We start from the raw sequence: 57487 nt of genomic DNA on the forward strand, positions 1-57487 counted from the left end.
TTTAGCGGTGAGTTTTTCATCTTCTCGTTCCAGATGTAAAGTAGCGTTTAATGCAGGGTTAACTAAGTTTGCTTGAACTTGCTCAGAGAGAGTTACTTCTCCTACCTTTTCTAGTGAAGGTAATACCGTTGATGCGAATGTATCCATTTGATCGGTATCTAGTACGATTTTGTCATCTTCACTTTGTTGAATTATTTTCATTAATTCAGCTACAAAGTTATTTTGCTCTGGTTTAAGAAGATAAAATAAATTTTCGGACTGTAACAGTCGATACTCAGGAAAGTGGTTATAGGCTGTAGCTGATTCGAATTCAAATTCATAGCCACCTTCCGATTGATCCATGGAAAACGCAAATGGCAATTGATCCTTCTCAATAAAAATTTCTGAATAAGTATATCGATCCTCCTCAAAATGACAGTCAACTTCCTTTAATGCATCTAAAAGGTCCGGTGCGAAATATGGAGAAATGCTCATTCCTCGTTCACTCTTTGAATAATAACTATGCTCTTTATAAAAATTCTCACTACGATACATTTCTATTAATAAATTCATCACGCGCTGATCTTCTGGTGAAAATTTATAGTGAGATGGATCATAACTAAAGTTTGGTGTGAAGTAGTGTTCAGATACATGTAGAACACTTTCTACGAATTTTTTCAAGTCTTTTACTACATACGTTCTCTCAGGTCCCACTTGCATTTCAACCGTAAATATTTTTCCTTTAAACAATTGATAATCAAATTTTAGAATGAATTTGGCTTTTAAAGATTCCTTAGCTTGCTGATGATTTGGTGACGAAATGGATGAGGAGGATAATTGATTTAGGAATCTCGAAGTAAAATCTAGATTATTTGATTGGATGGAATGCTCTTGGTTAACTAAAGCTTCTTTTGGAGCCTCTATTTGCTTAGCTATTTTCATTAAAACGGCAACCACGTGTTTACATTGTCCAAAATCTCGAAAAGCAGGACAAGTACAATCCTCAAATGCAATAGAACTGTCATCTGTTTTAACTTTAACTTTATACATACTAGTTCCATGAACAAATGCATTATACGAATTGGTACGTTCGTTAAATGATAAATTTCTAACGTACCCGCGATTATAGTAGTCGAGGCCTCGGTTATATACTTTACTTCCATAAAGGGATTTTATTAAGTAGGGCGTTATCACTCGGATCATCCTTTACCGTACAATTTATGTCATCTCTCTATCATAACATGCTCAAAGAGGGAAGGTATTATATTTTGTTACGATTTTTTTTACTTATTGTGAAGTAACTGTTAAGAAAAGCTGCATATAATTGCTTGAAAATTTGAATAATGATACGTTATGAATATGAAACGTAAAAATTGGAAATACGAAATTTTGAAAATAAGGGTGATTTGATGGATCGAATTAATTTTGGAATACTTAGTACAGCAAATATTGCACAAAAGGCACTTATTCCTGCTATGCAGCGGGCGGAAAATGTTGAGTTAACGGCTATTGCTAGTGGAAGCGGAAAAGCAAGCGAAGTAGCAAACGTTTTTAATATCGAAAAAAGCTACGATCAATATGAAGAGCTACTTGACGATTCTGAAGTAGAAGCTGTTTATATACCTTTACCGAATCACTTGCATAAAGAGTGGGTGATCAAATCAGCAGAAGCAGGTAAACATATTCTATGTGAAAAGCCTGCAGGGTTAAATGCAGCTGAAATTGATGAAATGAAAGAAGCTTGCGGGCGTCATGGTGTCGTGTTTATGGAAGCATTTATGTATCAATTCCATTCCCAACATCAGCGTGTGAAAGAATTAATCTCTTCTGGTGAGATTGGCGAAGTTAAATTAATGAGGGCAAGTTTCTCATTTCCTTTAGCCAACCCTGAAGGTAATATTCGTGTAGATCAAGCGAAAGGGGGAGGGTGTGTTTATGACGTTGGGTCTTATTGTTTACACACATTCCGAAATATATTAGAAGATACTGCTGATTCGGTATGGGTTCGAGGCAATGTGGATCAATCGTTTCAAGTGGAAACATCTGCAACCGGAATGATTCAGATGAATAGTGGAGTAGAAGCATTGTTCGACTGTGGTTTTCATACGCAATTACGCCATGAATATGAAGTGATTGGATCAGAAGGCACAATTCGAGTACCACGTGCTTATCGTCCAGACGCATTTGGAGGAGAAGGAATTGTTCAAATCGAGAAAGACAATTCTATACAAACCGAGCGCTATCAAAGTGATCAATATATGGAACAGGTGGATCATTTTGCAGATGTGATTTCAAATGGTGGGGAAATCCGTAATGGGTTTAATCAAACGAGAGAAAATATGGAATTCATTGATGCCTGCTATGAATCTTTGAATAGAGGTACTACAGTAAAATTGAGCAAATAAATATGCGAACGTACGTTTTGTTAATGCTTGATACATGGTAAACTTTATTTAGCCCCTTTTGAAAGGGGGTGGTGGATTATGGAAGTGTGGATTGTTCTTGTGGCATCGGTCATGAACTTACTGACCGCAGTATTAAAGTTCGTAACGGCTTTAAAAAATTGTGCACACAAGAAAAAAGACCTCCGCTCTGCAAAGCGAAAGTCTTAACCACCTGTAGGGAAAGGGTAAAACCTTTCCCTACCCATATTCTACTTTTATTATAGCCTGATTATGCGATGTTGACAAGAAATCAGCGATTGTGAAGCTCTGCTTCAAGGTGGTCGAGTCGTTTTTGCATCTCCTTAAGCTGATGATCTTTTTTCTTTGATGCGGTAATTAGTTTAACGATTAGAAAAATGATCGAGATTACAACAATAAGGATGATGGTTTGAAAAATAATGTCGCCAATCATTAAATTGGTTTGTGTAAATAGTGTTGGGTGAAATAAATTCATGATTACTCACTCCCTGTATGTATAGTTATATTTTAGCAAATATATGATAATATTCAATGAGTTTTTGGTAAGAAAGGGAGTATTTGGATGGACCATGAGCATCAATCAGTGGTGGTGCTAGCTAAGAAAAAGGACGACTTTATATTAATTCGCCAATTTAGAAAACCGGTAGATACATATGTGATCCAGCTACCAGGCGGAGGTTTAGAAGCAAATGAGTCATTAGCTGAAGGAGCTAGACGTGAATTTTATGAAGAGACCGGATATACTTGCGGAAAGCTAGATTATGTAGGTGAACTTTTACCCGCCTCCTGGATTAGTAAAGAAATAACACACGTTTTTTATACTTCAGACGTGCTTGATCAAAAAGAGCAACAACTTGAGAATCATGAGGATATTGAAGTGGTAGAAGTGAGTGTTGAAAGTTGCTTAGAAAAAATTAAACAGTCCGAGTATAATGATTCTGAATTATGTTATGCGGTGTTACAAGGATTGCTTCAAGGTTACATAAAATAATAAAGTCGTTGAAGCATTCCGCTTCAACGACTTATTATTTTAATTATGGTTTAAGAACGACTTTAATGTTTCCGTCTTCTTTTTTATCAAAAATCTCATAACCCTCAGCTGCATCGTCTAGTGAATAGCGATGGGTAATAATATCTGTTGGATCAAACTCTTTATTCTCAACCATTTCATATAATTTAGGCATTAAGTGGATGACAGGAGCTTGTCCCATTTTCAGTGATACGTTACGGCTAAAGAAGTCTCCGAGTGGAAATCCATTTGCCTCTGTACCGTATACACCAGTTAATTGCACTGTACCAAATTTACGAACAGCTTGAGAGGCTGTTTGAATTGGGCTGATTGTTCCAAATTGGTTATCGTGATCGGAACCGAATTTTTCGTTTGGTGGAACTGTTCCATCCATTCCAACACAATCAATAACTACGTCAGCTCCACCTTTTGTTTCTTCGTGAAGAAGAGAGCCGATTTGATTTTCCTCTTTGAAGTTAAATGTATCTACTCCATTTGTTTTCTTTCCGTGTTCTAAGCGATGCTCTACTTGGTCCACGGCAATAACTCGTTTGGCCCCTTTTAATTTCGCAAATTTCTGCGTCATAAGGCCAATTGGTCCGCTACCAAGAACGATAACAGTGTCCCCTTCTTTTACACCACTATGCTCAACACTCCAATAAGCTGTCGGGATAACATCTGATAAGAATAGAACACTTTCATCATCCAATTCACTTGATTCTGGTACTTTGAATGAAGTGAAATCTGCATAAGGAACACGTAAATACTCGGCTTGCCCACCTGGGTAATCACCGAACATTTCCGTGAAACCGAATAAACCTCCCATTTCAGCATGTGGATTGGATTCATCACACTGACTTTCCATTTGGTTTTGACAATAGAAGCAGTCGCCACAACCAATATTGAATGGGATAACCACACGGTCACCTTTCTTTAGAGATTTCACGTCTGGTCCAACTTCTTCTACAATTCCCATTGGCTCATGACCAACTACATAATCTTGTTTTGGTTCAATGCCGCCTTTATATAGGTGAAGGTCGGATCCACAAATACCACTCGCTGTGATACGGACAATCATATCGTTATTCTCCTGTATAGAAGGAGCTTGTATATCTTTTGTTACCATTTGATCTTTTCCTTGAAACGTTACAGCTTTCATTATTCAACCATCCTTTCTGAATAGGCAATGTTAAACTATAACCGCATTGGGTAATACTTAAACGTTTCCTACATTACAATTTATTTACAGAAGGAAACTTGCTAGTTAATCAAACCTTTCAAATATGGTATGATTAGCTTTTATCATGAAACTAAAAGGAAAGTAGTGAAGGAACTTATGGAAAAGCATATTATATTTTTTGATATTGATGGAACTTTATATAATGAAAATAAAGAACTACCTGATTCGGCAAAGAAATCTATTAAACAATTGCAGGAAAATGGTCACGAAGTAGCAATAGCAACTGGAAGGGCACCATTTATGTTCAAGGATTTAAGGGAAGAATTAGGAATCCATACGTATGTCAGTTTTAATGGACAGTATGTTGTATTAAACGGGGAAGTAATTTACCGAAATCCACTAAACCATGATTCCCTTAAAAAATTAACAGAGTTGGCAATCGAGCGTGAGCATCCAGTTGTTTACATGGATCAAGAGGATATGAAGGCAAATGTTCCAAGTCATGATTACATTGAACAAAGCATAGGAACACTAAAAGTTGGACGCCAACCAACTTATGCTCCTGATTACTATTTGGATAGACCAATTTATCAATCATTACTCTTTTGCGAAGAAGGAGAGGAGAGAGTGTTTGAGGAAACGTTTGAAGACTTTCAACTTATTCGCTGGCACAAACTTTCCGTCGATGTGATACCTGCTAATGGCTCAAAAGCAGAAGGGATTGAAAAAATCACATCCGCATTAAATATAGCTTCTGAACAACAAGTAGCCTTTGGTGACTCCTTGAATGATCTAGAAATGCTCCATTCCATTACACACAGTGTAGCAATGGGAAATGGACATGAACGGGCTAAAAATGCAGCAAAACACGTCACAACTTCAGCCTCTGATGACGGTATTAAAAATGGATTGAAGCATCTAGGATTGCTTGAATAATAGAAAAGGAAGTGCCTCTCAAGAGTTAGTTGAGAGGCTTTTTGGTGGTTGATTGTAGCGATGACGAGGGATACCAGCCGTAGTGGGAATATATCAACCGTTAGCAAGATATATCAGCCGTAGTGAAAATATACCGGCCTTAATTAAATTAGGTAGCTAGTTACTATTAATATCTTTTCGGCAAAATCGGTCTTTCTAAAGAGAGGAGGTCTTCTTCTAAACTCATCATTCTCTGTTCGCACATCTCCTTTGAATCTTTTACACCTTGGTTATAGAAGTGTGGGCCGATTTCATTTGCGATTAGCTCTAATAAATTCTCTGCTGCAAGGTCCCCGATTTCTTCTTCTCTCTCATTTTGAAAATATAGTTTTAACGTGTCTTTTATTTGATCTTTGCTTTCTTTCGGTAAGTTAAATAACATTGCATTCACTCCTGAATATTCTTTCCTTTCATACTAACTTAAATAAAGCAATCTCAGGAGAATATTTCAAAATTTTATTATGAATTGGGATTTTTATGGTAGTATTTAGAAAAGGCTAATCATTGAGGAGGGGAAAGATGCGAAGGTATATTGTTTTTGCATTATTATTTTTTGTTACATATATCGTATTGAATATAGGATCGGGGTTGGTTTTAACATGGCTTCATGTGCCTTCAAGTGAGGTAAGTGTGCAGGGATCTGAAACTACAATGACGAGGGATTTTAATCTCGGATCAATTATCATGTTAGTTGTTTCTCTAATCATCGCCTCGGTGTTATCAAGAATAGTGGAAAGTAAGGTATCAAAAAGAAAAAGTGCATAGATTCTCTATCAACACATATTCTTGCTTTTTAAAGGAAGTAGAAACATAGAGAGGATAATTAAATGGAATACAATTACATGATGGTTGCATTTATTATTTTATCAATCCTTATTGGCCTAGTTGTTACTGCTTATAAAAAAGAAAGTGGTTTAGGTTTTTCAGTAGCAGTTTTATTGTATATTGTTCTAATGAATTTGGATACTTGGTTTGCGACTGGAGACCTTCCTGTGCTTGGAATTATTGGTATCGAAACCCCTTTAATGATGGGGCTTATTCTTTTATTGCAAGTAATCATTTTAGGATCTGAGCAAGAAAAGAAGGTAAAACGCGTGTTGATTGGGCTATGTATAATAACCTTACCAGTGGTTATTTATGTGTATATGCAAACTTTTACGAGTTATCAAGAAGTGATTAGTAATGAATTACAACGGGAAGATATTTATTCCATTCGCCTTGAAACAAATGACTTTGAAGAGTTAGCACGTACTCGCATAGATGAGTCTGATTTTGAAATTATTTTAAGTGAACTTGATATGGATCTGAAAGCGATAAGTGAAGAGAGATTATATGATGGTTATCGTTTTAGAATGCGTACCAATACGTATCGAGAGGCAGGAACGGTCTACCTTACTATTAATGAAGAACAATTAAGTATAAATGAAAATACGTATCAAGTATTAGATGAGAATAAATTGTATGATTGGGTGGAAGAGGCAGACCTCGAGTGGGAAAACTAAACATAAATAACTCTCAGAACTAAGTTCGTAATAACTTAGTTCTGCGAGTTTTCATTTAGTTAGCTTCATTTTTTTCTCGGTTCTTACTCGAAAATTCATTAACGTTAATGTTTTCAGCAGTGTGGCCAACGTTCCTTTGTTGGATTTGATCAAGGAGCTGGTCATGTTTTTCTACATTATCTGTAATGGTTGCAATTTCGTATAGTGCATTGAAATACGTGCTCTTATCAAGTTTGTGCATGAATTCATATTCGAAACCGATAGCCGTGTATTCAGCAAAATTCCAAATCGATTCATAGTCTCGTTGTGTTACACCTTGTGCCACGGATCTTAATATATTTAGTAATTTGGACGTAACAACCACATTTTCTTTAGCGTAGTGACGAATGGAAGCGAAGCCAATGTATAAATAATCCTCGAAGTCGTAACTCCTTAAAATTAGGCGGAGTTTTTGATCTTCATCTACTAAATAAGGAGTAAATTTGACCTTCTTAGAGATATTAATTAATAGATCTCCAATTTCATTCATTGTGCCAATAGCTGTTTTTGGATCGTAGTTTCCTAGTGCACGTATGACAATTTCCACAAATTTATTAATACTAAATTCAATATCTTGGATTTCAGTTTGATCTTTTCCGAGGTGAAACATGCTTCGGTATTTGTCTTCGTTTATCTCCTTATCTCCGAAATTCCAATAAGAAATAATTCCTGAAGAACCAAATATGAAGTCTCCTGGAGTATATTCTAACTTAATAACGAGATTATCTTTTTTAGCCTCGTCCATTAATTGGACATACTCAATCGTTTGTAAATACCCTGCATATTCGACATCGATTTGGTTCCTACCTGATTCTGGAATTTGTCCTTCAACAACTTGTTCATCATCCACGCGGTATGGGTCCAAATCGCGTAAAATGGAATCTTCAATGATTTCAATGGACTCATTCTTCATATCACTTGTCATATGGGTAACTTGTAGCCATGTAACAATATGGTTGATAAATACACCAAATGTGACGAGTGCCGTTGCTGCAAGAAGAGTTGCAGTTAATGGAACAAAGAAGTATGGTGCATAGATTTCATTGACAAGAAATAGTGAAATTAACACGTAAAAGAAACTACCTAAGAAAATTCCTAATGTTCTTTGCGTTGTATCCGTCATCATGAAGTTCTTCAAGATTCGTGGTGAGAACTGCGCAGAAAAGGTAGTGAGTGCGGTTAATACACCATAAAAGGTAAATACGGTTAACGAGAGTAGACCGCCTGTCAGTGTACTAAGTAAGATATACGTTAGATCAAAGCTAGCATCAAACATGAACGGTAAACTACCATTGATCGTAAATAAATTATCTCCCAAGACAGTAGGGATTAATAAAAGAATAATGATAAATGCATGGATTAATGGTCCAATATAAATATTTGAAAAAACATGGTGTTTCTTCTCGCGCTTCGACATTTGCCAAAACTTTGTAATGGCAGAAGGAGCTTTTTTGAGATAATTCAATTTAATCACCCTACTTTCTAGTATTTTGTGCATTATAAAACGCCTATCATAATATAACCTGAAAGGCATTTATTAAAACATATTTTATTATATTTTTAGATTAGTAAACTTTATCTCCATTAAAAATGGAGTTTTTGACCACGACATAATCCACATGACGGATCCCTTCTAAACTAGTTCCACCAGAATAAGAAATTGCAGATTGGAGGTCTTGTTCCATTTCCGTTAATGTGTCTTGAAGAGCTCCTTTGTGCTCTACAAACATTTTCTTTCCTTCGACGTTTTTCTTTTCTCCTTTTTGGTGCTCAGAAGCGGAGCCGAAGTATTCTTTATATAATTTGCCACCTTGTTCTACCGTTTCACCTGGAGATTCTTCATGCCCTGCAAATAACGAACCAATCATCACCATCGATGCTCCAAAACGAACTGACTTGGCTACATCCCCATGTGTACGTATGCCACCATCAGCAATAATAGGTTTGCTTGCAGCTTTTGCACACCAACGAAGAGCAGCTAATTGCCAACCACCAGTACCGAATCCAGTTTTTATTTTTGTAATACAAACTTTACCTGGGCCAATCCCAACTTTTGTAGCATCGGCTCCGGCGTTTTCTAGTTCTCTAACTGCCTCAGGAGTGCCAACATTTCCAGCAATGACAAACGTGTCAGGGAGATGTTCTTTTATGTGCTGAATCATAGAAGTGACTGCATCAGAATGCCCGTGTGCAATATCAATAGTGATATAATCAGGCACTGTCTTTTCCAAAGCAAGTTGCTGAACAAAATCATATTCCTCCGCCTTCACTCCAACACTAATAGACGAGACTAGACTGTCAGCTTGCATATCTAAAATAAATTGCTTTCTTAATTCTGGTTCAAAACGGTGCATGATATAGAAATAACCTTGCTTAGCTAAAAAAGTCGCAATATGTTGATCTATAATCGTTTGCATATTAGCAGGAACGACAGGTAGCTTGAATCTATGTTTCCCAAATTGAATGGAAGTATCACATTCTGATCTGCTGTTAACCACACATTTTGCAGGAATTAGCTGAATATCTTCATAGTCAAATACGTTTTCCATGATAACAACTCCTAAAATACGAATATTTTTAGATAGGCAACTCATAATTGTTCGCCCAAAGTAAATTTACATGAAATTCTAGTAACTGTCAAAAGTTTTTTGAAAGATTATAAAAAAAGGCCCTAACTCTTCAAAGTAGTTAGGGCGCAGATATAAATCATTTTATTTAATGGCCACCAAGTTTCCCATTTGGCTTATCGTAAACGGACAATCGTTCTACAAGTTGTGTACTATCCTTATTCAAACCAGATACTCTTACTTGAATACCTTGGTTTTTAAGTTTCATCAACACTTTATCAATCGCATTGATTGCCGAGTCATCCCACAGATGTGCTTGTGAAAAGTCGAATTCAATTTCTTCAATTTCGCTCCAGTCATGGTCTACTGCATACATAAAGTTTTCTACAGAGGCGAAAAAGATTTGACCTTCTACTCTAAACAAAGCTCTTCCGTGTTCTTCATTAATTTGTTTATCAACATGCACTTTCGATATTTTTGCTGCGAAGAAAATTGCACTTAATATTACTCCCGCAAATACGCCATAAGATAAGTCATGTGTGATCACAACTGTACCAACAGTAACCACCATTACTGTAGCGTCGGTTTTGGGGAATTTGTGAATTCGAATGAGTGAATTCCAGTCAAATGTTCCAATTGAAACCATAAACATGACTGCAACAAGTACACCCATTGGTATTTGAATGACGATGTCGGTTAAGACAATAATTAATCCGAGTAATACGACTCCTGCTGTGAAGGAGGACAATCTCCCTCGACCACCATTCTTCACATTTATAACAGCTTGTCCAATCATGGCACAACCGGCCATACCTCCGAAACAACCTGTAACCATGTTTGCAATACCCTGTCCACTTGTTTCTCTATTTTTATCCGATTTTGTTTCCGTCATATCATCTACAATTTGTGCCGTTAATAATGACTCCAATATACCTACAATTGCTAATGATAATGCATAAGGAAATATAATGGATAACGTTTCGAAATTTAGTGGTACTTCAGGGAAAAAGAAAGTAGGCAAAGCTTGAGAAAGAGAGCCCATATCCCCTACTGTACTCACGGATACATCTGAAAACATAACAAAAACTGTTGCTAAAACGATAGCAATTAACGGAGATGGAATAGCCTTGAAAAACTTAGGTAGTATATAAATAATAGCTAAGGATCCAGCGACAATTGCATACATAACCCAGTTGGCATCAACAAAATGTTCTAGCTGTGCCATAAAAATCAAAATTGCTAGCGCATTCACGAAACCAATCATGACAGTATTAGGCACAAATTTCATCACACGCCCCATTTTGAAAATACCCATAAGTAACTGAATGAGTCCGGTTAATATGGTTGCAGCAAACAAGTATTGAATTCCATGTTCGGCAACTAATGTGACCATCAATAACGCCATTGCACCAGTAGCACCTGATATCATTCCAGGTCTTCCGCCAATAAATGCAATGACTACTGCTATACAGAAAGAAGCATACAAACCCACCATTGGATCGACTCCCGCGATAATGGAAAAGGCGATTGCTTCTGGAATAAGCGCGAGTGCGACAAGGATTCCGGCCATAATGTCCCCGCGTATATTCCCAAACCATTCCTGTTTATATTGTGTTAAACTCAATGAAACACCTCTCATTTCTATAGATTTTGATCTTTCACCTAAGAAAAATCACTTTCCGACCATAACTATGTGATTGTATCATGAAAATTTTAAATAAAAATATAATTATTTTTTCTGAATATTAGTTTGTGAGAGGGAGAAGGAGGAGTATGACATGAAACGAATATTACTAGCTTCAGACGGATCAGAACATGCGCTGCGAACAACCAAGAAAGCTGTAGAATTAGCCTCTTTAGTCCCTGATTCGGTTATTACTGTCATTTATGTAGTAGATAGTGATCAATCTAAAACCGATGTATTAGCGAACCAAAATCTAGTACAAGTGGATGCAAAACGTGAAGAACGTCTTAAAGTTACTGAGGAAATGCTAACAGAAGCGGGCGTTGACTATAAAGTGGAAATTAAAAAGGGAGAACCTGGACCAACGATTATAAAGTATGCTAATCAAGAAGAGTTTGATGTTTTGATTATTGGAAGTCGTGGTTTAAATCGATTTCAAGAATTCGTTCTTGGCAGTGTAAGCCATAATGTAGCTAAACATGCTCATTGTCCCGTTATGATTGTGAAATAGTCTCAATGATTAAAAGACCTCAGATCAACTCTGAGGTCTTTGTTTAATTATTAAATTTTGGATAACCTCATAGTGTAGTTGAAATGCAATTTATTATCGTAGTACGTGAATAGAGGGGGTTATGAATTGGACCACATAGCACGCGCAAACTTACGCTTTAATGTGTAAATATCGCGTTCATTGTTTTGAACTTTTTCTTCGATGAACATCATTCTGTCATCTAGTCGATCTAATTTTTCATTCACTTCTTCTCTAAAAGCGAACATCTCATTTTTGAATGCATACATATCATTTTTAAAAGCATACATGTCATCTTTAAAGGTATACATCTCATTTTTAAAAGCATACATGTCATCTTTAAAGGTATACATCTCATTTTTAAAAGCATGCATGTCATCTTTAAACACATACATTTCCCTTTTAAATTCTTTTAAGTCATCTTTGATTTCTTGTACATTTTTTGAAAGCTCGGTTACTGCTTGTAATGTTTGTTGTTGGATGTCCAAATTATTTGCTCCTTTCTTGTGTAATAATATTATTATAGCAAACTATAATAACAAAAATAAGTGAATAAATATCTAAATTTAAAAGGAGGATCTATGTGAAATTTCCGGCTGAATTCATACAAAATAATATTCACTATCATCAGGAAAAAGGAAGCGAATGGTTAGAACGTTTACCAGGGCTTATTCGGTCAATGGAACAACTGTGGGAAATTCAAATACTGGATCCCTTTGAGCTTTCAATTAATTTCGTTGCTCCAGCTATAGGAGTGGATTTACAGAAATATGTAGTGAAGTTTTCTTTTCCCGATCAAGGATTTAAAGATGAAATAAATGCACTCAAATTATTTCCGGATACGCATTCCGTTCGACTTATTAATACAGATGAAAATCGGGGCGTGATGTTATTAGAACATATCCTGCCAGGCTATTCTATGAGAAGCATGAAAGAGGAGCAATATTGTAACATTGTGGCCGAGGTTTCAGCTAACATTCACCTTCCTGCACCTAAGAGTAGTTTTCTTCCTTCTACCCGTGCTAGGTTACATTCTTTAGAACATATCGAACGAAATCATCCAAGTGGGATTGGTCCAATTAGTAAAGCACAATTGCAGAATGCTAAACTTGTTTTTAGTTACCTATATCATTCAACTGAAACTTCCTATATATTACATGGTGATTTGCATCATGATAATATAATAAAAGGGGAGAGGGACTGGAAAGCTATAGATCCTAAGGGGCTTATAGGTGAAAAAGAATATGATTTTATTCCATTCCTTTTAAATGAATTACCAGAGGAAGGGTATGAACGGGTTATTGAAAATAGAGCCATGACGCTCTGTGATGTGTTGCGTTTAGACTACAGAAGGATGCTGTTATGGGGGTATGCTCATGCAGTATTGGCAACTAGCTGGAGTGTGAGCGACAATGGCTATGAAACAAGTTTTTATCAATCTATTCATGTGTTTCAAACTCTTGCCGAATTTGAATTAAATTCCTCAATCGAAAAGTTTATAAAATAAATTTGAGAAGAGTTCTACTCTTCCCAAATTCGTTTAATATTTATTTCTTTATTGTGAAAAGTTAGAGCATACACGTCCGGATTAGTAAGGCTTTCGAAACCAAGGAAACCAAACTCTTCTCCGTAGTGACTTAGTAAAATGGAAATAATACCACCGTGAGACACAAGAACGGTCCCGTCTACGTCGTTTTCAAACGCCTCTTCAATGACTTCTCTTCCACGTGTCAAAGCTTCGCGATTGGATTCTCCACCCTCAAATTTTAAGTCTAGATCATCAAATGTAGCCTCAAGCTTTTCTTTCCAATCGGGAAGGTCGTTTGAACTAAGTGCTCGTTCAGCCAATCTATTATCCACTTCCACATTTACATTCAAAGCTTCACTCAATGGTTTGATCGATTGAATTGCCCGGATATATGGACTAGAAATAATGCGATCAACCGTGTAAATCTCAAAGAATTTCACAAGTTCGTTTGCTTGGTCCGCACCTTGTTCTGTTAATTCTGCTTCTGGATCTTGTCCAGTTGCTTCACAGTGTCTAACAATATAAATAGTCTGTGTCATGTAATCACTCCTAAAAAATACTTTATGAAGTGTGTTTACCCTTAAATTTGCTGCGGTATGCTTCAATGTCTTCATTATGATAAAAATGCTGCATAAACTTACTGTTATATAGGTTCTCTATATAGTTATCTTCTGGGTAGAGCCCTTGTTTGAATTCTTTGTACACAGAATGATACCACTTTTTATTCCCTGTATTTTCCCGTTTTAATTCAAATTCTTCTAACTCTAGGAAATCTCGAATCACTTCTTCTGAGTGGTCCAGTTTCTCCATTTGCAGAACTAAAATCTCCATATTACCTTTTTTAATAATGGAGTACCCTTGATCCTGGTTAAATGGGTAATCGTACACATCCACACCCCATGCGCGTTTAAATTCATGATCAAACCAGTTGATTCCATATTGATGATTAAATTTATCGTAAAAATCTTGTCGAAAGGAAGGTAGATTAGTGTTTGATTCTTTTCTGTTATCGGTGAATTTATTGATATCCATTAAAGGCACGTGAAATGCATGAAAATACATGGAAGCGTTTCTAGAAATCGGCTCTCTTGTTAAAGTGATAATCTTTAATTTTTTTCTTTTCTTAAATAAGCTCAAGATTAATTGATTCTTTAAATAATAATTCATTCGATAAGACCACGTTCGATAATATTTAATAGAATGATAGTTTTGGTACATATCTGTTGAAAGTGGAGTGAAAAAACTATGAATATGAATTGGGAAATAGTTCGTTTCTTTCAAAGACGCAGTGATCGAAGTAGATCCGACCTTTCCCATTTGATGAATTAATACAATGTTCGGATCTTTCCGGTATGTTTCGTTAAAGTAATTAATCTTATTGATCAAAAGTGTAATGCCCCTCTCCAGTTCGTACGTGTAACTTTAGTAGAAGATATCATATTAGAATATAAAATTGAAGTGGGAGGGGAAAGACTACACTTGATTTAAGTCGTATGTTTATTTGGAGTAAGCAGTAAAATTCCAGGGTATATTACGTCCAGACTAATGGCAGGACGATCTGCATTCACATGTAATAGTCGGTCTACAGTGGATCCGGTTCGTTGTGCTATGGATTGTAAGGTATCACCTGAACGAATTTCATAAATAGAAAGTGGCAATAGAATTTGCTGGTTCGAAAATAAGTAATTTGGATTTTGAATAGCATAATTTTTTTCGATTATTCTTGTCGGAGTTGTATTAAAACTACGAGCAATGGACTGCAACGTATCACCATAATTTATCACATAAATGGCATGTGCGTGTCTATTAGGTTCAGTTGGAATTACTAATTTTTGACCTGGAAAAATTAAATACAAATCCGTAAACGGAGGATAAAGTCCGTTCGCAGCAGTGATAGCTTCTACACTACTATTAAACCGATCAGCTATATGATAAAGGGTGTCGCCTCTTTGAACCGTGTATATGACAAAGGTTTCATTTTGTCTGTGCATAAAATCTCCTCCTTGGTAGTCTATATGATTTCTAAAATGATTTTATACATAAGCATTGACTCTCACGTAACGTAATACCATATATTTAATATATAAGGAGGTGACGTCATGCTAGCCAATGAGGTAGCAAAAGTTGCAGGAATTACTGTTCGTACCCTGCATTATTATGATGAAATTGGGTTATTGTCAGTAACTAAAAGCAACGAAGCGGGTTACCGTAATTACACGGATCAAGATATAGCAAAATTACAACAAATTCTATTTTTCCGCGCACTAGATTTTCCATTAAAGCAAATTAAGCAGATTATGGAACAACCCGACTACGATAGATTAAAAGCGCTTGAGTGGCAAGAGGAATTATTAAATAAAGAGAAGAAGAGAATTGATGAAATGTTACTAACTATTCATCAAACGATTGAACAGGAAAAGGCAGGTGTAAAAATGTCGAATAAAGAAAGATTTGAAGGGTTTGCGTTTGATTCTAATCCACACGAAGAAGAGGCAAGAGAACGGTGGGGAGATCAAGCCGTTGACGAAGCGAATAAAAATGTGATGCGTATGACGCAAGATACACAGGAAGAAATGAATGCGATTTATCGTGAACTTGCTTCAATTAGACATAAGGACCCAAAATCAACGACATCACAAAGAACAATCGAAAAGTGGTATCGGTTTTTAAATGAACAGGTAACTACCTATTCAATTGAAGCATTTCAAGGGTTAGGGATGTTATATATACAAGATGAGAGATTTCAAAAAAATATCGATCAATTTGGGGAGGGATTAGCTCAGTTTATGAGCGAAGCAATGATTGAGTTTGGTCAGAATAAGAAGTGAAATAGAAGAGCATGGTGACGAAGTTCTGGAAATACAGAAAGACTCGAAAACCTTCAAAATATATTTATTTTTGAGGTGACTCGAGCCAGAAAGCGGTATAGTTTTTATCTATTAGACAATACGAGCTACAAATTTTCTGTTTCTAGGACCATCAAATTCACAGAAATATAATCCCTGCCATGTACCCAAAACAAGTTGCCCATCGCTAATAAGTATGTTTTGAGCGTGGCCCACCGTGGATGTTTTCATGTGCGCTGCAGTGTTTCCTTCTGCATGTTCATCTTTGGAGTCTTCCCACGGGTACATTTCACGGAATCTTCTTAGCATATCTGTTTTCACATCTGGGTCTGCATTTTCGTTTACTGTTAATCCCGCTGTGGTATGCATGGAAGAAACGATGACGATTCCATCTTCCACACCTTGTTCGGAAATCCAACTTTGTACTTCTGAAGTTATATCAATCATCTGATCATGTGCTTCTGTTTTTAGTTGAAACGTTTTATACATTTTAAAAACACTCCTAAAGTTTCCTTCTTTTAACACTTTACCCGTTCTTTACAAAATAAAACCCCCAGTAAAATGGGGGTTAATTAATTGAGAACTAAAGAACGATATCACGACTCCAATGTCTGTGAGCAGCTATTGCGTTAGCAAATTCTTTTGCAAAAGCGTCAGGATCATCAGAAATCACGACTCCTGGGCTATTTTGTAAGGAGTTATCTTCTAGCCATTGTTTCCCATCGTGTGTTGCTCCGATAGGTTTAAAGTGTTGAAATGCTTCTTGTATAAAGTATTTTGCATCGTGGTTAAACTTCTTGCTTAAATTAGGTCCACCCACTGCATAAATGGAATCAAACAACACAGACTCACTTGTTAAGAAAGTGTGATCAACATTGATTTCTGATCCATCATCGCCTTGAAGTTTCCCTTGCTTATCACTAATTACTTCAATGATTACGCCTTCGTTTCTAAGGTGATCTAAGATGTGCGAAATATCTTTTCCATTGAAATTGTTTGAAATAATTAATCCGACAGTTCTAGTGTGAGCAGAGAACTTTGTATTCTCTTGACTTAGTGCTGGTGATGATTTTGAAACATTTACGTGTTGGGCACCTTCAGATGGAGGAGTTGCACCAATTGCATCTGCCAACGAAGTAGCAAGTTCTTTATCTACATTCGTAAACATATCTACAACTTGTTGTTTAACTGAACTGTCTCCTACTTTTCCTAATTCAAAACTAAACGCTTCTGTAATATGCCCCTTCTCAGCCTCACTCATACTATTCCAAAACAAGCGTGCTTGAGAGAAGTGATCTTTGAAGCTTTCACTACGTTTTCTAACTTTATACCCTTCGACTTTCTCTTGATAATGCTCATAACCGCCTTCTTCAGGTGAAGCTGGGCTAGGTGTGTTAGAAGCAAGAGAGTTCTTGTGGTAACTTACTTGGCCAACATTAATTGTCTGGCGTCCATACCCATCTCTTTGGTTATTATGAAAAGGGCAGACAGGTCGGTTGATTGGCAATTCGTGAAAGTTCGGTCCACCTAAGCGTATTAATTGGGTATCTGTATACGAGAAGAGACGCCCTTGCAATAGTGGATCATTTGAAAAATCAATACCAGGTACGACATGACCTGGGTGGAATGCTACTTGTTCTGTTTCAGCAAACACATTATCCACGTTTCGGTTTAATGTCATTTTACCAACAAGCTGCACAGGAACATCTTCTTCTGGCCAAAGTTTGGTCGGATCTAGAATATCAAAGTCAAAGCTATGTTCATCTTCTTCTCTGATAATTTGAAGACCTAATTCATATTCTGGATACTCTCCATTTTCTATAGATTCCCAGAGGTCTCCGCGATGAAAATCGGCATCCTTACCAGATAACTTCTGTGCTTCGTCCCAAACAACAGAATGGGTCCCTAGTTTTGGTTTCCAATGAAATTTTACAAAGTGTGATTGTCCTTGACTGTTAACAAGGCGGAAAGTGTGTACACCGAATCCTTCCATCATGCGAAAGCTTCTAGGAATGGCACGGTCAGACATAGCCCACATTACCATATGTGCAGCTTCCTGATTATTCGCAACGAAATCCCAGAAAGTGTCATGTGCTGATGCTGCTTGAGGCATTTCATTATGTGGTTCTGGTTTTAAAGCATGAACTAGGTCCGGGAATTTAATAGCATCTTGAATAAAGAATACAGGTATATTATTACCTACTAGGTCATAGTTTCCTTGTTCTGTGTAGAACTTAGTAGAAAATCCTCTAGCATCACGCACTGTTTCAGAAGATCCTTTTGAGCCAGCTACTGTTGAAAACCTAACAAACACTGGAGTCTTCTTAGAGGTGTCCGTCAAAAAGTCAGCTTTTGTATATTTTTCTAACGATTCATAAAGCTCAAATTCACCATGTGCCGCAAAACCGCGAGCGTGTACGATTCTTTCAGGGATTCTTTCGTGGTCAAAGTGAGTCATTTTTTCACGGAAATGAAAATCTTCGAGTAAAGTAGGACCCCTTTCACCAGCTTTAAGTGAAAATTCATCTTCAGCCATTTTTAAGCCTTGATTGGTGGTTAGCTTCTTACCTTGGTCGTCTGTACGATATGCATCTAACTGTTCGTCTTTTTTATTATTACTCATTCGAGTGCCTCCTTTAAATTAAACCTACTTCTGTTTTTACCCTTAAAAATTCAAGAAAAAACACTATTAGACTAAATTTTACAAAAATAAATATATAGTTGTGTAAAGAAGGAAAGTTTCTAGGTCTAATGGGAGTGGAAGCATAAAAAAAGCGTTCTGCATAATTGCAGAACACTAAACTGGTACTAACTCATGGTATGATCTTTCACGTGGTTTTCTCCCCAGTCAACCATTTGGTTAAGTAAAGGTTGGAGTTCGTTTCCGTAATCTGTTAAGGAGTATTCCACTTTTGGTGGGACTTCTGGAAATGCTTCTCTATATATTAACCCGTCGCCTTCGAGCTCTTTGAGTTGTTTAATTAATGTTTGGTGCTTAATTAAAGGGATACTCTTTTTAATTTCACCAAAACGCAATGTACCAGTGGACAGCTTGAGTAGAATAACTGCTTTCCATTTTCCACAAACAACATCTAAAGTAGTCTTCATACATTCGAGTTCTCGGTCCATTATAAGCGTCCTCTCTATAGTACATTAAAATATACTACTTTTATAAATTTTTCTTTCCTATACACTAAGAGTATTAGAGAGATTATATCATAATTTTCAGCAAAAAGGGGTGGGAATTTGAAAGTAGATGAAATCAATGATCGTTCTATTGAGATCGGTCAAATAATATTACAAAAACGCAGCTCTATATCTAGCAATACCCTTGATCAATTTTATTTAATTTATAGAGAAAATGAAAAACCTACAAGCCAAGACTATGTCATGATGGAAACAATCGTCAGGCTGATTGGTAGAAGATTACTCTCGGATCAAAACGAACAATCTTTCAAACATATTCAAAGACTTGGATACCGTGCAGGGAAGAAAACGGTGCATTCAGAAGCAATGTTGCATGAAACTTTTCAAATTATATCTCATGTAAGTGAGGGGGTATGGCAAGCTTTAGATACCGAAGCTTCCATAGATTTGAAAAAAGAAGATGTCATCCTTGTAAATAAACAAATTGAAACGGTAATCCTTCAACTGATGATTGGGTATTTGAATAGTTTTATGGACTTATATAAAGAAGTTTCCTCAAATTTCAATGATAAGCTTAATGAACTTTCCATTCCAATTATTAGAGTAGATGATGGGGTTGGGGTTTGTCCGATTATTGGTGAGATCGATTCAGATCGGGCAGCTATTTTAATGGATCAAACGTTAAAGAAAGTTACATTTGAAGCTTACGACCATTTAATTTTCGATTTGTCTGGGATCAGCCAATTAGATGATTATGTTGTCAAATACTTATTTGATACCGTGTATTCCATGCAGTTGATGGGAATTAATGTTATTTTCACAGGTATACGAGCTAAGCTTGCAATGAAAGCTGTTCATTTAAATTTTGATTTAACGAAGCAACAAACCTTTTCCAATGTAAAAAATGCGCTTGAGCATATAAAAACACTTGATTAACATTATGTCTGAAAGTTTGTGAGATGGTCGTGTTGGTTATAATTTTTAATCTTCCACTGTTCGTCCATGTAATGAATGGTACTTAAGCTTGCATTCACTACCTTTGTTTTACCACTTCCAATTTCACCTTGAGAAAGAGTGGACAATATAATATTGATGACTGCTCCGTGGGCAACTACTAGAACATTTTTATTGGGGTGCAAGTTACGAATGCGGTCGATTCCACTCATCACACGCTGTTCGAAATCGACAATGGGCTCTATACTAGGAAAACTGCGGTTAGGAAAACGCTCTTCATTTTCTGCGAATGTGTGACCTTCACCTTCTCCAAAGGAACGTTCCAAAAGTTCTGGGTAAATTTCAAGAGGTAGATTCATATGAGAATTAACTATTTTAGCTGTTTTCAGAGCCCGGGAAAGAGGGCTTGTGATGATCAAGTCCCATGAGCCCTTATTAATTGAATCCCTTACTTCTTTTGCTTGATTTTCACCAGATTGATTTAATGGTATATCCGTTGCACCTTGTAGCCTTTTTTGTAAATTCCAATCTGTTTCCCCGTGACGAATAAGACAAATGGTTGTCATGAACTTTCCTCATTTCTAATATGTAAGAAATATACCCGCTCACATGGGTGAGGGGTATATTTTAAAAATATCTTAGCCAAGGTAACTTGTTACATCATCATCGCCAGTTACGATTAATAATACTTTACCTTCATCCATATCTTCTTCATAGTTTTCAGCTTCTGCTTCAGAAAAGCCGATTTCTTCAAGTTTTGAACGTAATTCATCGCCTTTTTTAGCGAACATATTTCCTACTGCACTTTTGAAGTCTTGTTCAGAGAATCCGATCGTGTTAGCTTCTGCATTATTTGCAATACGCTTCGTTCGATCGTCATCGTGTGATAGGACATATACATTCTCACTACTCACACCATTATCTTTTAATTTTTTTACATCAGAAACTAATTGTTCATCGTTTGAATATTCACGAATAAATGGCATCATCAATCACTCCTTGGAATTGTTTTGTGCACATTACATAAATTACCCCATTTTCTAAACGTTAAACGTAAATTTAGTCACGTATGAAAAACGGATAGCCGTCTAGTGTCACTTTCCCCCAACTACTACGTATGAAGTAAACAAACCATACTGTACCTAATATAATTGCAACCAAGCCTGTATACCCTAAAATTTGTGGGTTAGGAATGTATATTTCATTCATTTGGATAAAATATCTTTCGTAAATTTCGACCACACTAGCGATTGCATTATTTATAAAATGAATAATGATAGGAACAATTAAGCTCTTCGTATAAATAAACCAAATACACATAACAATTCCAAATACAGTAGCTCCAATAAATTGGACCCCATGTAATAAACCAAAAATTACAGAAGAAACAATGATTCCTGTTCCAATACTATACTTCTTCGTTAAGCGACCTAATAAATACCCTCTGAAAAGAAATTCTTCCAGAATAGGTGCCACAATCAAGATTGCGAAGATGTACATGAAAAATGCAGGAGTGGGTAATGGTTGAACAGTGATTTGTTCAAATAAACGTAAATCATCTTGTAGCATCATAATAACTCCAGCGGTAAAGAAAGCTAACGCACCGTAGCTGATTAAGGTAGGAAATGCAACAGAACTTACAACAGACCGTTTGCGGACTGGATTTGAAGGCCGTGAAATCCAAATATTTAAGGGGTGTTCATAATCTCTTAGTCTTCTCCAAAGGTAATAAAAAGGCACAATACTCAATGCGATTACATCAACGAATATGAGACTTAAACTGTTATTTATAGGTAGTATGAAAAAGAAGCCAGCAATCAATATGTAACTCACAAATATTAAAACAAGAAAATCTCTTGTTTTATTCTCTTCAAAGAACAGATCCATTCACTTATCCTCCTTTTTTTACCATCCTATCAGAAATTGTTAATGATTGGAATGAAAGTAGGTATGAAATAGTCCTACTTCTAAATTCTCTTGTTTAATTGAAGTCTTTTTAGTTAACTATAGATAGAAGTTCGCTATATAATAGGAAAAAGAGATAGAGTTAGGGGGTAAACCTTTGGGATTTATTCGATTTATAATTTTGGTCTCGGTTATTGTCTTGTTTGTGTATGCATTCCCTTTTAATCAATTTATAGGAGAAGAGGCATCTTATCAAGAAGACGATGAATGGTCCATTGAACAAGTTTACGATGATTTTAAGAATCGTTTAAATGATATAGATGTTGAAGCTGTACAGGACCGCGTTAGTGATGGATGGCATCAAATCCAATGGTTCGTAGAAAGTTTGGGTAATGAAAACTTAGAAACTCCTAATGTATTTGAAGTGCCAGAACATGATGCAAAGGAAGCAGCAGATGACTTTGAAGCACATGAATTTGAACAAGAAGTGTTAGAACTTGTTAATGAGGAACGTGCGGAGCGTGGATTAGGAGATTTAGAGTTTTCGAATGAAACAGCAGTAGTAGCAAGGGAAAAATCACGTGATATGAGTGAAAATGATTATTTTGCCCATCAATCGCCGACTTACGGCTCCCCTTTTGATATGTTAAACCAGTTTGGAGTGCAATATCGTGCCGCTGGGGAAAATATCGCGATGGGTCAACGAAGTCCGGAGCAGGTGATGGAAGGTTGGATGAATAGTGACGGACATCGTGCGAATATATTAAAAGAAGAGTTCACACATTTAGGTGTTGGTTATGTTAAAGATGGTATGCGGACGTACTGGACGCAGATGTTTTTAGGAAGATAGTGAAAATACAATAGAAGCGGCTGGGACAAATTAAAGTGGTAGCATGGAAATCCTAACAATAAAAAGTGGTGCGACTAACTCGCTCCTGAAATAGACTGCGCTTTCCGTGGGGAGCTGGTGAGCCTCCTCATGCTACGCATTCCGGGGTCTCACCTGAGCTCTATTTCCCACAGGAGTCTCCGTCCATTTCATCCGCTTTTCATCTGCTTTGTACGGAATATTCATGACTTCAGACACTTTTGTCTCAGCCTCTTCTTTAGATTTAGCCCTTATTTATTAATTTATTCTTTCATTTTCCCAAAGTATAGCAGTCCTACGAGTAAGCCTATAAGCATCATGATGGTCGCGAAAATTAGGAATGGTATAGGGCCGAATTGGAAGATGAGCGGGACAGATAAAGCTGTTACAAGTCCACCACCTAGGAATGGTTCAAATACCAATTGCTTATAACCAAAACCTTCTAATGCTGGTGATTTACCTTCAGGGTCAGCTACGCGAATCAGTAATAGTCCGGTTGCAGTAATACCCATTGATTGCCCGAAATCACCAATGGCACGTTCTAGCCAATAGCTTGGAATCATGCGTGGTGCAAGTAAGAAGAAACCAATGACGTTCCATGCAATCCCAACCCCAGCTAGTAAAAGGAAGGGCACAATATAGGTTCCAATTACTTCTAATGAAACGGTAGCAATTGCTGAAAGAACGAGTACGTCCAGAGATAAACCTTGGATACGGCTGATCATTCTACGGTCAATGACCTCCGTATTATCAATTTTCGTAAAGAATAGTTGAACTAAAATTCCGCCAATCATAGCTAACGGGAATAAAGGAATATATGTCATGAAGTCTGAGCCGATTAGAGCAGCTTCTGTAAAAATAAACCCTTCAAGAATCACATACCCAACTAAAATCGCTGCACTAATTACAGCTATGTGAAGTGACATAGGCTCTATAGATTCAGGGCTTACAGTCATTTTTGCTGCAGGTTCGCGATTTTCAAACTCAACGATTCCTGCGCGTTTCACATTTGATTGGTCTTTCATATCCTTCATAATGACCGTATGGTTCTTTTTAACTGCCCAATTGATAAATAAAATACCAATTAGAACACCCGATAAAATACCTACTGTTGCAAGTCCAATTGCTAAATCATATGCTTCAGCAAATCCAATATCTTCGAAAGTACCTTGGAGTCCTGCTGCGGTACCATGACCACCTTCGAAACCTACTTCAATTAATGCTCCAACCATTGGAGGCATTCCGAAAAATGGTCCAAGAACAAGAATAGCTAGGAGTATACCAACCACGTATTGTCCCCAGCCTATTGTCCAACCGAATGTAAGCTGCGGTCCACCGACCTTCCATATTTTCGAAAGGGAAGGGAGGATCGTTCCGAGAAATAAAGTTGCGAATACTACGTTGATTAGTAGCCCGGGTAACGTAGCCCAAACCTCTGTAATACTTTCTGTCATGACACCATTAGAGAAGAAGGAATCTTCTCCGATATACGGTGTAATTAATTTACCTAAAACTTGCGGTCCAGCTAGTAATGCTAAGAAACCAGCTATTACAGATGATGGTAAAAATAAATCCTGTAGAAATTTTAGCCGTACGCGAAGCCATTTACCTATTAATAAAAATAATCCTAAGTACACTAATGCAAAACCTATTTGATCGGGACTCATCTAATCCCTCCTGTGAAAAATTGTGATAAAGATTTTTTCCACTAAATAGGTGTTTTCAAACGCGAATGTTTGATAAATGCATCAAAAGTAACAAAGGAAATGGGAGGCAATTATTCTTTTGAATACACATCTTTAATTGTATAATCATGTTTTTTTAAAGCTTCCTGTGCAGGACCTTCTATAACTTTTCCTTCATAGGAAAATCTAGAACCATGACACGGGCAATCCCACGTTCGTTCTGCATCATTCCAATTCACTTCACAGCCCATATGTGTGCATGTTGTATCTACTACATGTACTTGACCTTCATCATCTTTATAAGCTCCAGTTCGTTGTCCATCTTTTAAAAAGGTAGTCGCTTCATCCGGCTGAAGTTGGTCAATTTTATTTTTAGGAAAGTCTATTTTTCCTTTAATAAAATGCTTGGTCACATCCACATTTTCGCGAATTATTTGTTTTGCACTTGCTTTGAGGTTAAAACGGGTTGGCTTGAAAATTTCTAAATCCGTATTCGGTCTCTCTAAAATTTTGTCTGTTAACATCATAGCTGCAGCTGTGCTGTTGGTCATACCCCATTTGCGATAGCCAGTCGCTACAAGTGTGCGAGGACGATCTTGGTGAAGAGGGCCAATGAAAGGTAATTGGTCTTCTGTAACATAATCTTGTGCAGACCAATGATACTGGACATTAACTTTACCAAATACACTTTCAGCTGAACGGGTAAGTGCTTGATAATGTTTGCTAATGTCATCTCCTTGTCCAACTTTATGGCTTTCTCCTCCGAATAATATGAAATCTTCTCCATTAATTGTAGTTTGTCGAATCGAACGAACAGGTTTATCTACACTTACATACATTCCATGGTCTGGAGAATTGATTGCTGGAAATGCGATGACATACGACTTATTAGCGTACATTCTAGCAAACAAAAATTTTGCTCCTTCATAAAATGGATAATGCGAGCTGATGATCACGTGGTTGGCCGTAATGCTATGACCAGTTTCACAAGTAACTTCGACGTTTTCTTCTGATTCCTTTACCGCTGTTGCTTTTGTATTTTCATAAATGGTTACATTCATTTTTATTAGCTCTTGAACAAGAAAACTCAAATATTTGGTAGGGTTAAATTGAGCCTGGTCAGGAAGCTGAAGTGCATTTTGAATGTCTAAATTGTAAGGGATGCTCGTTTCAATTGTGCCTTTTAAATTTAAGTGATCGTATGCTTGCTTTTCTTTTTCAATTTTAGTTTCATACTCACCAGAAGTTGAGAATATTACAGCCTTATTCTTTTCATAATCACATTCAATCGCGTTAGTGTGAACTAGTCCTTCTATAAATTTGGCTGCAGCTTGGTTGACTTGTAGATACGTTTTTGCCGTGTTGAAATCACTATTATTAATTAATTGATCGTAACAAAGTCCATGTTGTACAGTAACCTTCGCGGTGGTGTGAAGCGAGGTTCCGCCAACTAAATGAGAGGCATCAATCAAAGTAACGGACTTACCTTCCTTGGCTAAGAGGTAGGCAGAGGTAATCCCAGTAATTCCACCGCCAACGATTAGTACATCTGTTGAAGTCGAAGAAGATATAGGAGGAAATTTTGGAATCATTCGAGTTCCTTCCCAAATACTTCTTAACTGATTTAAATCTTTGATAGTTCTTCACCTCCAAATTGTCTTTTTTTAAGGTTTCTCTAATTATGTGCATTCTATTCATTAGGTATTTATAACTATTTTTATTATGTTTTTGAACCCTTGCACAGCATACGATGAAAGTTAAAATGTAATATTTTGTCGTGATTAATTTCTATAATTCAATAGCTTTTTTCCAGATTTTATAGTAAAATCTTTTAAAAGACATGCGGTAAAATATAACTAAACATCATAAATGAATTACACATATAAAATAGTTCAAAATAACTACAGAAAGGAGTTATATTCATGACTACTAATCAGCTGTGTGAACGTGTATTGATGGATGGGTTAGATAGTTTAGTATTCGTTATGCGAGTAGAAGCCTCATCTGGGCTGTTTATTTATGATTTTATAAATAAAAAAGGATTTGATGAGACTTTTTTAACAAAGGATGACTTAGGTAAAAGTTTAGATGAGGTTTTAACTGCAGAGCAATCCGAGTTGTTACATAAAATGTATAATCAAGTGGTCAAAGAAAAAACTATTGTAAAATATGAAGATTCCTTCCATTCAGCTGCGAATCGGCATTTAATAAATGAAACGACACTTACACCATTATTGAATGATGATGGTGTGGTAAGTGAGATTGTTGCAGTAGTTAGAGATATTACTGATTTCAAATTATCAGAAGCGGCAAGAGATGAATCAGAGTTAAAGATGAAATTAAGCAAACAACGCTATCAGTCCTTATTTGATGATAATTCGGATGCAATTTGTTCCCTTAGTACAGGTGGGTCGGTTACAGAAATGAATCAAGCATTTGCAGATTTGTCAGGTTACCGTGAGGCTGAATTAGTAGGAAGGTCTGTATTTGATGTTGTAGAAGCAAAGGTGCGACATCAATTAATGCGAAAATTTTTCCGTACCTTAAAAGGGAACCCGCAAAGGTTCGAGCTTCGTTTAACCAATGCGGATCATAATTATATTGATTTACAAGTAATGCTCACACCAACGATTATTGACGACAGAATCACCGGTGTTTTTGCTATTATGAAGGATATTTCAGAACAAAGAGAAGCAGAACATACTTTAAGAAAAAACGAAGAGCAATTTCGAATGATTGCAGAAAGTTCGCATGATTTAATCACGATGCTGGATAAAGAGGGATATATCACCTATGCTTCTCCTTCTTACGAGTATGTATTGGGTCATGCACCTGAGAAGTATATTGGACAATCCTTGCTTCACAATTTACATGAACATGATCAGGAGAGTGTATTAGAGCATTTTAGAAACTCTCAAACATCAGGGAATCCTTTTTCCATTGAGTTTAGACAATTCCATATGCTTCGTGGGTGGCTTTGGTTTGAATTGCAGGCAAAACCGATCTTTCAAGATGATGGTGAATTCTATCAGATGGTCGTTGTCACAAGGGATATTACTGAACGTAAAGCATATGAAGAGCAATTAAAGCAATTTGCTTACCACGACCCACTAACCGAGTTGCCAAATAGAAGATTGTTTCAGGATCAATTATCTACGCATTTAAAAAGGAATAATAATAATTTCGCTGTCATGATGATGGACCTAGATAATTTTAAAGCTATAAATGATACACATGGGCATGATGTCGGAGATGAGATTATTAAAGAATTTGGTAAGCGGATCAAAGACACAATTAGAGATACAGATTTTGTGGCCAGATTAGGTGGAGATGAATTTATTTTATTGCTTACACAAATTGATTCTAAAGAGAGAATATTTGATGTACTACATCGCATTCAAAAGGTGGTTGCAGAACCATGGTATGTAAAAGGTTTAGAAATTAAAGTCACTTCTAGTATAGGCCTAACTATGCCAGAGGAAACAGATATTATTGCTAATGGGAACGTATTGATTAAAGCAGCAGATAACGCACTATATAAAGCAAAATCAGCCGGTAAAAATACGTATCAATTGATTTCCTACAGAAATAAGGTAGTAGAATAAAGATAGAACCATATCACGACTTTTAGTAGCTCAGAGGCTGCTATTTTTATTATTATAATATGGATATAGATATATTCATAAAATGATTTTTTGAATCTCTAAACGGGTAAACTATAAGTGTATAGGAGGGTTGTCGGATGTTACCTACTTTATTAACGATCATTGGTATTTTATTTATTTTTACATTAATAGCTACATTAGTAATCGGTAAGAAAACAGATGACCAAATTAAAGAGTATGAACGTCGAGATGCTTCACCCCAAGAGGAGTTAGAACGCTCCAGAGAATATGAACAGACTTCTATGAAGAAGAATATACCCAACTTAGCAGGAATCTATGTCGTCTATTTCATTCTCGTTATTATTGCATGTATTGTGCTTTATTTTGTTTTAATTTAAGTAAATTAAACTCAGTTTCACAATTATTTTGTAAACTGTAATAATTGTAATATAGTATTCATTTATTCGTAACTTCACTGTTGGGGAAGTTATGTTATCTTATAAATAGAAACTCATAATATCTCCCTAAAGATAAAATGTTTTGAGGAAGCAGGTGCTCATCGCCTGCTTCCTTTTTATTGTATTAAAAAAGGTTAGACTGCGAATTAATCGCGTCTAACCTTTCGTTTTTTATTTAACAACTTCATTAATTGGGTGTGATCTTTTTTGGAAACAAGAATGTATAAGAAGTCACCAGCTTTGATTTCTGTATCTCCATAAGGTGTTACCAAATCATTATCCCTTACAATTGCACTAATCGAAGCTTTTTGCGGAAAGCTAATGTCTTTCAGTTTATGACCGACAATATCGTTTTCGCGACTTGTCTGAAACTGAACCATTTCAGCGTTCGCTTTCGCAATGGAAATCAATTCGATCGAATGGTGCGGTGTGTCTTTCTTTGGTCCCATTAAGCCAAGCTTTTTAGCTACATATGAGATAGTAGAACCTTGGACGAGTGCAGAAGTTAGTACAACGAAGAAGATTATATTAAAGTACATAGCAGCATTATCAAGCCCAGCTACAATTGGGAATGTAGCTAGTACGATAGGTACTGCCCCGCGTAAACCTGCCCAAGATAAAAACGTCTTTTCTTTCAGGGAATATTTCATTCCTAAAGTAGATATAAAAATGGCAGCTGGCCTTGCAATAAATATAAGTACAACGGAAATAATTAATCCATTTAATATGACACTCCATTGAAAGACTTGTTCTGGAAAAGCAAGTAAACCTAGAATGATAAACATCATAATTTGAGACATCCAGGCAAAGCCTTCGTTGAACTGAAAGATGGAATAACGATACATTAATTCTGAATTTCCGATAACTAAAGCAGCTACATAAACTGCTAAAAATCCACTAGCATCAATAACAGAAGCGGTACTATAAGTAATTAATGCAAACGTTAAGGCGAAAATTGGGTATAGACCACTTGATTCTAAATTGATTCTGTTTAAGGAAAGGGAAGCTATTTTTCCAATTCCAAGACCAATCAATAAGCCGACTCCCATTTGCCAAAAGAAGGAGGGGACTAGGGTCCATAAGGAAGTATCTTCATGAAGTATAAGTTCAATGAACATTACTGTTAAAAACACTGCCATTGGATCATTTGTACCTGATTCAGCTTCTAAAGTAGCCCCCATTTTTGCTTTTATATTTCTTTCCTTTAACGTAGCGAATACAGCCGCTGCATCGGTAGAACCGACGATCGCACCAAATAATAAAGCCTCTAGCCAAGTTACATCTAATATAATATATACGGCTGAACCGGTTATAAATGCGGTAAGGAATACTCCAAGCGTGGCTAAAGAGATTGAGGGGATGGCGACTGAACGAACCGTGGACCACTTCGTCTGCATACCACCCTCGAAAAGGATGATAATTAACGCTATAATTCCTATAAATTGTGCTGCCATTACATTATCAAAATCAATAAGACCTAACCCGTCACTTCCAATTACTAAACCGAGTCCAATAAAGAGAACTAGTGAGGGGAGTCCAAGTTGACTGGAAAACTTTGCAGCAAAGATTCCACTAAGAAGTAAAAAAGCAATTAAGAAGATTAATCCATCATTTTGAAAACTTTCAAATAGCATTCCAGACCTCCTATCAATTAAATGTTTATGAAATTATTTTACCATATTAAAAAGTGGAAAGCTTTTGTACCGACTTAGCTTTTCACTTTTTTCATGACTTTCCGTTTACTTCTTTTAAACCATTTTGAATCCACAACAATATCAAAAGCGGTGCTAATAATAAGTCCGTGAAGCATCACTCCAAAGATCGTAAGTAACACAATAATAATGTAACTTCCCCAGTGTGTTGGTTCAATCATAGAGTAACCAAAGAAAACTAAGCTCATGAGACTACCAAGAAAAGCTTCATAATAACTTTCGATTCCTTCCTCTAAATGGCGTAAAGGAATTAAAGAGAGGAAAATAATTAGAAAAGTTATTGCTACAACTACAGCTAGGTGTCTGTTTTTTAAGAAACGAATAATCGGCATTGTATAATATTTCGTGATTGATTTTAGTCGAATTAAATGTAAGATCCGAGCAACTCTAGCCACTTGGAAAATGGCATCAAGAGGTACAGCGGCTATTACTAAAAAAGGATTTGTTTTTAAGAAATCTAGCTTATTGTTACTAGTGTATAAACGTATGACTAGGTCTATGAAAAAGATCCCCCAGGTTCCCCAAACGATGTAGTTATTATAGTCACTTTCTAACCAAATGGTAGAAACAGAAATCGTTGCAAGAAAGACCATGAAATATTCATATCCAGTTTTAACATTTTCTTTTGCTTCATCCATAGTGTGTGGGTCCTTTCACATGCTGTTATACAAACTAGCAAGGTTGATTGCAATAATCTATGTATACGATACCTAAATCTATTCTATCATAATTTAATCCAACTTAAGACGGATAAAAGAAGGAACGGTAGACCGTTTTATAGAAAAGTAGGATAGAATAATATGTAAATTAAAGGAGGCGATGATATGGAAGAAGCAATTATTAAAGTCGAAAGTATATCGAAAAATTATAAGAAACGAAAAACGAAAGAAATAGTAACGGCGATAGAAGATGTAAGCTTTGAAGTGAAAAAAGGAGAAATCTTAGGGTTATTAGGTCCTAATGGGGCCGGGAAGACAACTACCATTAAAACGATTTGTGGTTTATTAAAACCAGATGAAGGTACCGTGTACATAAATGGGTACGATGTAACGAAGCATCGCCTAAAGTCATTAAATCACATTAGTGCTGTGCTAGAAGGAAACAGAAATGTTTATTGGAGACTTACCGTAAAGGAAAATTTAGAGTATTTTGCAGGGAACAGGGGGAAAACTCGAAAACAAGTAAGTGCAAGAATTGAAGAATTACTTGAGCAATTTAATTTAAAAGCTAAAGAAAATGAATTAGGAAGCAGCCTATCTAGGGGAATGCAGCAAAAACTTGCAGTTGCTGTTGCCATGCTTGCCGATAGTGATGTATTACTATTAGATGAACCGACTTTAGGGTTAGATATAGAAACGGGCTATGAGCTTCGAAAATTATTAAAGGAGATTGTTGAAAGAGAGGGAAAGACAATTATTATCAGCACTCATGACATGCCTGTAGTGCAAGATTTGTGTGAGCGAACAGTAATTATAAATGGTGGAAAAGTAATTGCAGATGAAAATGTCGACCGATTAATAAGTCTTTTCGAGACAAGAGCTTACAGTTTAACACTAGGAACTGATTTATCGACTTCCCAACTTAATCGAATAGAAGCCACTTTTCCTATTCATTACTTAAATGAAAAAGTACTTGATGTGACGTTAGAAAAAGAGAATGACATTTACGAATTAATGGATATTTTAAAAGTAGAATCGACTAAGATTATAAAGATTGATCGCAGTACAGTTGATTTTGAACAGGTATTCCTCCAGTTAATTCGGAAGGAGGAAGATCATGCAATTTCTTCAGTTAATTAAAGCAAATACACGCATGGAATTTATCGAAATGAAAAGGTATCTTCCAAATACGATTAGTATGTTTTTAACGTTTTATTTTATATTTCTAGGTTTGTTTTTTGGTATTGATGTAATCGGGGATCCACAACAAGCAGACACAAATATTCAATATGCAATTGTTAATATGGTCTTTTGGTATTTAACGATGATGACTCTTGCAAATATAGGGTTCACTATTACCCAAGAGGCGATGAGAGGGACTTTAGAGCAATTATATATGTCTCCATATGGTGTTTGGCGAATTTTACTAGCAAGGTTCACAGGTTATCTACTGATGAATAGTATCATCATTGTGTTGTTATTAGCTGCAACGATGGCAACATCTGGTCAATGGCTGAATTTGAGCCCACATTTAACGATACCGATTTTGTTGCTTACGATTATTGGGATTATAGGAGTAGGATTTATGATTGCTGGGGCGTGTGTCATCTTTAAACAGGTACAATCATTTATGCAAATTTTGCAATTTATCTTGTTAGGTTTAGCTTTTGTGCCTTTAGCTGCGGCTCCTTATCTTGTCTTAGCTCCTTTTGTGAAAGGGTTTGATATGGTACGTCAGATTACTATTCAAGGATATACGTATGCTGACTTCACTGCATTTGATTTCTACACATTAGTTGCAAACTCCATTTTCTATGTGATCATTGGTGTTATTTTCTATTTACAATGTGAAAAAATTGCGATGCAAAAAGGGTTACTTAGCAACTACTAATACGTAAATCGACTGTTATTTAATTAGGTATCGTGCTATCATAGCATTCAGGTGGTGACAGCATGGTACGATCTTATATATTTTTAATATTAACTGTTATTATTTTTTCTGGGAATTTAATAGTCGGAAAAGCAATCAATGACCTACCGCCTGTAACAATTACGTTCTTTCGGTGTTTGATTGCTTTTCTTGTTGTATTACCTTTTGGTTTAAAGCAAGTAAATTGGAACCGATCGCTTTACTTGAATAATTGGAAGGCATTGTTAGGGCTCGCTTTATCGGGGATTACTTTATTTAATATCCTTATTTATTTAGCTTTAAATTTCACCACATCGATTAATGCTGGAATTGTAGAAGCGGCTACACCAGTGTTCGCAATTATATTAGGTTACATATTTTTAAAAGAGAGATTAACTAAAAAGCAGTTAATCGGTGCTGCTATTTCATTCTTCGGCGCAGTATGGGTACTGACCTCAGGATCTTTACATGTTTTATTTTCGCTAGGTATTAATATCGGCGATTTCTTTATGGTATTGGCTATTCTGGTTTGGGCGATTTATTCTTTACTGATTAAACAACATAACCACAAATTTCCGCTGTATGGTAGTGTGCTGATTATTTTAGGAATTGGAGTTATATTATTAATTCCTACGATGATGATTGAGTGGATGGTTGTCGGAGGAATTCCAGATGCTTTGTTTGTGCAATCGAGTTGGTTCGGTCTACTTTATTTAGGAATCTTCCCATCATTTATAGCTCTTGTCTTCTGGACAAAAGGTGTTAATGATATAGGGCCTTCCTTAGCAAGTGTTTTTCTAAATTTCTTACCGATCTTTACGACGATTGGCGCAGTGTTATTTTTAGATGAATCGGTCAGTGTAGCTCAGCTATTCGGTGGGGTGCTTGTTATATTCGGAGTCCTGTTAGTGAATGTGAATTTTAGGCAACTGTTCAAATGGAAGAGAAGTAATGCAGGGTGAGAAAAATGGAATCAGTAGAACATCTGAGATAATCAGTAGAACATTTCAAATCATGAGTAGAACATCGGAAATAATGAGTAGAACATCAGAAATAATCAGTAGAACAACAAGGTAATTACACAAAAAAGGAAGTCACTCAAAAGTGACTTCCTTTTATTATTTAGCTGCTTTTTGTAGTTTGTCGATCATTTGAAGTGATTTACCTGTTCCTAATGCGACACATTCAAGTGGATTTTCAGCAATATGGACTGGAACATCAACTTCACCAGATAACCATTCTTTCATGCCATGTAATAGTGCTCCGCCACCTGTAAGCATGATGCCTCGGTCGACAATGTCTCCGCTTAGTTCAGGAGGACAGTTTTCAAGTGTTGTACGAATTGCATCAAGAATGCTTTCTAATGGCTCACGAATGGCATTTTGAATTTCCTTGGAATCAAGCGTAATCGTTTTCGGTAGCCCAGCTACTAAATCACGGCCGCGGACCTCAATGATAATTGGCTCATGCTCGACTAAAGCATATCCGATTTCCATTTTGATTGTCTCAGCTGTACGTTCCCCAATTAATACGTTGTAATGTTTACGAACGTACTGGATAATCGCGCTATCTATGTGATCTCCACCAACACGGACAGAACGGGCCGATACAACTCCGCCGAAGGAGATAATCGCGACTTCGCTCGTACCACCACCGATATCCACAACTACGTTTGAAACAGGTTCGTCTACTGGAAGTCCTGCACCAATTGCGGCTGCTAGTGGTTCTTCGATGATATGCACTTGTTTTGCACCATATTCTTTTACTGCATTTTCAATTGCTCGACGCTCTACAGAAGTTGATCCTGTTGGGGCGCAAATAATAACATTCGGTTTACGCATGGATACGCCGATCTTTTTACTTACTTTTTTAAGCATTTCCGTTAGCATTTGAGAAGTTACTTCATAATCTGCAATAACCCCATCTTTTAATGGGCGAATGGAAGTGATGTTTGCAGGCGTTTTACCAATCATTTCTTTCGCTTCATGTCCTACTGCAAGTACATTTCCCGTTTGAGTATCAACGGCTACAACAGAAGGTTCATTAAAAACGACGCCTTTCGTCTTGCTATATATCAATAGGTTTGCAGTACCTAAGTCAATTCCAATTTCTGCGTTTGCAAACATGGTGATGCCTCCATCTCTGTTAGTTAATTTTATTTGTTCATACCATACGTAAGTTTATCATGATTTATAAACCCATGAGATTAAGAATTTTTGACAAAAAAATTACAGAGGTCAGAGCCCCTGTAACAATAGTGGTTATTTTTTCTTGCTTTCTAATAAGTTTGCAAGTGTTGAAGCATTGTATTTTTCGACTTTACGTCCTTCGTAATTGCTAATGCCAATTTTCTTTAATTCAGCAACGTAATATCCTTTTGTTCCTACATACATGTGTAGCCCTCCTTCTATTTCACCTAACAAATCTGCACTAGATATTTTACCATCTATTGAAGAGATAAAAAAGAGTAATGCACGTAATTTATTAGGAAAAATTCATACTTATCCTTTATAATATAGTAAATCGCAATAATAAGAAAGGTTTTGTTTTATGACACATCGCACAGTAGACGAAGTCAAAGCTCGATTAGACCGCCTGCAATCCTTTGATTTTAAAGAGGAAAGGTTTACGGAAATAGCGGAGAATCAACTGAATAACAACGAATTATCTGATCGCCAAGTGCTTTTATATAGTTACCATAACTTACTAGGAGAAGTTTCTCATAAAATGGACTTAATGGACGAACACATGGACATGAAGCCCACATGCTTTATGGGATGTGCCTTTTGTTGTTATTTTCCAATCATAACGACTAGATTAGAAGCGAAAATGATTACGTATGCAATTGAAAACATGGAGCCAGAACGCCAAGATTATATCAAACGTCATTTAGAAAATTATTTTGAGAAGTATCACGAAAAGATTGAACATAATACCTCGCTAGATTTCGAAGCAGGGGATATCAAACATGAATATATGCAAAAACAGCTACCGTGCCCTTTACTTGATGAAAAAACTAATACGTGCCTGGCATATGAATGGCGTCCATTGCCATGTCGAACGTATGTGAATTACATGGACCCGAAAATTTGTGAGGAAAACTTAGTCCCTGAAGAAACAGTGAGCTTTGAGTTTTTATACGAAGATTATATGGGCACCTTTAATGAAGTAGCTCAAGTGATTGCGCAAGATAATGATCAAGTGCTGGATTATCCAACAGATCTTTTCCAATATGATTATTTGCCAGTGTTCTTGAGAGAGTGGATGAATAAGTAAAAGAGGGTTGAATGGCGTTGATTTAGAATATGGAGCCGAGTATAAATCAAATAAGAAGGAGACCGTCTTTAATGAGAAATAAGACGATCTCCTTCTTTTATTTTTGAACTTATTGAGAAAGCGTTTCTGTTAAAATCAAGCGTTCATCATCTACAGGTTTTTGTGCAGCCTCTGTTAACCAAACTGCTGACATTCCTATTTGTAAGGCAGGTGCAATTTCATTCATGAAGTTGTCTCCGATCGAAACGACCTGCTTTGCTTCCACGCCATATTTATCTAACACATGTTGGAAGTGGTGCTTGGTATCCACGGGTTTTCTAGCGGATGGAATGAGGTCATCAAAGTATGAGTCTAGTTCTAAAAACTGAAGTAAACGTTTCGCATCATCCACATCACTGTTGGTGCAGACAATGAGAGTTTGATGCTCGTCAAACGAAGCTAGATAATCTTTTAAGCCAGGGGTCTGAGATAGAAATCCATCTAATTCAGCCATTTGTTCCTTCGTTTTGTTATAAGACTCTTGAATGGTTGCTGGGTCAATTCCAAAGTGTCTTGCAATCGCGTATGGAGGCCACCAACCATCACCAATTGGCACCCATTTAAAAAAGTCGAATTCATGTGTCCCGATGAATTTCGGTGCATTTTCCACGTTGATTATTTCATTATCCCAATTACGTGCTTCTGTAAGTGCTTCTGTAAACGGGTCCCATGCCCATATTAAATCACGTTCACCGTCATAGACTTTCCCGATTTGCAGCGGATGATTTCCGGCCTGTGATTGGTCATATATATTTTGAAATGCATTTTGTAGATCTTCTTTTAGATAAGATTTTAAATTTGCAGTGTGAAGTTTAAAGTGCTCGGTACCTTCATACAATGTACCGTCCAGGTCAAATATGAGAACATCTTTTTTTGCTAGTAAAGATTGATACATAGGAAATCGCCCTTTCTATTACTTTCTATATTAAAGCTATCTTACCATAGTTCTTAGGTTTAAATAAATATAGCATAACCTACTATTATCGATATTTTTCTTGTAAACTATACCTATAAGACAACAAAGAGGGGTGAACACATGCGAACGATTCGAGTTTTTGCAACAGCAATTGGGTATATTATTTATTTGATGCCCTTTTTAAGAAAAGTAAAAGCCACAGCAAAAGAAGATTACCAGGTCAGGGAGTATGACGAATTTGTTCATCAATATGCTAGGAATTTTTCGAGAAAAGTAATGAAAGCTTCCGGGTCGAAGGTGGTTATATCGGGGGAAGAAAACTTACCTGAATCATCCTTTTTACTAGTTAGCAATCACCAAGCGAATTTTGATATTATTACTTTGCTCGGTTACTTCAACCGTCCATTTGGGTTTGTAGCGAAAGTGGAGTTAAAAAGGTTGCCGGTAGTTAGAAGTTGGATGTCGGAAATGGGGTGCCTATTTTTAGACCGTAAAGACCGGCGTCAATCCTTAAAGACTTTTAAAGAGGGGATTCAATTATTAAAAGATGGCCATCATTTAGCTATATTCCCTGAAGGTACTAGGTCAAAAGGTAGGGAAATGAACGACTTTAAAAGTGGAAGTTTTTCACTTGCAAAAAAGGCAAATGTTCCAGTAGTTCCAGTCATGATCGATGGAACATACGAGATTATGGAGGCAAATGGTGGTAAAATGAAACCCAGTACTGTCCACTTAACGATTTGCGCACCCATTGAACCAAGTGATTACGAAACGATGACCTTAGAAGAGATTTCAAAAGAAACACGTCATAGAATTGAACAGGCACAAAGAAATCTTAAAGAAACACGTTCCTATCAGGTGATTTAGGTTTATAAAACTAGGAAATAGGTTATATGTAATTAGGGAATAATTTAGCTATGAATATAGAGAAGAAGGTGATCAATGTGGTGAAAGTATTATTTGTCTGCTTAGGAAACATCTGTCGTTCCCCAATGGCAGAGGCTGTTTTTCAACAGCTTGTTAGCGATAAAGGGTTAGATGATAAGTTTGTTGTCGACTCGGCAGGAACAGCTGACTATCATGTGGGAGAAGCACCGCATGAGGGAACGATTCAAAAGTTAAAAGAACACGGAATCGCAACAACAGGATTAATGGGTAGACAAGTATCGATCGATGATTTTACGCACTTCGATTACATTGTGCCGATGGATGAGGATAATATACATGAATTAAGAAGGCTTGAGACTTTAGAATCCAATGCAAGGCTGAAAAAGCTCTTGGACTATGTCCCAGGTACAACAGTAAATGAGATTCCAGACCCCTATTTAACTGGTGATTTCGAGGAAACATATGCATTAGTATCAGAAGCATGTAAGTTTTTATTAGATGATATTCGTAGTGAAAATGATTTGTAAAATATTTATTTGGAGGGACTATTTATGCGTTTATGGCAAAAAGGAATTGTAGCAGGAGCACTTATTGGATTTATTGTATCATTATTTAAAAAGGAAGAGCGTACTTATATATTAAACCAGTCAAAAGGTGCAAAACAGCATCTTAGTTACTATTACCAAAACCCTTCAACAGCAATTCATCAAGTTAGAGTGAAGCTTAATCAAGCTGTTACGAGTACAGATAAGCTAGTAAATCAATTAGATGAAATTGAAACGAAATTGGAGAAAAGAGATCAAAACAACTCTTAAGTAGTAGGTGATGTGGTTGATTTTCGAGAAGCAATTTTGGAAGGATTTTTTGAGGCAGTTTCAAGAAGATGATGTTACCGGCATGTCCGCAATGTTAGCGTATTTCTTTTTATTGTCTTTAATGCCATTTATGATTTTCTTATTAACATTAGTAGGTTATATGCCTCTTTCGCAAGATCAAATCTTTGATATGTTAAACAGTTATCTACCTCCTGATACGATGGGGATGATACGAGATAACATTGATTCCTTGCTTGAAAATCAAAACGGTGGACTATTATCATTAGGTATTTTAGGTACTGTATGGTCTGCATCTGTAGGTGTTAATGGCCTCATGCAAGCGTTTAACAATGCGTATGATATTGATGAGGAACGTTCATTTATTGTTCAACGTGGGATTTCGATTGCATTAACCGTTCTAATGATTTTAGTTATTGCAGTCGCATTTGTGTTACCAATTTTTGGTCAGCAAATTGGGGAGTATATATTCTCGTTTGCCGGAGTTTCAGAAGAGTTCTTGGCAATTTGGAATTCCCTTCGATTTGTCATTTCTGGACTTATTATTATTTTAGTTATGACGATCTTATACATTTTGGCGCCGAGTAAGAAAATCGGGTTACGTCATGCACTTCCAGGAGCTATTGTTGCCACGGTTGGCTGGATGCTTACATCTTTAGGTTTTTCCTACTATGTAAGCAACTTCGGTAATTATTCTGCTACTTATGGAAGCCTTGGTGGTGTCATTGTATTAATGATCTGGTTATACCTTTCAGGAATGATGATCTTAATTGGTGGCGAGGTCAACGCTATTCTTAGTAAAAATAAAAGAAGACTGTTAAGAAAATAAATGTTAAACCTCCAATGACTGAGTTGTCGTTGGAGGTTTATTATTATTCACCTTCTATGAAGAAGCGGGGGAACTTTGCTTTTTTGTAAACAATATAGCGAGCATAATTAATAGAAACACCACGACTAGATAAAACAATGAATAACCTGCAAATAAATCGATATAAGCTCCTCCGAAGAGTGGCCCTGCGATACTTCCAAGGCTGAACATTACCCCGCATAAAATGTTTCCTGCAGGCAGCAAGGAGCGTGGCAACATGTCAGTCATATATGCAATCCCTAAAGAATAAAGAGACCCGACAAGCATGCCGGCAATGGAAAAAGTAAGTACTAGACCAAGAACGGAGGATTCTACCCATGCACTTAAAGTAAAGACAACAGCACCACCACTTAGTACGAATAATAAGACTTTACGCCTTCCGATTTGATCACTCAACATCCCAAGAGGAATTTGCGAAATAATACTTCCCGCAGCAAAGCAAGGTATGATAAATGAAATTACAGCAACTTCATGCCCAAGACGCATCGCATACACCGGAAAATTACTGTGGAGTAAAGTTTCTAAAAATCCATAAGTGAAGGGAGCTAATAGTGCAATCCAAGCATATTTAAAAACTTCTATAAACCTTCCCGCTGAACTTGTGGAGGTGACATGAATATCTTCTTCGTTCTCCTGTACGGGAAAATCATTCCTTACTAAGAACATCAGACTCCAAACAATAAGACATAAAACAGAACTCATAATAAAAGGTAGAGATGGACTGTATTCAATAAGTGGAGTCATTAATGGACCAACTGCGAAACCTAACCCGAATGCTAATCCATAGATGGCAATAGAGCGACCTCTTTTATAACTAGGAGTAGTGGTAGTGATCCATGTTTGTGTACCGAAATGGAGTATATTATCACCGACTCCAATTAATAATCTTAGGATGAACCAAAACCAGATCGCATCCCAGATTGTAAAGAAAAATAAGGAACTAAAGACAAGTGCTCCACCAAAGAGGATGACTGGTTTATATCCAAATTTTCGCAATGGAGGCTCTAGAAAAGGTGAGATTAATAAAATTCCTATGTAAAGTGCAGTAGCATGAAACCCATTTACAGCACTGGAAACACCTTGTTGTTCTAATAGGATAGCTATTAAAGGGAGCAACATTCCTTGTGAAAAGCCAGAGATTCCTACAATTGCTACTAATATTCCAAAACGTGTACGAACACTCACCATTACGAATACCTCCTTTCTGAAACAAACTTGATGACATTGTACCCGAATTACGTGTTAAAATAAAATACGACAATTGACAATAAAGCTATAAAGGAGAATGAAATCATGAAGTTTAATGTCACAGAAGATCTTATGACAGGCGAATATGAATTTGGTCCATTAAATATCTCAGGAGATGAAACACAAGGTTATCGTCCATTCCAACTAATGGTCGCGTCTTTGGCAGGATGTAGCGCTCTTGTTTATAAACGAATTCTAGAAAAACAAAAAGTAGCTTATGAAGATATGACGATCGAAGCGGAAGTGGAACGTAGTGACGACAGTGTTCGAAAAATTGAAAAGGTTACGTTAACGTTTAAGGTTACAGGTAAAGATTTGAATCAAGAAAAACTACAGAAAAGCCTCCACACAGCTTCGAATAATTGTTCGATGGTACAGTCTGTCGTCCCTTCTATGGAAGTTGAAGAAATTGTGGAAATCATTGAGGCGTAAGGAGTTTATACTAATGGCACATCAAGATCAGAATTTAGAAGCGGTCAGAGCACGCTTGGCTCATTTGTTAGAACAGTTTGAGAATGTGGACCCAGAAAAATTAACCGTAGAGGATATAGACCGATATATTGCCTTGCTAAATGAAATGGAAGAAAAGTTAAAATAATGAATCCCCCCTTTTGAGAAAAAAGATCTTAAATGGGGGTTGATTTTTTTAATTTATGATTTTATCATGATAAAGTGCTAACGCGATAACGTAAAAATTTATTTAAGGGAGATCTATATGGCAATAGCAGTTATACTATCTATTTTATTATTAGTTATATTAAGCTTATTTAGGGTCAATGTGTTGTTGGCTATCATCGTTTCTGCCATGGCAGCAGGGTTGATGTCTGGTTTAGATCCAGTAGAAACTTCTAAATTATTTGTGGAAAACTTAACAGGGAATGCAAACACTGCTCTTTCCTATATTTTATTAGGCGGTTTTGCTGTTGCAATAAGTTTGACAGGTATCACCAAAGGTCTTGTCCAGTTTTTAAAGCGATTAATTAAAGGACGAAGAGGCATAATGTTAATTGTCATTGTTATAATTGCTTCTCTTTCACAGAACGCAATCCCTGTGCATATAGCCTTTATTCCAATTTTAATTCCACCATTAATTGCTGTTTTTGATAAAATGCAACTGGATCGTCGAGCTGTTGCAACGGCTTTAACGTTTGGACTTAAAGCACCTTACCTGACGATTCCGCTCGGTTTTGGATTAATTTTTCAAGTCATTATTGTAGATGAAATGGAATTAAATGGTGTAGATATTGCACTTGATCAGGTAACCCTTGCCATGATTATTCCAGGCTTAGGAATGGTTGTTGGGTTATTGATTGCTTTATTCATCACATATAGAAAGAAACGTGACTATGCACAAGTTAAACCGGAAGGAGAGCCAAGTGATTATAGCGTCACAGATGATGTACCATTCGCATTTGAACGAAAACATGCCATGACTTTATTAGCGATCGTTGCAGCTTTACTCGTTCAAATTTTTACCGAGGAAATGGTACTTGGAGCACTTACTGGGTTACTTCTTATGTTTCTTCTCGTTGCAGTTCCACTTAAACAAAGTGAAGAAGTGATGTCCAAGGGAATTAGTATGATGGGAATGATTGCTTTTATTATGCTAGCAGCTTCTGGTTTTGGTGGTATTTTACGTGAAACTGGATCTGTAGAAGCTATAGTCGAAGCTTCTTCTGGCTGGTTAGAAGGTAATCAGCTTATGATTGCATTTGTTCTTCTATTAATCGGATTAATTGTCACTTTAGGGCTCGGTTCTTCCTTTGGTACCATCCCAATTCTCGCCGTGCTTTATGTACCAATCGCAACTGCCGCAGGATTTTCTCCAATGGCAATTGCTGTATTAATTGGGACAGCAGGTGCTTTGGGTGATGCTGGGTCACCAGCATCAGATTCTACACTTGGACCAACAGCTGGATTGAATGTGGACGGCAAACATAATCATATATGGGATACATGTGTCCCAACGTTCTTACACTTCAATATTCCACTGTTTATTTTTGGAATGATTGCTGCCGTCATATTGTAACTTTTGAAAGTCCCTGTTGCTAAGGCAGCAGGGCTTTTTTTAAAAAAACATCCAAATATTACACGCTAACTACAATGTATAGTTCCTCATGATTCTTACTTTATTCAGCCATACTAAATGTATGAAATGAATGGAGGATGAAAATGAAACGTACATTGTTTTTAATCGTTATATTAATGTTAGTAGTTGTTAATACGATGTCAGCTACTTCAAATGAATCGTATGGATATGGGTATAAGAAAAACTTTGAAGAACGAGCTCCTGACTTAGGATTTTATGCAGGTTTGATTGAGAAGTACAATGGTATATATTTAGGGGATGAAAAAGAAAAGAAGGTTTACATTACTTTTGATAACGGGTATGAGCAGGGTTATACGGAATCAATCCTTGATACATTGAAGGAGAAACAAGTTCCTGCGACGTTTTTTTTAACCGGACATTACGTAGATGATGTTCCTGAATTAGTAAGTAGAATGGTCGATGATGGACATATTATTGGAAATCATTCCGATCAACATTTAGACTACACGCAAACAAGTGATGAAAAGGTAAAAGCAGACTTAAAGGCATTGGATGATAAAATCACATCGGTTACAGATCAACAAGAGGTAAATTTATTTCGCCCAGCTAAAGGTGTTTTTAGCGAAAGAACATTACAGTTAACGGACGAGCTAGGTTATACGAATGTTTTCTGGACGGTTGCCTTAGTGGATTGGCACCAAGACCAAAATAAAGGTTGGGAAAATGCTTTTGAAGAAGTAGTAAAACAAGTGCATCCTGGAGCCATTATTTTACTGCATGCTGTTTCTGAAGATAATGCAGAGGCGTTAGGGTACTTAATTGATGAATTGAGGAAACGGGGATATGAATTTGGCTCACTGGATGAAGCGGTTTGGAATAATGTAACACAACACAGATAAATTTTTTGCTATTACGGAGTGCCAAGTTGTACACTAGTCATAGTTGAAGCAATAAGGGAGAGAGAAATATGTGGAAGGAATATTATCACGCTGCTGGTATGTATGATTTTGATTATACGTTGAAGCGTTTGAACATGGATCCGCTTGTTCGCGTAGATATAAAAGAGCGATGGGTAGACATACCTGTGAGATTACCAAATAACAAATGTGTCGTACGAGTCAAAGCAGAAGGCACGACTGAAAAGCCAACATTTTCCGTTATGTCTGACCATGATGAAGACCAAGACATCATCTTTGAACATATCAGGAATTTATTTCAATGGGATAAAGATTTAGAGGAAGTGTATGAGTTTTTTGAGGAAACGGATCTTGCAATGGTCTTTTTCTCTTATCCAGGCACACCTATTGTACGTGACTTTCATTTATACGATTCCTTGATGAAAGTTATTATTCATCAACAATTGAACATGAAATTTGCTTATACTTTAACGACTCGTTTTGTTAGCAAATTCGGTAAACAAGTTGATGGGTCTTGGTTCTACCCTACACCTGAAGAAGTGGCTGAATTAGAGTATGAGCAACTTCAAGACTTACAGTTCAGTAGACGTAAAGCAGAGTATATTATTGATACGTCTAAAATGATTGTAGATGGCGAGATAGACCTTCATAAAATCTCAAAAATGCAAAACGAAGAGATCATGAAGGATTTAGGGAAAATTCGTGGAGTAGGTCCTTGGACGGTTCAAAATTGGTTGCTTTTCGCACTCGGTAGAGATGATTTACTTCCAGGTGCAGACGTAGGAATCCAAAATGCTTTGAAAAACGTTTGGAAAATGGAAGAGAAACCTAAGAGAGAAATGATTGAAAAGGCTGGTGCTGCGTGGGCGCCATTTAGAAGTTATGCGGCAATGACATTGTGGAGAAGTATAGATTAACTTGATAAAAACTCCTTACCATTCCTTATATACAGGGTGGTAAGGAGTTTTGTTCTTTAAGAGGTAGTTCGATTTAATTTACGTCAAAGGGTAGTTCTGAATTAGAATCGAAATATTGATCAATGTTTTTAAATGATATGCTTGACCCACCATTTGATACATCAAATCCATCTCGTGCAATAACTACACCAGTAAAACTTTCTCCAGTAAAAGTAACCCTACCATTCGGAGCAAAGATCACACCATCGAATTGAGACCAGTTAGAATTTATAGTGACATCGCCTCCGCTTACAATTACAAAATTCTCTGGATTATTATTTTGAGCATGAATGTTCACATTTCCTTCAGAGTATACTAAATTGTCTGATTGAAGCGTGCTATTGTTTTCGTAGCCGTTTTCCTCGTACCATTCTGCAGCTCTTAATCCTGGCATTGATTGGTCTGGGTGATTAGGTAAAGAAGGGAAAGTACTAGATGAGAAGTCACCTTCTATGGAAACCTCTCTATTCGTTTCGTTATTTAATTCCCCGTTTAAATATAAATCTTCTATGTTGTTGTTTCCTCCCCAACCAATAGTTAGATCACCATCTACATACGTATCTTCTGCATTTATCGTTCCTTGCGGGAGTGTTAAAGAACCATTTATATATAGTTGATTGGCATTGATTGTTGCTCCGCCGCCACTCATGTTTAAGTTCCCATTGATCAAGACAGTATCAGCATGAATGGTTCCACTGCGAAAGTCGACATCTCCATCCAAAAATAAGTCCTCACTATTCAAATTTGCTCCACCATAAATATTCGTTTTACCTTTTATGCTAATTAACTCTGTTTTACCTTGTTCTCCTAATGATGCACTTCCTGAAAGGTTCACACTGTTTCCTGATTTATCAATATATATAGTGTGTACTGATACAGAAGAGCTGCCATCAAAACTAATGTCGGATTGATTACGATTATTAATTACAACTTGTCCATTTTTACTTTCACTTGATACAGGAACACTTCCGCCTACAGATAGATTGGACCCGTACACAAAGACATTTTCGTCTCTTAAGTAGGAATAAAAATCTTGTCCGAATTCAGGTAAGGATACACTTAAACTAGATTCTGTTTCTACTTCTTTTCTTGGTTCAATCGTTGTGTTTATGGAATACTCATTGCCAAAACTATTCTCAAGCGTAAATCCAACACCGAGTGATTCACTTCCATCGATAGTTACGTTTTCTGAACTAGAAACTTGATTAGTGTTTAGCGATAAACTTATCACATCATACCGATCTTCGTGGGTGAATTGATTAAAAGAAATTGAATAATCTTCTGTTTCCGCTTGATGCTTTTGCCTCATTTGAGTGATAATAAGATTAGCCTCTTGTCGCAATTTGACATGAGAGTCTGTCTGTTCACTGTATTGCAGAGCATTAGCTAAAACGTGAAAGGCAAGTGTAGTGATCAAAGAAATAATAACTAATGTAGCTAACACTTCGACTAATGTTATTCCTTTTTGATTATTTATTCGTAAATATTTCAATTGACCACCCACTTTCTTTTAAGAGATGAGGAGAATTAGATGCCTACTATAAAAAATAGATTAAAAGATTCTAGCGGCCTTACATTAATAGAGGTGTTAGGTGCGATTACGATTTTAAGTATTGTGTTGATAGGTTTTATGAATTTCTTCCCGCAATCCATGCTCTTAGCAAATAAAACAGAAGATGAATTGACAGCTGTGAATGTTGCAGAAGATGTTTTAGATCAAGTTAAAGCTAATGGAGAAAGCTCTTCCGTGGATTCTCCAATCTCTGCAAACAATCGTGAGTATTATCCCGTAGTAGAGTACATTCAGTCTAATGCCCATAGTGAAGCAGAACATACTTTGTCCCTTCAACGTGTAAGAATACAAATCTATACAACGACTCTTTCTGAGGGTGCTGTAACACCCGCTGCAGAGTTATACGGTTATGTAGAAACAGAGGAGGAATTGGATGAATAAACTCACTTCTGAACGTGGTTATGTCCTCATAGTTGTTATCTTAATCATAGCAGTAATAGGTATTATTACACCACCCATTATGTCTAATATACTAAATAGTGCTATACAATACCAATCTACGGAAAAAGAATTACAACTTGATAAGTTAAGAGATATGGGACTTACATTTGCTGACGAAGCAATATTACATAGTGAAGATGTTGCATTAGAAGAAACGGAGACGTGGATCTCTGGTTTGTCAGAAGCACCGTCGAACCAACAAGTAATTAATCAATTTGAAACGTATTTTAAAGATGAATTATCTAATTTAGGTATTAATGAGGAATTGATTATAGAGATAGAGGAAGATGCCAGTTATAGAGTTAGTTTTGAAGATATCAGTACATCAACTTCTGCTTTAACTATTAACTATTATGTTACACCAGCATTGGAAGATGATTTTGATGATCGTCACATGGAAGAAGAATCCAAAGAAATAAGTCTTTCGATCAATTAATAATTATTTTAGTGACAAAAGTCGCAATCTATTCTAACTATTAGTATAATAAATGATATGTCGAAATATTAAATCATTTAAGAGAAAGGAAGGTTTCCTTGGCGAAAAAAATCAAATTACGACTGGGTGAGATCCTTGTTCAAGAAGGCCTAATCACAGATGACCAATTACAGCTAGCTTTAAAAGAAAAAGCCCCCAGTCAAAAACTTGGTGATAAGTTGATGGAAGAGGCATACATAACGGAGTTGCAGCTTGTTGAAGTGTTGCAGCAACAGCTAGGTATCACGCATGAACGTCTTTATAATTACTCCTTTGACCAATCGATTTTAAACCTTATTCCGAAAAATTTTGCTAAAGAAAATAAGGTGATCCCGCTTAGGCGTGAAGGTAATAAGTTGTACGTTGCAACTTCAGACCCATTAGATTATTTCGTAATGAATGACCTAAGATTAACAACAGGATTTAAAATTGAGCCAGTCATTGTGATTCGGGATGAGCTTCGCCAAGGAATTCTTAAGCTATATGAACGAGAAGATTTTAGTGAACAATTCGAAGTAGAAAGGCAACAAGAAGAAAGAGTTCCTGACCTCACCGCTGAGGAGGAAGCTTCACCAGTAGTAAAATTAATGAACCAGCTCATTCAACAAGCCGTAGTAGAAAAAGCAAGTGATATTCATGTGGATCCTCAAGAAGATCAGGTGATGATTCGTTTACGGGTTGATGGCGCACTTAGAAACGAGCAAAACTTAGCAAAAAGTGTACAGTCTTCTTTAACAACTCGGATTAAAATCATGGCAGGATTAGATATCACACAGCAAAAAGTGCCTCAAGATGGACGAATAAAAAGAAAAGTAGAAGGTAGAGATATTGATTTACGAGTTAGTACCTTACCAACCATTTTTGGAGAAAAAATTGTAATCCGCGTACTTGATACGATGGCTGTTTCAAATGACTTAAAAGAGATTGGTTTTGAAGCGGATAATCTTGAGAAATTTATTCGAATGATTGAAAAGCCATATGGGATTGTTCTTTTAACGGGACCAACCGGGTCTGGTAAAACGTCAACGATGTATGCCGCTTTAACAAGATTAAACCAAGAAGAATCTAATATCATAACGGTGGAAGATCCTGTAGAGTATGAGCTTCAAGGAATTAATCAAATCCAAGTTAACCCACAAGTTGGACTAACATTCGCTTCTGGATTACGCTCTATTTTACGACAAGATCCAGACATTATTATGGTTGGTGAAATTCGTGATAGTGATACAGCTAATATGGCAGTCCGTGCATCCATTACCGGGCATTTAGTACTAAGTACGTTACATACCAATGATTCGACTGGTGCAATTAATCGACTCGTTAATATGGATGTAGAGATGTTTCTTGTAGGTTCTTCTTTAAATGGAATTGTAGCTCAGCGACTAGTACGAACATTGTGTCGTGATTGCGAACAGGCAGAGATCCCTACTGCAAGAGAGCAAGAAATTTTTAGGAAATATCACATTAATTTATCGAAGGTTAAACGTGGTAAAGGTTGCCCTACTTGCAATATGACAGGATATCGAGGGCGAACTGCAATTCATGAAGTACTGTACATTGATGATGCGATTCGCGAGGCAATATTAGATGGAAAGTCCAAAGTCGAAGTGGAAAGAATAGCGACTGAACAAGGGTTTATTCGATTATTTGAAGACGGCCTACGAAAAGTGGAAAAAGGAATTACTACAATGGAAGAAGTATTCCGGGTCGCTGCAGAATAGGTTTGAGATTATTAAGTCGGGGGTATAAATGACTATGACTTCCTATAAGTATATAGCTGCAGATTTCGAAGGGAATATGAAAAAGGGTGTAATCGACGCTTATAACGAAGAATTAGCAAAGACGAAGCTTCGTGAAGAAGGGTTGAAAATTGAAAACATTGAAGAAACGGAAAAATCAATCTGGAAAACAGAGATTTACTTTGGTAGTCCAGTGAAAAGCCGTGACTTTGTCGTCTTTCTACAGCAATTTGCTGCTCTTCTTAAAGCAGGTTTAACTATTGTTGAATCAATCAATATTCTTAGAGAACAAACGAGTAACAAAGCATTAACAGAAGCACTTTATCACGTGGAAATTGATATGCGACAAGGAAGTTCGCTTGCAAAAGCTTTAAAGAATCATCCTAGAATATTTTCTTCCGTACTCATAAATATGGTACATAGCGGAGAATCTAGTGGCGCTTTAGGGCCGACTTTAGATAAGCTAGCTGAATACTACAACAAACAGTACAAAACGAAGCAAAAGGTGAAAGCTACTTTCGCATATCCAATCACTGTATCTGTTGTTGCAATAGCTGTAGTCGTGTTCTTAATGTTATATGTCGTTCCACAGTTTGTTGATATGTTTGCGCAATTTGGCGCAGATTTACCATTGATTACACAGTTTGTATTATCCATAAGTAATCTATTACAAAGCTACTGGTTATTAATCTTGTTAGTGTTAGCAGGACTTTGTTTAGCAGCTTATACGCTTTATCAAAAGGAAAGCGTGAGGAAAGATATAGACCGTTACATGCTCCGCGTTCCAGGCTTTGGGAAATTAATACTTAAGTCAAACTTAGCCCAGATGTCTAGAACACTTAGTTCCCTGCTCTACAATAAAGTTCCAATCATTCTAGCACTAGAATTAACGGAACAAACCTTGAAAAATAGAGTAATACGAGAAACATTACAAGATTCGCGGATCTCCCTTAAAAAGGGTGGTTCATTAGCAAAACCTATGAGGGAGCACTGGGCCTATCCTTTTCTTGTGACACAGATGATTGAAGTGGGAGAAAAGACTAATGCTTTAGATGATATGCTAGACCAAATTGCAACGTTTTATGAAGATGATGTCGATACCGCCACAGAACAGCTTAAATCGTTGCTAGAACCGTTGTTAATTGTCGGATTATCTGTTATCGTTGGGACAATCGTCTTAGCTATAATAGTACCGATGTTTGAATTATTTAACCAAGTGAATTAAAAATTTTATATAAAAGGGGCAAAAAGTAATGTTAAAAAGAGTACTTAAGAATCAGAAAGGTGTTACGTTAGTAGAGCTTTTAGCAGTTATTGTTATTTTAGGGATTATTGCATTGATCGCTGTACCATTGATTAGTGGGGTTATTGAGGATTCGAGAGAAGATAGTGTTAGGTCAAGTGCGATTAATCTGATAAATTCAACCGAGTTGTATGATGTGACAAATAACAATTCAGAAGGTGGAAGTTATTCTAGTGGTGATGACGAATATTTAAGTTATATTAATGATAGAGAAAGTGCTGATTTTAGTGGAGCAACTGTAATTGTTGAACCTAATGGTGCAAGCACTATTTCCGGCACAGTTCAAGTTAATGATACTTCATTAGAATTTCCTGATGGTACTACTGTTTCAGATATTAATGATGGTGCAGGAAACTAAATAGTTTATAAAGCGCGGCAATTGTCGCGCTTTATTTCTATCAAACTACCAAAAATCTATCTTTTATTAACGACTAGGACTGGTGCTCTTGCTATTCATTTACTTGTATATATTTTTTGTCGGACTGATTCTTGGGTCCTTTTATAATGTTGTTGGACTTCGGATTCCAAATAATGAATCTATTATACATCCGCCTTCTCATTGTCCTAGCTGTAATCAACGTTTAAGTACAGCACAATTGATTCCGGTATTTTCATATATTTTTCAAAAAGGAAAGTGCAAAAATTGTCGAACAAATATTTCGCCGATTTATCCTTTCTTTGAAGCCTTAACTGCGGGGTTGTTTGTGTTTGCATTATATTACATAGGTTTTGACTCTGAATTGTTTATTGCATGGACGTTGATTAGCTTGTTGGTCATTATTACGGTCAGTGATTTGAATTATCAGCTCATACCAGATCGAATATTATTGTTTTTTGTTATATTAATTTTGATTTTACGTATTGGTTTACCGCTTGATCCTTGGTGGGATGCTTATGCAGGCGCGCTTTTAGGGTTTGGAATTCTCCTTATCATTGCGATTGTTAGTAAAGGTGGCATGGGGGGAGGGGACATCAAGTTATTTGGTGTTCTTGGTCTAGTGTTAGGAATTCAAGGTGTTTTACTTACTTTAATGCTTTCTGCTTTGCTCGGTTCGATTGTTGGATTGATGTTGATTGCAACTGGCAAGGTGAAACGAGGAATGCCAATGGCGTTTGGTCCTTTTATAGCTGTTGCTGCATTGATTAGTTATTTTTTTGCGGAACCAATACTTTCGTGGTACTTACAACTCTTCTAATAAGGTGATTATATGTTCGGAAAAAAACAAATTGTAAATTTAGAAATACGAGATTATGTGATCCGCTTCTCTGAAAGTAACGTGAGTTCGACTAGCAATGTCGAGCGAATTGGTGAGCATTTTTTACCTTCAGGGATTATTGTAAATGGTGTGATTGAAAAAGGTGAGGCGTTTCTTAAAATCTTAAAAACATGCGTGAAGAAATGGAAATTAAAAGGTAAAAGTGTGAGGTTAACTTTACCGGAAGCGGTTGTTATTGTTAGGAAGCAGGATATCCCTGCAGACATCAAGAAGGACCAGATTAATCAACATATTCAATTTCAATTAGGTGAAACGATACATTTACCTTTTGAACGTCCAATTGTTAGGACTATTTACTTGAATGAAGAAGAGGGATCGCACACAGTAAGTTTAATTTCTACTGATGAACAACTTGTAAGCCGTTACACGGAACTTCTTCATGAGGCGAAGTTGAAAGTGATTGCGGCGGACTTATCTTCTTTTAATTATTACCGTGTTTTTCATCAGCAACAATTAGTAGATGCAATGGACCATGTGTTGTTCATGCAATACTATGTGGATCATGTTGTGTTTAGTGCTTTTCACAACCATACACCGATTTTTCTTCAAGAATTTGATTTAGAGGCTGGAGCAGAAACGTCCGCACAACTTGGTCCTACTATGTCTAAAGAAGACTTTCATGAAGAGGTAGTTTTAGAGGAATTAGATGATATTTCAACAGAAATTGAGCGTATTGAACGTTTTTATCAATATTCCATGAACCAAGATGAACAGCGCTTTACTAAAATTGCGGTTGCTGGAGATCATCCCTTTATGAATGAAATTATTAGCCAGATGAAAGAATCAAATGAAATTCCAGTCATTCACTTGGAAGATAATCGGATTCAGGGCCCTAAAGGACTTACATTAGAACAAAAATTTCATAGCGTTTATGGGCTAGCTTTAAAAGGTGGTCAGTAATATGTTGATTGATATAAACCTTTTACCAGTGAAAGAAAAAAAGAATAATCACCCCAAAATATTGTTTTCTATTTTAGGATTTCTGTCTGTTTTAGTTTTGGTGACTGTAGCTTTCTTCTTTTGGGAGTATGAGCAAGATCGCTCTTTCCTCTCTGAGCGCCTAAACCAAGAACAAGCATTAACAACAGAATTACAATCTGAACTTTCGGGTGATGAAGAGTTTCAAGAAGCAGAACGGTTAGAAGCGATTACTACTGATATACAAGAAGCTATTCCAGAAGCAACCCCTGTATTAGAAGAGTTATTAGAAAATCTTCCTTCTAGAAGCCATGTGGAAGCATATCAAACAGATCAACAAACGGTGGAATTAACGGTACGAACAAGTTCGAATATCGCTGCAGTTACCTACTTTCAGTCTCTGCGTGAAATCGAGGAATTACTTGATGTGGACATACACTCGATTTCCTATATGGATGATGAGGAATACTTCGTAACAACTTACACCGTTCACCTCCAAGAAGAGGAGGAACAGGTATGAAAATAACACCGGGACAAAAAAGATTGGCTATAATATGGATTGCTTTTTTAGTAGTTATAGCCGTAGCTCTGTACTATTTTATCTTGCTGGAGCAACAACGATCTATCACTACGATGGAGAATGATCTAGATTTTGAAATGCAAAAAAATACAGCCTTACAAGAAAATTTACAAAACAAGGACTTTGATGGGCTATCAGCAGACTCATACAGAGAACTATTACCTACTGAACTGGACGATGAGCAAGTTATGGAATTAATTAATCAGGCATCAGATGATACTAATACTACTGTACAAACATACCAGTACTTAGAACGTGGTCAAACCTCTGTAGATCGTTTGAATCAGCCTGTGGAAGAAGAGGAGGAAGAACAGAATGGGGATCTTTCTACCCTGACGTTAATGTTAAACGGACAAACAGATTCTGTTTCTTCTTTAGAAAGCTTTGTGGATCAAATGGAAAGCAGTGATCGAATTGTTTATATTCAATCGCTTCAGTTTGAATCCCAACAAAGTGAAGATGTCACATTTGAACTAACTTTCTCGGTTTTCGCTTATTAAATAGTAAAAAAATCGCTCCGAATTATTTCCAATACAAAATGGAAACAGCTCGGAGCTCATTTATTATGTTATTCAATTGCTCTATTTTTAAGTGTCGTGATTGCAATAGTTAAAGCAACTACCATTAATATTACAGAGATTAATACTGACATCCACATTTCCGTTTCCATGTTGCCGGAAAATAGATAAATCCCAATATAATCAGAGATTAATGCCGGGCTCCACGTAAGAACATGTGAATATATACTGGTTATAATGTTAATTGCCAAGATGACAATAATCGATATAAATGCTACTAGTCCTTGGGATCGAAACATTGTATTAAACATCATGACAATAGATAAGACGAGTAAGAACCAAATAACATAAAAAATTGCACTTACGAGTAATTGAGAGAAAGCTATGTCACCGAATAATAATGTTACATAATACCAACCAGCTATTAATGAAATGACTAATGAAATAGATACGAGAACACTCATCGCAGCATATTTAGCGGTAATATAATGTATGTAACTTACAGGCTTTGATAGGATTAGTTCATATACCCCGCTTTTAAGTTCACTGGATACCATCCCCATGGAGATGACGACAGCAATTAATACTCCTAAAACGCTCAATTGATTAAAGCTCATCATCATAGCTTCTGCAGGAGGGGGCGATGGAATATCAATGCTCGCACCTTCAGGCATTCCACCAACGGATTCTAATATGATAGGTAGATAATAAGTAGTTATTGGATCCATCACTGCAAACAAAATAAATACGATGGGTACCCATATCCATTTGAAATTCCGTAGATGTTCTAAGAGTTCTTTATTGAAAATTACTAACCACTGCATTATTCCTGCACCGCCTTCATAAATACGTCTTCTAGGGAAGAGGTTGCTACTTCGAATTTGCTTAGTTCCCATTCTTCTTCCTGAACAATACTTAAAATTTGTTTTCTGGCTTGTGGGAGGTCATGTACACTTACTTTTATTATTCCTTCTAAACGTTCCACTTGAAAGATTGACTCCATCTCTCTAAGCTTTTCTTCTATATATTTCGGTTCCTGGGTGAAAGCTAAATGAATGGAAACAGTTTCTTGAGCATCACGTACATCTTCTAAGGAACCTTGTTTAATCATTTTTCCGTGATGTAATAGTAAAATTTCTTCGCTAACTTCTTCTGCATCGTTCAAGATGTGAGTGGAGAAAAGAATCGTTGCGTCTTTTTTTAGTTCCCGAATTAAATTTAACACTTCACGCCGGCCAATCGGGTCCAGGGCAGAGACAGGTTCATCTAAAATAATTAGTTTTGGTCGATGAATCAAAGCTTGAGCAATCCCTAGTCTTTGTTTCATGCCCCCAGAATATTTGGAGATTCTTAATTTCTTTTGGTCATATAAGTTTACGAGTTGTAGCAGTTCATCTGCGCGTTTTTTCGCGTCTTCTTTAGAGAGGTGAGAGATTCTCCCAACATAAATGAGAAATTCTTCTCCGCTCATCCAGTTATGAAATACTGGAAACTGGGGCAAATAACCAACATGCGCCCGGACATCTTTCGATAATTCCTTTTCACTAAAGTCAATCGATCCACCTGAAGGTTTGATAAACCCCGCAAGCATTCGGAGAGTCGTTGTTTTACCAGCTCCATTTGGGCCGAGTAAAGCGACACATTTCCCTTGATTCAAGGTGAAGTTAATTTCATCTACAACATTTGTATGGTTATACGTTTTGGTTAACTTTTCAGCAGCTAATAATGCCATCTTATGGTCTCCTTCCAATAACAAAATATAAAATCGGCCCTATTAAATTCCCAAAAATAATAATTAAAGCCCACATCCATTTAGGTCCTTGGGTTTCCTCGATTCGTTTAAGGTCAATCAGCGCAATAACAATCAAAATTAATTGTAATCCGACTATTGGTAAGATTAGTTGGAAAATGGTTTCATCCACGATGATCACTCCTTTGACATATATTATATCGTAAAAATAGTATATTGGATGGAATATAGACAAAAAAAGTCACCCTTCTTTACGAAAAAGGTGACTAATTTAATCGAACTATTTATTTGAAAGAACAGGCTGATTAGGCAACCTGTACAGTCTTACACTTTCAAGCTTCTAGTTCGCCAATTTCCTCTTGTTGCTGCTCATGCATGTAGAACATGAACGCTTCTTTATAAATGGCAAACAGATGATATTTCTTTTCGCTTTGATTAACTTGTTCGTATACTGCAGGGTACGTTTCATTTGCTAGAGTTGCGTAAGATAATTTCTGCATTGCTTTATAGGAGCGGAGATTTTGCTGATTTACTTTCAAGAAAACTACTTCAATTTCTTGTTCCATAAACAATTCCCACAGAAATAATTCTTTCGCATATTGGTTATAGCCTTTTCCGAAATAAGGTTTGCCTAACCAAGTAGCAAGAAAGCCTTTGCCTTCAGTAATGTCGTATAAAGTAATAGCGCCAATTGGTAATTCCCATTCATCCAAAATGGTACGAGAAATCAACTCGCCATTTTCCTCTTGTTGATTCATTTTGTTGATAAAGAAATAATACGCTTCGAGTGACTCTACTCTTTCACGTACATAAGGCTTTACTGCTTCATCATCTAGTAATGGAAACAGTGTTGGAACGTCATGGACATCTCTTCTTTTCAGCATAAAAAATCCCCTCCTTTGGTATCGTGAGGGGACTCGCACATACAGAAAACATAGGCGGCCTGGGTTGACGAATCACCCTCGAATTTTTTTCATTTGCACATCAGAAACTGATTGTTGCACACAATGTACATTTCAAAAATCCGGGGTGGGAATCGAACCCACTAGAACTGCTTTGTGACAAGCAGTGGCGCACCATTTGCCTTCCCTTTCTTTTTAACTAAATGAATTCTACAATATTTTATTCCGTTTGAAAATAGGTTTGCATCATTTTTTATAAAATAATTTTATTGACTTTTAAGAATGTTGATATACCAAGGTTTATAAGCTAAAAAAATTAATAAATATCTTGTAAAGCACTTCGTAGATCTGGGAATATAAATTCATACCCGTGTTCTTCTAATTTCTTCGGGTATACATATTGGCCTTGTAGTAGTAAATCTGCCATATCTCCAAGGATGGTACGGATCGCAAATGATGGCGCCGGAATCCAGTGTGGACGGTTAAGTGCATCGGCTAATTCTTTTCCAAACTCCTTGTTTTGACGAGGATATGGTGCTGTGAAGTTCACAACATCTTCTACGTCATGCTTATGAATGATAAATTCCATAGCATTAATAACATCGTCAATATGAATCCAAGACATCCATTGTTCCCCGTTACCTAGGCGGCCACCACCGAACAGTTTATATGGAAGTGCCATATTTGGTAGGGCACCTTCTTCTCCGTCTAGAATTAATCCAAATCTCGTTTTTATGGTTCGAATACCTAATTGTTTTGCTTCATCTACTTCATTTTCCCAAACATTACATACTTCAGCTAAGAAATCATCGCCTGGAATAATCGTATCTTCCGTATAAATATTAGTCTCTGAATTC

General features: G+C 36.6%; 65 protein-coding genes (2 of these 65 only partly in view). 34 read left to right on the forward strand and 31 right to left on the reverse strand.

Translation table 11 applies throughout. The features are described 5' to 3' along the window. On the reverse strand, positions 1-1173 hold the start of the coding sequence (locus G532_RS0106810; RefSeq protein WP_051189091.1) for a DEAD/DEAH box helicase. 2028 nt of this gene lie to the left of the window's left edge; only the first 1173 of its 3201 coding nucleotides appear in the window; the start codon lies at positions 1171-1173; the stop codon falls past the left edge of the window. A 215-nt stretch (positions 1174-1388) separates the two neighbouring features. On the opposite strand from G532_RS0106810, the gene G532_RS0106815 reads away from it, so the two are divergent. Further along, positions 1389-2384 (forward strand): Gfo/Idh/MocA family protein, encoded by a 996-nt coding sequence (locus tag G532_RS0106815; RefSeq protein ID WP_027964127.1) that lies wholly within the window; start codon positions 1389-1391, stop codon positions 2382-2384. A gap of 289 nt (positions 2385-2673) precedes the next feature. Here the strand turns inward: G532_RS0106815 and G532_RS14925 are convergent, their stop codons facing one another. Then, positions 2674-2877 (reverse strand): hypothetical protein, encoded by a 204-nt coding sequence (locus G532_RS14925; protein WP_035512711.1) that lies wholly within the window; start codon positions 2875-2877, stop codon positions 2674-2676. A gap of 87 nt (positions 2878-2964) precedes the next feature. On the opposite strand from G532_RS14925, the gene G532_RS14930 reads away from it, so the two are divergent. Beyond that, positions 2965-3393: an NUDIX hydrolase gene (locus tag G532_RS14930; protein ID WP_051189092.1), complete on the forward strand. Its 429-nt coding sequence runs from the start codon at positions 2965-2967 to the stop codon at positions 3391-3393. A 43-nt stretch (positions 3394-3436) separates the two neighbouring features. Here the strand turns inward: G532_RS14930 and G532_RS0106835 are convergent, their stop codons facing one another. Further along, positions 3437-4570 (reverse strand): zinc-dependent alcohol dehydrogenase, encoded by a 1134-nt coding sequence (locus tag G532_RS0106835; RefSeq protein ID WP_027964128.1) that lies wholly within the window; start codon positions 4568-4570, stop codon positions 3437-3439. Positions 4571-4747: 177 nt separating this feature from the next. Here G532_RS0106835 and G532_RS0106840 point away from each other — a divergent pair, with 177 nt between their 5' ends. Then, positions 4748-5527 carry a Cof-type HAD-IIB family hydrolase gene (locus G532_RS0106840; RefSeq protein WP_027964129.1) on the forward strand — a complete coding sequence of 260 codons (780 nt, stop codon included), beginning with the start codon at positions 4748-4750 and terminating at the stop codon, positions 5525-5527. A gap of 166 nt (positions 5528-5693) precedes the next feature. On the opposite strand, the gene G532_RS0106845 is transcribed toward G532_RS0106840, so the two are convergent. Further along, positions 5694-5948: a DUF2164 domain-containing protein gene (locus G532_RS0106845; protein ID WP_027964130.1), complete on the reverse strand. Its 255-nt coding sequence runs from the start codon at positions 5946-5948 to the stop codon at positions 5694-5696. Positions 5949-6085: 137 nt separating this feature from the next. On the opposite strand from G532_RS0106845, the gene G532_RS0106850 reads away from it, so the two are divergent. Then, positions 6086-6331 (forward strand): hypothetical protein, encoded by a 246-nt coding sequence (locus G532_RS0106850; RefSeq protein ID WP_027964131.1) that lies wholly within the window; start codon positions 6086-6088, stop codon positions 6329-6331. A 62-nt stretch (positions 6332-6393) separates the two neighbouring features. Next, on the forward strand, positions 6394-7068 hold the full coding sequence (locus G532_RS0106855; protein ID WP_027964132.1) for a hypothetical protein: 675 nt from the start codon (positions 6394-6396) through the stop codon (positions 7066-7068). A gap of 55 nt (positions 7069-7123) precedes the next feature. On the opposite strand, the gene G532_RS14935 is transcribed toward G532_RS0106855, so the two are convergent. From G532_RS14935 to G532_RS0106870, 3 genes are all read right to left on the reverse strand, one after another. Continuing rightward, positions 7124-8572 (reverse strand): DUF2254 domain-containing protein, encoded by a 1449-nt coding sequence (locus G532_RS14935; RefSeq protein ID WP_051189093.1) that lies wholly within the window; start codon positions 8570-8572, stop codon positions 7124-7126. A gap of 100 nt (positions 8573-8672) precedes the next feature. Continuing rightward, positions 8673-9656: a GMP reductase gene (guaC, locus tag G532_RS0106865; protein ID WP_035512713.1), complete on the reverse strand. Its 984-nt coding sequence runs from the start codon at positions 9654-9656 to the stop codon at positions 8673-8675. Positions 9657-9822: 166 nt separating this feature from the next. After that, a complete protein-coding gene (locus G532_RS0106870) occupies positions 9823-11298 on the reverse strand; it encodes a SulP family inorganic anion transporter (protein WP_027964134.1) in 1476 nt (491 codons plus the stop codon). Between the two features lie 154 nt (positions 11299-11452). On the opposite strand from G532_RS0106870, the gene G532_RS0106875 reads away from it, so the two are divergent. Further along, positions 11453-11869 (forward strand): universal stress protein, encoded by a 417-nt coding sequence (locus tag G532_RS0106875; protein ID WP_027964135.1) that lies wholly within the window; start codon positions 11453-11455, stop codon positions 11867-11869. Between the two features lie 119 nt (positions 11870-11988). Here the strand turns inward: G532_RS0106875 and G532_RS14940 are convergent, their stop codons facing one another. Further along, positions 11989-12375, reverse strand: coding sequence for a hypothetical protein (locus G532_RS14940; RefSeq protein WP_051189094.1), 387 nt, complete (start codon positions 12373-12375; stop codon positions 11989-11991). A gap of 191 nt (positions 12376-12566) precedes the next feature. Here G532_RS14940 and G532_RS0106885 point away from each other — a divergent pair, with 191 nt between their 5' ends. Beyond that, positions 12567-13394 carry an aminoglycoside phosphotransferase family protein gene (locus tag G532_RS0106885; RefSeq protein WP_156882557.1) on the forward strand — a complete coding sequence of 276 codons (828 nt, stop codon included), beginning with the start codon at positions 12567-12569 and terminating at the stop codon, positions 13392-13394. A 14-nt stretch (positions 13395-13408) separates the two neighbouring features. Here the strand turns inward: G532_RS0106885 and G532_RS0106890 are convergent, their stop codons facing one another. The 3 genes from G532_RS0106890 to G532_RS14945 form a co-directional block, all read right to left on the reverse strand. Beyond that, complete coding sequence (locus G532_RS0106890; protein WP_027964137.1) at positions 13409-13954, reverse strand: histidine phosphatase family protein; 546 nt, start codon at positions 13952-13954, stop codon at positions 13409-13411. Positions 13955-13976: 22 nt separating this feature from the next. Continuing rightward, positions 13977-14801, reverse strand: a complete 825-nt coding sequence (locus G532_RS0106895; protein WP_027964138.1) for a putative capsular polysaccharide synthesis family protein — start codon at positions 14799-14801, stop codon at positions 13977-13979. 98 nt (positions 14802-14899) lie between these two features. Continuing rightward, on the reverse strand, positions 14900-15406 hold the full coding sequence (locus G532_RS14945; RefSeq protein WP_051189095.1) for a LysM peptidoglycan-binding domain-containing protein: 507 nt from the start codon (positions 15404-15406) through the stop codon (positions 14900-14902). A gap of 108 nt (positions 15407-15514) precedes the next feature. Between G532_RS14945 and G532_RS0106905 the strand changes: the two genes are divergently transcribed. Continuing rightward, positions 15515-16243 (forward strand): MerR family transcriptional regulator, encoded by a 729-nt coding sequence (locus G532_RS0106905; RefSeq protein ID WP_027964139.1) that lies wholly within the window; start codon positions 15515-15517, stop codon positions 16241-16243. A gap of 111 nt (positions 16244-16354) precedes the next feature. On the opposite strand, the gene G532_RS0106910 is transcribed toward G532_RS0106905, so the two are convergent. The 3 genes from G532_RS0106910 to G532_RS0106920 form a co-directional block, all read right to left on the reverse strand. Beyond that, positions 16355-16750: a secondary thiamine-phosphate synthase enzyme YjbQ gene (locus G532_RS0106910; protein WP_027964140.1), complete on the reverse strand. Its 396-nt coding sequence runs from the start codon at positions 16748-16750 to the stop codon at positions 16355-16357. 94 nt (positions 16751-16844) lie between these two features. Then, complete coding sequence (locus G532_RS0106915; RefSeq protein ID WP_027964141.1) at positions 16845-18884, reverse strand: catalase; 2040 nt, start codon at positions 18882-18884, stop codon at positions 16845-16847. Between the two features lie 185 nt (positions 18885-19069). Continuing rightward, positions 19070-19390: a winged helix-turn-helix transcriptional regulator gene (locus G532_RS0106920; RefSeq protein ID WP_051189096.1), complete on the reverse strand. Its 321-nt coding sequence runs from the start codon at positions 19388-19390 to the stop codon at positions 19070-19072. 117 nt (positions 19391-19507) lie between these two features. Between G532_RS0106920 and G532_RS0106925 the strand changes: the two genes are divergently transcribed. Beyond that, positions 19508-20344 (forward strand): STAS domain-containing protein, encoded by an 837-nt coding sequence (locus tag G532_RS0106925; protein ID WP_027964143.1) that lies wholly within the window; start codon positions 19508-19510, stop codon positions 20342-20344. A 2-nt stretch (positions 20345-20346) separates the two neighbouring features. Here the strand turns inward: G532_RS0106925 and G532_RS0106930 are convergent, their stop codons facing one another. The 3 genes from G532_RS0106930 to G532_RS15625 form a co-directional block, all read right to left on the reverse strand. Further along, on the reverse strand, positions 20347-20928 hold the full coding sequence (locus tag G532_RS0106930) for a histidine phosphatase family protein (RefSeq protein ID WP_027964144.1): 582 nt from the start codon (positions 20926-20928) through the stop codon (positions 20347-20349). A gap of 72 nt (positions 20929-21000) precedes the next feature. Then, complete coding sequence (locus tag G532_RS0106935; protein ID WP_027964145.1) at positions 21001-21351, reverse strand: YflT domain-containing protein; 351 nt, start codon at positions 21349-21351, stop codon at positions 21001-21003. A 70-nt stretch (positions 21352-21421) separates the two neighbouring features. Then, positions 21422-22249, reverse strand: a complete 828-nt coding sequence (locus G532_RS15625) for a CPBP family intramembrane glutamic endopeptidase (RefSeq protein WP_051189097.1) — start codon at positions 22247-22249, stop codon at positions 21422-21424. A 175-nt stretch (positions 22250-22424) separates the two neighbouring features. Between G532_RS15625 and G532_RS15630 the strand changes: the two genes are divergently transcribed. Then, complete coding sequence (locus G532_RS15630; RefSeq protein WP_051189098.1) at positions 22425-23117, forward strand: CAP domain-containing protein; 693 nt, start codon at positions 22425-22427, stop codon at positions 23115-23117. A 281-nt stretch (positions 23118-23398) separates the two neighbouring features. Here G532_RS15630 and G532_RS0106955 read toward each other — a convergent pair whose 3' ends face one another. After that, the gene (locus tag G532_RS0106955; RefSeq protein ID WP_027964146.1) at positions 23399-24802 is read right to left on the reverse strand and encodes a sodium/glutamate symporter; all 1404 of its coding nucleotides are present in this window, start codon (positions 24800-24802) and stop codon (positions 23399-23401) included. A 110-nt stretch (positions 24803-24912) separates the two neighbouring features. Then, on the reverse strand, positions 24913-26412 hold the full coding sequence (locus G532_RS14960) for an FAD-dependent oxidoreductase (protein WP_051189099.1): 1500 nt from the start codon (positions 26410-26412) through the stop codon (positions 24913-24915). A gap of 330 nt (positions 26413-26742) precedes the next feature. Here G532_RS14960 and G532_RS0106965 point away from each other — a divergent pair, with 330 nt between their 5' ends. Together G532_RS0106965 and G532_RS0106970 are read left to right on the forward strand one after the other, a co-directional pair. Beyond that, on the forward strand, positions 26743-28425 hold the full coding sequence (locus G532_RS0106965) for a sensor domain-containing protein (RefSeq protein ID WP_027964147.1): 1683 nt from the start codon (positions 26743-26745) through the stop codon (positions 28423-28425). Between the two features lie 137 nt (positions 28426-28562). Further along, the gene (locus G532_RS0106970) at positions 28563-28823 is read left to right on the forward strand and encodes a hypothetical protein (RefSeq protein ID WP_027964148.1); all 261 of its coding nucleotides are present in this window, start codon (positions 28563-28565) and stop codon (positions 28821-28823) included. A gap of 206 nt (positions 28824-29029) precedes the next feature. On the opposite strand, the gene G532_RS0106975 is transcribed toward G532_RS0106970, so the two are convergent. Together G532_RS0106975 and G532_RS0106980 are read right to left on the reverse strand one after the other, a co-directional pair. After that, positions 29030-30517 carry a potassium/proton antiporter gene (locus G532_RS0106975; protein ID WP_027964149.1) on the reverse strand — a complete coding sequence of 496 codons (1488 nt, stop codon included), beginning with the start codon at positions 30515-30517 and terminating at the stop codon, positions 29030-29032. A 74-nt stretch (positions 30518-30591) separates the two neighbouring features. Then, positions 30592-31233: a hypothetical protein gene (locus G532_RS0106980; protein WP_027964150.1), complete on the reverse strand. Its 642-nt coding sequence runs from the start codon at positions 31231-31233 to the stop codon at positions 30592-30594. Between the two features lie 186 nt (positions 31234-31419). Here G532_RS0106980 and G532_RS0106985 point away from each other — a divergent pair, with 186 nt between their 5' ends. The 3 genes from G532_RS0106985 (at position 31420) to G532_RS0106995 (ending at position 34125) form a co-directional block, all read left to right on the forward strand. Continuing rightward, positions 31420-32394 (forward strand): ABC transporter ATP-binding protein, encoded by a 975-nt coding sequence (locus tag G532_RS0106985; protein WP_035512722.1) that lies wholly within the window; start codon positions 31420-31422, stop codon positions 32392-32394. Further along, entirely contained in the window at positions 32372-33145 is a 774-nt protein-coding gene (locus tag G532_RS0106990) for an ABC transporter permease (RefSeq protein WP_027964152.1), read from the forward strand. The genes G532_RS0106985 and G532_RS0106990 overlap by 23 nt, the downstream gene beginning before the upstream one ends. A 62-nt stretch (positions 33146-33207) precedes the next feature. Beyond that, the gene (locus tag G532_RS0106995; protein WP_027964153.1) at positions 33208-34125 is read left to right on the forward strand and encodes a DMT family transporter; all 918 of its coding nucleotides are present in this window, start codon (positions 33208-33210) and stop codon (positions 34123-34125) included. A gap of 156 nt (positions 34126-34281) precedes the next feature. Here G532_RS0106995 and mreBH read toward each other — a convergent pair whose 3' ends face one another. After that, positions 34282-35289, reverse strand: a complete 1008-nt coding sequence (gene mreBH / locus G532_RS0107000) for a rod-share determining protein MreBH (RefSeq protein ID WP_027964154.1) — start codon at positions 35287-35289, stop codon at positions 34282-34284. Positions 35290-35424: 135 nt separating this feature from the next. After that, on the reverse strand, positions 35425-35556 hold the full coding sequence (locus tag G532_RS15835; protein ID WP_084500607.1) for a DUF2639 domain-containing protein: 132 nt from the start codon (positions 35554-35556) through the stop codon (positions 35425-35427). 157 nt (positions 35557-35713) lie between these two features. On the opposite strand from G532_RS15835, the gene G532_RS0107010 reads away from it, so the two are divergent. Continuing rightward, positions 35714-36439, forward strand: a complete 726-nt coding sequence (locus G532_RS0107010; RefSeq protein WP_027964155.1) for a YkgJ family cysteine cluster protein — start codon at positions 35714-35716, stop codon at positions 36437-36439. Between the two features lie 109 nt (positions 36440-36548). Here G532_RS0107010 and G532_RS0107015 read toward each other — a convergent pair whose 3' ends face one another. Further along, positions 36549-37373, reverse strand: a complete 825-nt coding sequence (locus tag G532_RS0107015) for an HAD family hydrolase (RefSeq protein WP_027964156.1) — start codon at positions 37371-37373, stop codon at positions 36549-36551. A 141-nt stretch (positions 37374-37514) separates the two neighbouring features. On the opposite strand from G532_RS0107015, the gene G532_RS0107020 reads away from it, so the two are divergent. The 4 genes from G532_RS0107020 (at position 37515) to G532_RS0107035 (ending at position 39944) form a co-directional block, all read left to right on the forward strand. Continuing rightward, the gene (locus G532_RS0107020; RefSeq protein WP_027964157.1) at positions 37515-38261 is read left to right on the forward strand and encodes a lysophospholipid acyltransferase family protein; all 747 of its coding nucleotides are present in this window, start codon (positions 37515-37517) and stop codon (positions 38259-38261) included. Positions 38262-38338: 77 nt separating this feature from the next. Beyond that, positions 38339-38809 (forward strand): low molecular weight protein-tyrosine-phosphatase, encoded by a 471-nt coding sequence (locus tag G532_RS0107025; protein WP_027964158.1) that lies wholly within the window; start codon positions 38339-38341, stop codon positions 38807-38809. Positions 38810-38833: 24 nt separating this feature from the next. After that, a complete protein-coding gene (locus tag G532_RS14965; protein ID WP_035512724.1) occupies positions 38834-39097 on the forward strand; it encodes a hypothetical protein in 264 nt (87 codons plus the stop codon). A 10-nt stretch (positions 39098-39107) separates the two neighbouring features. Beyond that, a complete protein-coding gene (locus tag G532_RS0107035) occupies positions 39108-39944 on the forward strand; it encodes a YihY/virulence factor BrkB family protein (RefSeq protein ID WP_027964159.1) in 837 nt (278 codons plus the stop codon). Positions 39945-39998: 54 nt separating this feature from the next. On the opposite strand, the gene G532_RS0107040 is transcribed toward G532_RS0107035, so the two are convergent. Beyond that, positions 39999-41171, reverse strand: a complete 1173-nt coding sequence (locus tag G532_RS0107040) for an MFS transporter (RefSeq protein WP_027964160.1) — start codon at positions 41169-41171, stop codon at positions 39999-40001. A gap of 105 nt (positions 41172-41276) precedes the next feature. On the opposite strand from G532_RS0107040, the gene G532_RS0107045 reads away from it, so the two are divergent. From G532_RS0107045 to G532_RS0107065, 5 genes are all read left to right on the forward strand, one after another. Then, positions 41277-41663 (forward strand): OsmC family protein, encoded by a 387-nt coding sequence (locus G532_RS0107045; protein ID WP_027964161.1) that lies wholly within the window; start codon positions 41277-41279, stop codon positions 41661-41663. 13 nt (positions 41664-41676) lie between these two features. Then, positions 41677-41829, forward strand: coding sequence for an SE1561 family protein (locus G532_RS16190; protein WP_169513900.1), 153 nt, complete (start codon positions 41677-41679; stop codon positions 41827-41829). Positions 41830-41946: 117 nt separating this feature from the next. Then, positions 41947-43260: a Na+/H+ antiporter family protein gene (locus G532_RS0107055; protein WP_027964162.1), complete on the forward strand. Its 1314-nt coding sequence runs from the start codon at positions 41947-41949 to the stop codon at positions 43258-43260. 143 nt (positions 43261-43403) lie between these two features. After that, the gene (gene pdaA, locus G532_RS0107060; protein WP_156882558.1) at positions 43404-44180 is read left to right on the forward strand and encodes a delta-lactam-biosynthetic de-N-acetylase; all 777 of its coding nucleotides are present in this window, start codon (positions 43404-43406) and stop codon (positions 44178-44180) included. 68 nt (positions 44181-44248) lie between these two features. After that, positions 44249-45115: a DNA-3-methyladenine glycosylase family protein gene (locus G532_RS0107065; RefSeq protein WP_027964164.1), complete on the forward strand. Its 867-nt coding sequence runs from the start codon at positions 44249-44251 to the stop codon at positions 45113-45115. Between the two features lie 73 nt (positions 45116-45188). On the opposite strand, the gene G532_RS0107070 is transcribed toward G532_RS0107065, so the two are convergent. Continuing rightward, positions 45189-46646 carry a type II secretion system protein gene (locus tag G532_RS0107070; protein ID WP_027964165.1) on the reverse strand — a complete coding sequence of 486 codons (1458 nt, stop codon included), beginning with the start codon at positions 46644-46646 and terminating at the stop codon, positions 45189-45191. A gap of 39 nt (positions 46647-46685) precedes the next feature. Here G532_RS0107070 and G532_RS14970 point away from each other — a divergent pair, with 39 nt between their 5' ends. The 9 genes from G532_RS14970 (at position 46686) to G532_RS0107115 (ending at position 53960) form a co-directional block, all read left to right on the forward strand. Further along, positions 46686-47108 (forward strand): type IV pilus modification PilV family protein, encoded by a 423-nt coding sequence (locus G532_RS14970; RefSeq protein WP_035512726.1) that lies wholly within the window; start codon positions 46686-46688, stop codon positions 47106-47108. Next, a complete protein-coding gene (locus G532_RS0107080) occupies positions 47101-47604 on the forward strand; it encodes a hypothetical protein (protein WP_027964166.1) in 504 nt (167 codons plus the stop codon). The genes G532_RS14970 and G532_RS0107080 overlap by 8 nt, the downstream gene beginning before the upstream one ends. Before the next feature lie 98 nt (positions 47605-47702). Further along, on the forward strand, positions 47703-49364 hold the full coding sequence (locus G532_RS0107085) for a GspE/PulE family protein (protein ID WP_027964167.1): 1662 nt from the start codon (positions 47703-47705) through the stop codon (positions 49362-49364). Positions 49365-49392: 28 nt separating this feature from the next. Beyond that, positions 49393-50607, forward strand: a complete 1215-nt coding sequence (locus G532_RS0107090) for a type II secretion system F family protein (protein ID WP_051189100.1) — start codon at positions 49393-49395, stop codon at positions 50605-50607. 28 nt (positions 50608-50635) lie between these two features. After that, the gene (locus G532_RS0107095; RefSeq protein ID WP_027964169.1) at positions 50636-51043 is read left to right on the forward strand and encodes a type II secretion system protein; all 408 of its coding nucleotides are present in this window, start codon (positions 50636-50638) and stop codon (positions 51041-51043) included. Between the two features lie 82 nt (positions 51044-51125). After that, entirely contained in the window at positions 51126-51881 is a 756-nt protein-coding gene (locus G532_RS0107100) for a prepilin peptidase (RefSeq protein ID WP_342662650.1), read from the forward strand. Positions 51882-51893: 12 nt separating this feature from the next. After that, on the forward strand, positions 51894-52862 hold the full coding sequence (gene pilM / locus G532_RS0107105; RefSeq protein WP_027964171.1) for a type IV pilus biogenesis protein PilM: 969 nt from the start codon (positions 51894-51896) through the stop codon (positions 52860-52862). A gap of 1 nt (position 52863) precedes the next feature. After that, complete coding sequence (locus G532_RS0107110; RefSeq protein WP_027964172.1) at positions 52864-53400, forward strand: PilN domain-containing protein; 537 nt, start codon at positions 52864-52866, stop codon at positions 53398-53400. Next, positions 53397-53960: a hypothetical protein gene (locus tag G532_RS0107115; RefSeq protein WP_027964173.1), complete on the forward strand. Its 564-nt coding sequence runs from the start codon at positions 53397-53399 to the stop codon at positions 53958-53960. The genes G532_RS0107110 and G532_RS0107115 overlap by 4 nt, the downstream gene beginning before the upstream one ends. 68 nt (positions 53961-54028) lie before the next feature. Here G532_RS0107115 and G532_RS0107120 read toward each other — a convergent pair whose 3' ends face one another. From G532_RS0107120 to G532_RS0107140, 5 genes are all read right to left on the reverse strand, one after another. Continuing rightward, positions 54029-54802 (reverse strand): ABC transporter permease, encoded by a 774-nt coding sequence (locus G532_RS0107120; RefSeq protein ID WP_027964174.1) that lies wholly within the window; start codon positions 54800-54802, stop codon positions 54029-54031. Further along, a complete protein-coding gene (locus G532_RS0107125; protein ID WP_027964175.1) occupies positions 54802-55710 on the reverse strand; it encodes an ABC transporter ATP-binding protein in 909 nt (302 codons plus the stop codon). Before G532_RS0107125 ends, G532_RS0107120 begins: the two co-directional genes overlap by 1 nt. 1 nt (position 55711) lies before the next feature. Continuing rightward, complete coding sequence (locus G532_RS0107130; RefSeq protein ID WP_027964176.1) at positions 55712-55900, reverse strand: PLD nuclease N-terminal domain-containing protein; 189 nt, start codon at positions 55898-55900, stop codon at positions 55712-55714. Between the two features lie 160 nt (positions 55901-56060). Beyond that, the gene (locus G532_RS0107135; RefSeq protein ID WP_027964177.1) at positions 56061-56612 is read right to left on the reverse strand and encodes a GNAT family N-acetyltransferase; all 552 of its coding nucleotides are present in this window, start codon (positions 56610-56612) and stop codon (positions 56061-56063) included. A 334-nt stretch (positions 56613-56946) separates the two neighbouring features. Further along, a protein-coding gene (locus tag G532_RS0107140) for a TIGR01777 family oxidoreductase (RefSeq protein WP_027964178.1) crosses the window boundary here: on the reverse strand, positions 56947-57487 show its 3' portion. 365 nt of this gene lie beyond the right edge of the window; 541 of the gene's 906 nt are visible here — the last part of the coding sequence; its start codon lies beyond the right edge, outside the window; the stop codon is at positions 56947-56949.

The organism is Halalkalibacillus halophilus DSM 18494 (assembly GCF_000423105.1).
Taxonomy (GTDB): domain Bacteria; phylum Bacillota; class Bacilli; order Bacillales; family Alkalibacillaceae; genus Halalkalibacillus; species Halalkalibacillus halophilus.

Excerpts from the sequence above, each read along its gene's own strand:
- G532_RS15835 (WP_084500607.1), bottom strand. The coding sequence starts at position 35,556 with ATGTATGTAGGAACAAAAGGATATTACGTTGCTGAATTAAAGAAAATT.
- G532_RS0106835 (WP_027964128.1), bottom strand. The coding sequence starts at position 4,570 with ATGAAAGCTGTAACGTTTCAAGGAAAAGATCAAATGGTAACAAAAGAT.
- G532_RS14970 (WP_035512726.1), top strand. The coding sequence starts at position 46,686 with ATGCCTACTATAAAAAATAGATTAAAAGATTCTAGCGGCCTTACATTA.
- G532_RS0106995 (WP_027964153.1), top strand. The coding sequence starts at position 33,208 with ATGGTACGATCTTATATATTTTTAATATTAACTGTTATTATTTTTTCT.
- G532_RS0106890 (WP_027964137.1), bottom strand. The coding sequence starts at position 13,954 with ATGACACAGACTATTTATATTGTTAGACACTGTGAAGCAACTGGACAA.
- G532_RS0106980 (WP_027964150.1), bottom strand. The coding sequence starts at position 31,233 with ATGGATGAAGCAAAAGAAAATGTTAAAACTGGATATGAATATTTCATG.
- G532_RS0107045 (WP_027964161.1), top strand. The coding sequence starts at position 41,277 with ATGAAGTTTAATGTCACAGAAGATCTTATGACAGGCGAATATGAATTT.
- G532_RS0107010 (WP_027964155.1), top strand. The coding sequence starts at position 35,714 with ATGACACATCGCACAGTAGACGAAGTCAAAGCTCGATTAGACCGCCTG.
- G532_RS0107095 (WP_027964169.1), top strand. The coding sequence starts at position 50,636 with ATGTTAAAAAGAGTACTTAAGAATCAGAAAGGTGTTACGTTAGTAGAG.
- G532_RS0106990 (WP_027964152.1), top strand. The coding sequence starts at position 32,372 with ATGCAATTTCTTCAGTTAATTAAAGCAAATACACGCATGGAATTTATC.
- G532_RS0106855 (WP_027964132.1), top strand. The coding sequence starts at position 6,394 with ATGGAATACAATTACATGATGGTTGCATTTATTATTTTATCAATCCTT.
- G532_RS14930 (WP_051189092.1), top strand. The coding sequence starts at position 2,965 with ATGGACCATGAGCATCAATCAGTGGTGGTGCTAGCTAAGAAAAAGGAC.
- G532_RS14960 (WP_051189099.1), bottom strand. The coding sequence starts at position 26,412 with ATGATTCCAAAATTTCCTCCTATATCTTCTTCGACTTCAACAGATGTA.
- G532_RS0106885 (WP_156882557.1), top strand. The coding sequence starts at position 12,567 with ATGGAACAACTGTGGGAAATTCAAATACTGGATCCCTTTGAGCTTTCA.
- G532_RS0106975 (WP_027964149.1), bottom strand. The coding sequence starts at position 30,517 with ATGCTATTTGAAAGTTTTCAAAATGATGGATTAATCTTCTTAATTGCT.
- G532_RS0106920 (WP_051189096.1), bottom strand. The coding sequence starts at position 19,390 with ATGGACCGAGAACTCGAATGTATGAAGACTACTTTAGATGTTGTTTGT.
- G532_RS14945 (WP_051189095.1), bottom strand. The coding sequence starts at position 15,406 with ATGCACAGACAAAATGAAACCTTTGTCATATACACGGTTCAAAGAGGC.
- G532_RS14925 (WP_035512711.1), bottom strand. The coding sequence starts at position 2,877 with ATGAATTTATTTCACCCAACACTATTTACACAAACCAATTTAATGATT.
- G532_RS0107090 (WP_051189100.1), top strand. The coding sequence starts at position 49,393 with ATGACTATGACTTCCTATAAGTATATAGCTGCAGATTTCGAAGGGAAT.
- G532_RS0106815 (WP_027964127.1), top strand. The coding sequence starts at position 1,389 with ATGGATCGAATTAATTTTGGAATACTTAGTACAGCAAATATTGCACAA.
- G532_RS0106845 (WP_027964130.1), bottom strand. The coding sequence starts at position 5,948 with ATGTTATTTAACTTACCGAAAGAAAGCAAAGATCAAATAAAAGACACG.
- G532_RS0107110 (WP_027964172.1), top strand. The coding sequence starts at position 52,864 with ATGTTGATTGATATAAACCTTTTACCAGTGAAAGAAAAAAAGAATAAT.
- pilM (WP_027964171.1), top strand. The coding sequence starts at position 51,894 with ATGTTCGGAAAAAAACAAATTGTAAATTTAGAAATACGAGATTATGTG.
- G532_RS14965 (WP_035512724.1), top strand. The coding sequence starts at position 38,834 with ATGCGTTTATGGCAAAAAGGAATTGTAGCAGGAGCACTTATTGGATTT.
- G532_RS0107015 (WP_027964156.1), bottom strand. The coding sequence starts at position 37,373 with ATGTATCAATCTTTACTAGCAAAAAAAGATGTTCTCATATTTGACCTG.
- G532_RS0107035 (WP_027964159.1), top strand. The coding sequence starts at position 39,108 with ATGTGGTTGATTTTCGAGAAGCAATTTTGGAAGGATTTTTTGAGGCAG.
- G532_RS0106970 (WP_027964148.1), top strand. The coding sequence starts at position 28,563 with ATGTTACCTACTTTATTAACGATCATTGGTATTTTATTTATTTTTACA.
- G532_RS0107040 (WP_027964160.1), bottom strand. The coding sequence starts at position 41,171 with ATGGTGAGTGTTCGTACACGTTTTGGAATATTAGTAGCAATTGTAGGA.
- mreBH (WP_027964154.1), bottom strand. The coding sequence starts at position 35,289 with ATGTTTGCAAACGCAGAAATTGGAATTGACTTAGGTACTGCAAACCTA.
- G532_RS0106965 (WP_027964147.1), top strand. The coding sequence starts at position 26,743 with ATGACTACTAATCAGCTGTGTGAACGTGTATTGATGGATGGGTTAGAT.
- G532_RS0106850 (WP_027964131.1), top strand. The coding sequence starts at position 6,086 with ATGCGAAGGTATATTGTTTTTGCATTATTATTTTTTGTTACATATATC.
- G532_RS0106910 (WP_027964140.1), bottom strand. The coding sequence starts at position 16,750 with ATGTATAAAACGTTTCAACTAAAAACAGAAGCACATGATCAGATGATT.
- G532_RS16190 (WP_169513900.1), top strand. The coding sequence starts at position 41,677 with ATGGCACATCAAGATCAGAATTTAGAAGCGGTCAGAGCACGCTTGGCT.
- G532_RS0107065 (WP_027964164.1), top strand. The coding sequence starts at position 44,249 with ATGTGGAAGGAATATTATCACGCTGCTGGTATGTATGATTTTGATTAT.
- G532_RS0107125 (WP_027964175.1), bottom strand. The coding sequence starts at position 55,710 with ATGGCATTATTAGCTGCTGAAAAGTTAACCAAAACGTATAACCATACA.
- G532_RS0106905 (WP_027964139.1), top strand. The coding sequence starts at position 15,515 with ATGCTAGCCAATGAGGTAGCAAAAGTTGCAGGAATTACTGTTCGTACC.
- pdaA (WP_156882558.1), top strand. The coding sequence starts at position 43,404 with ATGAAACGTACATTGTTTTTAATCGTTATATTAATGTTAGTAGTTGTT.
- G532_RS0106985 (WP_035512722.1), top strand. The coding sequence starts at position 31,420 with ATGGAAGAAGCAATTATTAAAGTCGAAAGTATATCGAAAAATTATAAG.
- G532_RS0107135 (WP_027964177.1), bottom strand. The coding sequence starts at position 56,612 with ATGCTGAAAAGAAGAGATGTCCATGACGTTCCAACACTGTTTCCATTA.
- G532_RS0107120 (WP_027964174.1), bottom strand. The coding sequence starts at position 54,802 with ATGCAGTGGTTAGTAATTTTCAATAAAGAACTCTTAGAACATCTACGG.
- G532_RS0106915 (WP_027964141.1), bottom strand. The coding sequence starts at position 18,884 with ATGAGTAATAATAAAAAAGACGAACAGTTAGATGCATATCGTACAGAC.
- G532_RS0106935 (WP_027964145.1), bottom strand. The coding sequence starts at position 21,351 with ATGATGCCATTTATTCGTGAATATTCAAACGATGAACAATTAGTTTCT.
- G532_RS0107115 (WP_027964173.1), top strand. The coding sequence starts at position 53,397 with ATGAAAATAACACCGGGACAAAAAAGATTGGCTATAATATGGATTGCT.
- G532_RS0107055 (WP_027964162.1), top strand. The coding sequence starts at position 41,947 with ATGGCAATAGCAGTTATACTATCTATTTTATTATTAGTTATATTAAGC.
- G532_RS0107020 (WP_027964157.1), top strand. The coding sequence starts at position 37,515 with ATGCGAACGATTCGAGTTTTTGCAACAGCAATTGGGTATATTATTTAT.
- G532_RS0106840 (WP_027964129.1), top strand. The coding sequence starts at position 4,748 with ATGGAAAAGCATATTATATTTTTTGATATTGATGGAACTTTATATAAT.
- G532_RS0107080 (WP_027964166.1), top strand. The coding sequence starts at position 47,101 with ATGAATAAACTCACTTCTGAACGTGGTTATGTCCTCATAGTTGTTATC.
- G532_RS15625 (WP_051189097.1), bottom strand. The coding sequence starts at position 22,249 with ATGGATCTGTTCTTTGAAGAGAATAAAACAAGAGATTTTCTTGTTTTA.
- G532_RS0106875 (WP_027964135.1), top strand. The coding sequence starts at position 11,453 with ATGAAACGAATATTACTAGCTTCAGACGGATCAGAACATGCGCTGCGA.
- G532_RS0106930 (WP_027964144.1), bottom strand. The coding sequence starts at position 20,928 with ATGACAACCATTTGTCTTATTCGTCACGGGGAAACAGATTGGAATTTA.
- G532_RS0106955 (WP_027964146.1), bottom strand. The coding sequence starts at position 24,802 with ATGAGTCCCGATCAAATAGGTTTTGCATTAGTGTACTTAGGATTATTT.
- guaC (WP_035512713.1), bottom strand. The coding sequence starts at position 9,656 with ATGGAAAACGTATTTGACTATGAAGATATTCAGCTAATTCCTGCAAAA.